This is a genomic window from Arthrobacter pascens, assembly GCF_017052465.1.
Taxonomy (GTDB): domain Bacteria; phylum Actinomycetota; class Actinomycetes; order Actinomycetales; family Micrococcaceae; genus Arthrobacter; species Arthrobacter pascens.
Genome location: NZ_JAFHKT010000150.1, coordinates 1 through 57,671, shown reverse-complemented (window position 1 = coordinate 57,671; position 57,671 = coordinate 1). Strand labels below are relative to the sequence as shown.

Sequence of the window (57,671 nt, the reverse complement as noted above, 5' to 3'; positions counted from 1 at the left end):
ACTCGACCCGCAGGCGCGCATCGAGGTGTGGCAGACGGTCAAGGACCTCGCCGGCCAGGGCACGACCGTGCTGCTCACGACGCAGTACCTCGACGAGGCCGAACAGCTTGCCGACCGCATCGCGATCCTGCACAAGGGCACGATCATCCAGAACGGGACCCTCAGCGAACTCAAGCGGCTCCTCCCGCCCGCCAAGGTCGAATACGTCGAGAAGCAGCCCTCCCTCGAGGACGTCTTCCTCGCCCTCGTGGGTGACACCGACGTCAGTGACACCGGCGGGACCGACGACGACGGCCGCCGCACCGCCGACGACGGCCGCACCGACCGTGCCGTCCCGGCACGAAAGGAAGCCCGATGACCACGCACGTCCTCGGCGACACCGGCGTCCTGACCGGCCGCTCGCTGCGCCACATCCTCCGCAGCCCCGACACGATCATCACCACGGCGGTCACCCCGATCGCGCTGATGCTGCTGTTCGTGTACGTGTTCGGCGGCGCGATCAATACCGGTTCCGGCGAGTCGTACGTCAACTACATGCTCCCCGGCATCCTGCTCATCACGATCGCGTCCGGCGTCGCGTACACCGCGTACCGGCTGTTCCTCGACATGCAGGGCGGCATCTTCGAACGCTTCCAGTCCATGCCGATCGCGACGTCGAGTGTGCTCTGGGCGCATGTGCTCACCTCCCTGGCGGCGAACCTGGTCTCGGTCGCACTGGTCATCGGCGTCGCGCTGATCATGGGGTTCCGCACCGGAGCATCCGGGGCCGCCTGGCTCGCCGTCGCCGGCATCCTGGTCCTGTTCACCCTCGCGCTGACCTGGATCGCCGTGATCGCCGGGCTATCGGCGAAGACTGTTGACGGCGCGAGCGCGTTCAGCTACCCGCTGATCTTCCTGCCGTTCATCAGCTCGGCGTTCGCGCCCACCGACTCGATGCCCGGCCCGGTCGCATGGTTCGCCGAGCACCAGCCCGTGACCTCCATCGTGAACACCATCCGGGCCCTGTTCGCCCAGGAACCCGTCGGCAGTGACATCTGGGTCGCCCTCGCGTGGCTCGTCGGCGTTCTCGCCGTCGCCTACGCCTTCGCGAACGCCATTTACCGCCGCAAGATCAGCTGAGGCGTCCGTGGTGCATGCGGGGGATGTGTACACGAACGGGGCGTACGGGAAAGTAGGTCATCGCGAAATGATGCGTCCGAAACGTCGGCGCAACATGCGGGCCCCATCCTGAAAGTGCGTCGTTTGGCGATGCACCGGCCGGCGCAGGCGCCGGCTGGTGCACCAAACGCCTGCCTGCACATGGGTCGCGGCGCCTGGAGCGCCACGGGGGACGGAGCCCGCCTTGAAGGAATCACCTGCGCCACGGATCACCAGCTGCCGCGACCTCGCTGCCGGCGACGTCATCGAGGCCCGCTACAACGGCCTCCTGTACTACACCGGGAAGGTCACCGAGACAGTGCCCGTCCTGGGCATGTTTTGGATCCTCGACTTCCGCACCGGCACCCGAAGACTCGTGGACCCGCTGGCGTTCGAAGTGGTCCGCGCACCCCAGCCCGCCCCGGACACGTTGCCGTAGCTTCGCCCGCCGGAAACGCCCGGGCGCGGTGATTGCCACCGGTCCGTTTGCTCTGTACTTTTAGCTCACAGCGATCTTTCGGGCGGTATCCAGATAACTCTGGGGTCTCGCCGCCTTGCACCGGACGATCAGCAGTATGAGCGTCTCACCTGCTTGGACAGTCCGGTCCCACGGAGGAAACCACAAGGGGCCCGTTCTACCGCGCGCTGAACTCCGTGGGGGCGGTCCCTGCGGCCGCTTCGTTTCAGGAGACGCATAACCTATGACCTCTGTATCAAAATGGGTCGCCGCCGGGTCGTCAGCAGCAGTCTTTGCCGGGGGGCTTCTGATCGCTGCGCCGATGGCCACTGCGGCCCCGGGTGACGCCGCCTGCCTTCAGGCGTCGGTCCAGTTCGAGGCGGCCCTCGGGGCCGCAGGGATCACCGAGACCAGCGTTGCCGACATTGAGGCGGCCTCCGAAGCCGCAGCAGCCGCCGAAGCAACGTATGTTGCGCTCGTTAGTGCAGCCGGCGCCGGTCCCAGGGCCGCCCTGGAGGACGCCATGGCTGACCTTGAAACCGCACGCGCCGCCGCGGTGGCAGCAGACGCGGCGAAGGACCAGGCCGAGGCTTCCGGTGATGCGGCGGCGATCGAGGCCGCCAAAGATGCCCACGACGCAGCGGAGGCCGCGGAAGAGGCTGCCGAGCTAGCAGTACGGGACCTCGAGGAGGCGTACACCGCGGCCATCAGCACCCCGGACATCCTGGAGGCCCAGGGAGCGCTCGACCTCGCCGTCGAAGCTGTCGAAGATGCACTGGCTGCCGTCTCCCTCGACGAAGCCTCGGCCGAGAATCTGCTGGGCCTCTTCCAGGCCTTCCTGGCCGCCTGCAATCCGGATGCCATCGGCGTTGACCCGGTGGGGACCCCGGTTGTCACTCCCCCGGTCGCCGCTCCGGTCAACGCTTCTGAAAGCACGACGCCGGAAGTCGCCAACCCGGTCGGCGCACCTCCCGCCGGCGCCGGTACCGCCAAGACTGCGGCGGTGGCCACGAACAGGGGCCTGAACATCCAGACGGCCGCGGCTGCCGAACCGGGCGTCCACCCAGGCCTGGCCCTGCTGGCTGGCCTGCTCGCAGCCGGCATTGCCGTGCCGGCCGCCGTGGCGCTGAGGATGCGCCGCTTGGAGCGCAGCCGCAACTAGTGGAGTCGAGAACGGAAATACGCCCGGCCGCCCGCCGCCGTGTTGGCAGGCGCTGGCTTGCCGTGCCCGCAGTGGCCGCCGCGGGGCTGGCGGCTGCCCTGTTCCTGTTCCCGCCCACTGCCGGCGGCAGCTCCGGCGTCGTGCCTTCCGGCGTTGCAGCGTCCCCGAGCGCGACGGCCGCCCCCACCCCTCGCGCCGCTGCCGGCCAGACGGCGCGCCCCGCCGCACCGGCCGCTGCGGCGCCAACCGGGCTCTCCATCAAAGCGGCGGGCATCGACGTCAGGGTCCTTCCGCTGACACCCAGCACGGACGAACTGTCCGCGCAGTCCCTCGTCCCGCCGCTGACACTGGACGCCTACTGGCTCACGGCCTACGGAATCCCGGGCGCCGACTCAACGAACACGACGTACATCGCCGGGCACAGCTGGGACGGCAAGGATGCGCCGTTCAACCGGCTCAGCGACGAGTCCCTCGTGGGCAAGGCCGTCACCGTAACCACGGCCAAGGGGACGCTCGATTACACTGTGGATTCGGTGACCACGCACAGCAAAAACACGCTCAAGGACAGCGATATCTGGAACGTGGTGCCCAACAGGATTGTCCTGATCAGCTGCTACACCGAGGATCCCTGGGGCAAGAACGTGGTGGTCACGGCCTCCCCGGCGCCCCGCTGACCACGAAACCCCAACCCTCCCTCACATCCCGCCGCCCAAAACCACACCCTCCCGCACCTCCCGCCACCCAAACCCAACCCTCCCGCACATCCCGCCGTCCTAACCCGAACCCTCCCGCACATCCCGCCGGACTAACCGGCCAGTTCAGCTCTTCTGAACCGCAGTTCACGCTGGCTGCCGCGCAGGACGGAGCCGCCGAAGGGGAGGACATCGAGGTCAATGCCGGCGGCTGCCGCCAGGGCGATCGAGTTGGCCGACGCGGCGGCGCGAACGGGCAGGCCGATGCTGTCCGCGAACTCGGCCCAGTGCCGTGACCGGAGGTTCTTGGTCTTTCCGGCGAGGGGCAGCGCCATCGTGTCGTCCCCGTACAAAAGGGTGCACGGGACGTCGTAGATCGGGGCGGCTGAAAAAACCTTGCCGCGGCCACCAAGGACGGCAACATTCTTCGCGTGGAGGTCGCCGTTGCCGGTGAGCCAGGCGAAGAGGAACTGCAGATAGAGATTGCGCACGGCCACGAGCGGTGCCTTGCAGTGTCCCGCCAGGGCCAGGACCACTTCTTACGAATTGATTGCATACTTGGAGGCCGGCGGCAGGCCCAGAACCTGGGTTCCGTCTTCCAGCGGCAGGCGCAGCCAGGTGCCGTCCGGGGCCTGGGCACGATCGAATCGCTCCACGAGCAGACCGGGCAGGCCGTTCCTGTCCGTAATGACAGAGCTTGCCGCCACCGGAATCTTCAGCGCCTTGGCCGCGCCAAGGTGGACGGCTTCGTTCTCCACCAGGTGCGGATGCTCCGGCGGATCAAGCTTCAGCAAGTACCGGCGTCCCCGCATGGTGAGGGGCGTGGTCATCATCGAGGCGCTGGCTTTTGTCTGCACGCCGGGAAGGCTGTGCTGGTCGACGGCGTTGGCCAGTGCGGAAAAGTCCAGCTCACCGGGCTGGGAGGGGTCGGTCAGTGCAGGAGTCTCCTCCGGGAGTTGGCCTGCGGGAACCACTTGGACGTCGCCCGGAACGTCCGAGCCGACCGCCAGCAGCAACGTCATTTCATCGCTGAAGCTCGTCTTGATGGCGTTCTTCAGCACAGTCAGCCGGTGGCCTTCCGGGAGCAGCCCCGCGAAAAAGGCGGGCACCGCACCGGCAGGCGTCTCGACGGCGGTCCCGGACAAGGGCAGGGAAAACGCCACCGGAGCGTAGCCGCCTGCCAGATACTCTGGCGTGTACTGAAAGGCCACACCTCCCCTGTCCGTGCGCGTCAGGTGCCCGGCCAGGAGACCGTCCTTGTACACATCCGCTGCCTTGATGAACTTGAGCTGCTGCAGGTCATCGGGCATCAGCGCACCGCCACGTGCAGTCCCAGGACGTTCGCTGCCGCCACCACTGCTTTCAGTGACGGGTTGCCGGTGCCCGTTTCAATCGCCCGGATAGTGCGCTGGGAGGTTCCGGCCAAGTGCGCCAGATCTTCCTGGGATAGTCCCGCGTCTTTTCGGGCACTCCGGATGCCGGCACCTAGCGAGGCGAAGTCGTCCACGAATCTCCTTCCGGCAATATCCTGCCGATACTGGCCCGTCTCCTCCCAAGGATCCCCGAAAAGAGCACATTAGGCAATATCTTGCCGCTTTTCGAAGTTCAGCCGTATCAAGGCAGGGCTGGAGGGGTGTATCGGCAGCATATCGCCGGTTCGGCTTGCAGTACCAGTGGCCTTATTGGCTGCGAGCCCCAAGGAACGCTTCCAGTGCGGCGAGATCGTCGGTGTTGATGTGGTCCACTCCGGCGTTGTGCAGCTCGGTCCAGACGGCGTCCCGCGCGGGTCCTGCCTGGTCCGGGGTTGCCCAGAAGCGCACCCGGTAGCCCTTTGAATGTGCCGTCTCGACGTAAGCCCGGAGCTTGGCCCGCTCGGTCTCCGGCATCGGACCCACACCCTGCCAGGCGAACAGCTTGGTCCAGTTGTCGCTGACCAGCGGCATGAGCCCGGCGGTCGCGCCCGAGGCGAGGTCCGCGGAGCGGCCGTCGTAGAACCCGAAGCGCTTCTCTGCCGCCTGCATCGTGGCCAACGGACGGTTCCCGCTGATGACGGCGGTGACCGGACCTTCCGTGACCTTGCCATTGGCGAACCGGGTCATGAGCCGGGGGTGTTCCGCCAGCTCCTTCTCGATGGCCGCGTAGGTGGCCTCGCCTTCACTCTTGATGTCGATCAGCAACTGCAGGCTGCCATCCCACCCAGGGTAGACGCTGTGGCCTTGCTGGCGGACCAGTTCGTCCAGCGGATCCAGGTAGAGGCTTTCGAGGGTGACGCCGGCACGTGTGTCCAGCAGGTCGTGGGCCACACGGAGCTCGCCGTCCACCAGCCAGACGTCGGCCTCCACGCTGGTGAAGCCGTGCTCCAGGGCGTCGAGCAGCGGGCGGTCGTGCTCGTAGTCATTATGCGCGTGGGCCGCCGCGTGAGGTTCCCCGAGGACAGATTCCGGCGCCGAGGTTGCCGATGAGGGTGCGGCGGCTCCGGTCAGGGCCGTGAGGGCAATGAGTGCGGTGACGGTGCTTTTGAACAGCACAGGGTTCTCCTTCAGTGCGGGTTGGGGACGCCGTCCCGGTGCTCCCGGATAGGAGAAGGCACGACGGCGCGCCCCACCACAGTGCCTGTCGGCAGTAAACGTCTCCCCACCGCGCGGTGGCGCGCCCGTGAACGGCAGGAACTGCGGGAGCGTCCGGGAACCGGCGGCAGGAACTGAGGGAGCATCCGGCAAGAGGCGGCAGCAACTGAGGGAGCGTCCGGCAAGAGGCGGCAGGAACTGCGGGAGGGTCAGGAAAAAGGTAGCGAAAAGTGCGGGGGCGTTGGGATTCACCGGTGGTAGCGTGACGCGTATGCAGGACGTTCCCGGCCGCAACGCCCGGCCCGCCGCCTCCCGCGAAGCCGGGAACGCTGGTAGGGCCGGGAACGCCCGCGGAGTGGTCGGGCGCAGGCGCCGGGGGAAGGGCTCGAAAGTCTTCCCCCGCATTCTCAACGTCTTCGCACCGCAGCACCCGGCCCAGATCATCGTCCTCGGTTTCGCGGCCGTGATCGCCGTGGGCACCGGGCTGCTGATGCTGCCCGTCTCCCGGAACGGTCCCGGGTCTGCGCCGTTCGTCGATGCCCTGTTCACGTCGACGTCGTCGGTCTGCGTCGCGGGGCTCGTCACCGTTGACACGCCGGTGTACTGGAGCGGCTTCGGGAAGGTGGTGATCCTGGCCCTGATCCAGATCGGCGGGTTTGGGATCATGTCCTTCGGCACCCTGCTGGGCGTACTCCTGGCCCGCAGGCTGGGCCTCCGCTCCCGGCTCGCGGCGGCCGCCGAATCGCAGGCGACCGGCCTGGGTGCCGTCCGCCAGGTCATCATGGGCGTCCTTGCCATCAGCCTCACCGTGGAGGTGATCCTTGCCGGGTTGCTGGCGGCGCGGTACGTCGCCGGCTACGGCTACTCCCCCGACCGCGCCCTCTGGCACGGCATCTTCCACTCGGTGTCCGCCTTCAATAACGCCGGCTTCGCCCTGCATTCGGACAGTCTGATGGGATTCGCGGGCGACCCTTGGGTCTGCCTGCCCATCGCCGCGGCCGCGATCATCGGCGGCTTGGGTTTTCCGGTGCTGTTCGAACTGCACCGGCAGTACCGCCGGCCCATCCACTGGAGCATGAACACCAAGCTGGTCCTGCTCGGTACCGCCGCGCTCCTGGTGGGAGGCGCCGGCTTCCTGACCGCCGTCGAATGGTCCAACCCGGCCACGCTGGGAGGACTCAGGCCCGGCGAACGCGTCCTGGCCGGCTTCTTCCAGTCGGTCACCGCCCGCACGGCCGGCTTCAACAGCATCGACATCGGACAGATGCATCCGGTGTCCTGGCTCGGCATGGACATCCTGATGTTCATCGGCGGCGGCCCCGCAGGCACCGCCGGCGGCCTGAAAATCACCACCTTCGGCGTGCTGTTCTTCATCCTCCTCACCGAACTGCGGGGCGGAGCCGGCGTGAACATTTTCGGCAAGCAGCTGCCCCGCGCTGTGCAGCGCCAGGCCATCACCGTGGTGCTGCTGTCCATCGCCCTGGTGGTCGGCTCCACCGTTTTCCTGATGCTCATCACGGACTTCGGCCAGGAACGGATCCTGTTTGAGGTGGTGTCGGCCTTTGCGACGACGGGACTCTCCACCGGGATCACCGCAGCTTTGCCGCCGGCCGGGCAGCTGGTCCTGGTCCTGCTGATGTTCGTCGGACGCCTCGGCCCGGCGACCCTGGGCGCAGCACTGGCACTGCGGGAGCGCCCGGTTCTTTATGACTACCCGAAGGAAAGGCCCCTCATTGGCTAAGAACATCTTCTCGCGCAACGGATACCGGCCCGCGCTGGCGGACTCCGTCGTCGTCATCGGCCTGGGCCGCTTCGGCGGCGCCCTCGCGCTGGAACTCGAGGCCCAGGGCACCGAGGTGCTCGGCATCGACGCCAGCGAAGAAATCGTGCAGTCCTACAACGGGCGGCTCACCCATGTGGTGCGGGCGGACTCCACCAGGGAGGACGTGCTGCGCCAGCTCTCCGTGCACGAGTTCGACCGGGCCGTGGTGGGCATCGGCAGCGACATCGAGGCGAGCATCCTGACCACCTCGCGCCTCCTCACGTTCCACAAACCGCAGATCTGGGCCAAGGCCATCAGCGATCCCCATGCCGAGATCCTGGAGCAGCTCGGCGTGAACCACGTGATCCGCCCGGAGCACGACATGGGCAAGCGCGTGGCACACCTGGTCCGCGGCTCCCTTCTCGACTACGTGGAGTTCGAGGACGACTTCGTGATGATCCGCACCAGCCCTCCCGCGGAAGCGCAGGACCGCCCCCTCGGCGTGCTGCACATGCGGGACAAGTACGGCATCACGATTGTGGCGGTCAAGCGCCCCGGCGGCACGTGGGGGCACACCACCGCCCAGACCGTGCTGTACGAGGAGGACCAGATCATCGTCCAGGGCAGCAAGGCCCAGGCCGAATTCTTCAGCAACCTCCCCTGACGGTCACCCCGCCTCGACGAAGGTGACCTGCCGCCACGCGCCAGATCCCGGCTTCGGCGCGGGCTGCTTGGGCACCGCCGAATTCAGCACCGCCGGGTCCGGCACCGTCCGGTCCAGCATGGCTGGATCCGGCACGGCGGACGCCGGTTTCCGGGCGACGTCAGGACCGGGGTTCCCGACGGCGGGCGTCCCGACGGCGGCGGCAGGCCTAACGGCCGGCATCCGCCGGACGCTGAGCTGCTCAAGGTCCAGCAGCCTGCGAGCGCCGGTCCGGGCATCGATGATCCAGAACAGGTCGATGTCCGCCAACGTGCTGACCACCCTTCCCCGGTAGGCGAGGCGCCCGCGGTGCCATGCCTCGATCTCGTCCCCTGCTGCAAGCTCCGCCAATGACCACACCTGGGGGTCCCCATTCTCACCCATCACCGGGCTCCTTTCACGAAACCGCTTCAACAAGGCCAGCCTGCACCATGAAGTTTTCTGCAGCGTTTCGGGATGGTGAGTTCGAGGTGTCTACGCTGTTTCCTGTTCCGCAGAAAACCGCACCGCAAAGGCGCTTGTGGGACCAGCCTGTTCGGTACCGGCGTCGGATTGGGCGGGTGGGTCGAGCGCCGTCGCAATACCGCGCGTCGCGGCGCTAGTTCCCAAGGCGCGGTCGAGTCCGCGGCGAAAATGCTGGGCCTTCCGAAGCGTGGTTGCTCGGGGCCGGTGGGTAGAGGACATCTTCACGGCTGTAGTGCCCCACAACGTCGAAAATTCGCTTCGCGGTCATGGAGCGGCCCAGGTCGACGTCAGCGGCAACAATCCCTTCCTGATCATAGAGAGGACCTGCTATGGCGCTGCCGTTGAGTGGCTCGAAGACCGCCGCTCCACCTCGTCCGAGCGCCCTGCCATCGTCTGGCAACTGCACCGGGAAGTCATCGGGAAACGCAGAGCGGGGGATATATTGAGGGGCCGAGACCACGAACGCACCGGATTCGATCGCGATGTGACTCATAGTCGAGATCCAGCCGTCAGAGTCATCGGCCGTCGGGGCCGCCCAGATCTGCACGCCCTGACGATACATCTCATATCGGGCGAGAGGCATGCGATTCTCCCAACAGATGAGGCCGCCAACCCTCCCCACTGGAGTCTCGGTGACATTCAGGTCCTGTCCGTGACCGACGCCGTGGAACAGGCGTTCGTGCATCGTGGGCATCAACTTGCGATGTTTCCAGAGCAAACCCTCAGGACCCAGCAAGAGCATGGTGTTGTAGAGACTTCCCGGCCTGGCGGATTCCCGTTCGTTCACTCCAAGCACGCAGTAGATGCCATGCTCGGCACATGCCTTGATGAAACGGTCGATGTGGGGGCCGGGGACGTCGACAGAGTTGTCCCAGAGACGGATCCACATCTCATCGAATCCGTCGAACCGGGCCGCTTGGTAGGCCCAGGCCCCTGACGGGTACAGGGGGATAAACGTTTCAGGGAACACCGCGAGTTTCACGCCCTGGCCTGCTGCCTCGCCCAGGAGATGGAGCGCCTTTGACACCGAGGCCTCCGCATCGAGGATTACCGGGGTGGCCTGAATTGCAGCGATGCGCACAGTTCCTGTGGACATGACGAAACGTTGGCATGCATCCAGCGCCGCGTCAACACTCCAGATTTCCCTCGGCCAAAGAGCTCTCGAAGCATGAACCACGCCCGATCCGGCTCAGAGGCTGACGGCGATCTTTCCGCGGGCATTGCCGGCGTCGAAGTAGCGCATGGCGTCCGGAACCTGGTGCAGCGGGTAGGTGCAGTCGATGGCCGGGGTGAGGGTTCCGGCGTCGAGAAGTCCGGACAGGTACTCAAGGTCCTCGCTGCCCTCGCGGGCGGCGAGCATGGTCAGCCGCTGGCGGATGAACAGGGACAGGGCCAGCGCCCGGAACTGCCGGCCGATGCCGCCGGTCCAGGGGCCGCCCTCCTCCCCTCCTGCAATGACGGCCGTGCCGGAGGGCGTGAGTGCGCGGCGCAGGCGCTTAAGCGTGGGATTTCCGGCGAGATCCAGGATGACGTCGTACTTCCGCGTGCCGTCAGCGAAGTCCTCCCGGGTGTAGTCGATGACGCGGTCGGCGCCGAGGGCGCGCACCAGATCCATCTTCGACGTGCTGCACGCGCCCGTGACCTCCAGCCCGGAGGCCTTGGCGAGCTGCACCGCATAGCTCCCGACGCCGCCGGAGGCACCCAGGATCAGCACCTTCTGCCCGGCCGTGATCCCGCCGGCGCGGAGCCCCTGCAGGGCGGTGCTGGCGGACACCGGAACCACCGCTGCCTGCTCGAAGGAGAGGTTTCCGGGCTTGTGGGCGAGCTTGTCCTCCAGCGCCACGGTGTACTGCGCGTACGAACCACGGCCGAAGCCGAACACCTCGTCGCCGGGACGGAACCGGGTGACGGCGGATCCCACTGCCGCGACGGTCCCGGCCACATCCAGGCCGGGAACCGGATTCTTGGGTTTGCGGAGGCCGAACACGAGGCGGAGCAGGTACGGCTTCCCCGTGGTCCGGTGCCAGGTGCCGCGGTCCATTCCGGCGGCGTGCACGCGGACAAGCACTTCGTTGGCCTTCGGCTCGGGCTTCGGGATCCGCGCCAAACGCAGGACGTCGGCCGAGCCGTAGGCGTCCTGCACGATGGCCCGCATTGACCCGTCGCCGGACTGAGCATCGTCCATCAAGGGTGCCTCTGTGACGCGCTGGCCGTCAGAATCCATGACCGTTTCCTTTTCGAGTAGGGCGAACTTTTTCGTACGCTGTACGAAAAAGATTAGCGTACAGTGTACGAAAGAGCTAGAGCCCGGGAGGACCAATGTCGACACCAGCGCAGGAGCGTGCGCCGAAGCGCGTTTCCCTCAGCCGCGAAAGGGTGCTCCGTTGCGCAGTGGAACTGGCGGACGAGTCGGGACTTGCCGCGCTGACCATCCGCTCGCTGGCGCAAAGCATGGGAACGAAGGCCATGTCGCTGTACCACTACGTCGCCAACAAGGAGGAGATCCTCGACGGCATCGTGGACCTTGTCTTCAGCGAAATCGGTCTTCCATCAGCGGAGGGCGACTGGCTCGGTGAGATGCGCCGCCGGGCACATGACGTGCGGAGTGCGCTGCAGCGCCACCCCTGGGCCGTGGGTCTGCTGGAATCCCGGACCTCCCCCGGCCCTGCAACGCTGCACCACCACGAGGCGACCCTGGCCACGCTGCGTGCCGCGGGTTTCTCCGTGCAGATGACGGCGCACGCGTACGCACTGCTGGACAGCTACATCTACGGATTCGCGCTGCAGGAAGCCGCCCTGCCGTTCAAGGGCCGGGACACCGCCGCCGAGGTCACGGCGCCGATCGTGCAGCTGTTCTCCACCGGGCAGTACCCGCACATGGTGGAGATCGCCACCGAGCACGTCCTCAAGCCGGGCTATGACTTCGGTGACGAATTCGACTTCGGGCTGGACCTCATCCTGGACGGCCTGGGACGCCTGCTCGAGACGCCCTAGTTTTAACTGGTTGACACTGCCACTCTGCGCCCACATAATCCGAATCAGGCCCCATTGTGAGTGCCTGTTCGATATTTTTCAGAAATTCAACTGGCGTCGTTTTTACGCGCTGCGGCACCGATCGCTCAACGTCTGCTGATCGGCGGCTCCGAGACGGCTATGGCTGGGACGGCCGATTCACCTTCAACGAGGGCCTTCACCACATAAGGCCCCTCAGGAATGCGCCATGCTCAGTCATTTCCGCCTTTTCCTTGCGCCCTTGCTCGCCTTAGCGACACTAGGCGCTTTTGCTTTGCTCAGCGACGTGCCCAAGCCGGCCGTCGCCGCCCCTACGACAGTCACCCTCAACGCGGTGGCGGACACCTATGTTTCCACCGCCTCGCCAAACAGCAACTTTGGCCGGGCGACTTCCTTGGCGGTGTCACAGAACACCTACCGTGTATTGCTAAGGTTCGATGTTTCGCTGCCAGCGGGCAGCAGCATCACCAATGTCAGTTTCAGGATCTATTCGAGGACCTCGGTGAACGCGAGCCTGATAGTCCACCCCGCCAGCAATGCCTGGGAAGAAACGACCGTGACTTCCGCTAACCAGCCAGCCTGGCAAACGGCGGAACTTGCCCGGACGGGAGTGTTGCGTTCGAGCCAATATGTGAGTGCAACTTTGCCAACGAGTGCCGTCGCGCCTTCCGGCAGCGTCAGTTTCGGGCTCAACACCACTTCCGCGTCGCAGGGCAGCCTGGCTTCCCGCGAGGCCTCGCAGCGGCCCCAACTCGTCATTACCTACGATCCAGCCCCGCCGCCGCCCATTTCGACCGTGCAGCCGGCAGTTGAGAACGTCGGCTTTTCCGGCTCGGGCGACATCTCAGATGACTCTGCCATTTGGGTCGATCCAGCAAATCCTGCCAATAGCGTGGTGATTGCTGACAACAAGGCGACCTCCGGCGGCGGCATCGGAGTGTTCGGCATGGACGGCAAGCTGATCCAGTTCCGGCAGGACGGGATGATCGGCAACGTCGACACCAGGTCCGGCTTCTCTTCATCAGGACAATCGATGGTGCTGGTCGGGGCAAACAACCGGACAAACAATACCCTCGTCCTGTATTCGTTGGATCCTGCGAGCAGAACCCTTTCACCCGTTGCTGCACGCAGCATCGCAACGTTCGCTCCCAACCTAGGATCCTGCCTGTACCACAGCAGGATCAGCGGCAAGTTTTATGCCTTCGTGACGCCCAACGGGGCGGGCTCAATCCAGCAGTTTGAATTGATTGACGACGGCTCCGGTAAGGTCGACGCGACCCTGGTCCGAACGCTCTCGATAAGCAGCATCACAGAGAGCTGTGTCGCTGACGACGAGCTTGGACACCTCTATGTTGGCCAGGAGGACGTAGCAGTCTGGAAGTACGGGGCCGAACCCGGCGCGGGTGCGGGCCGCGTCTCTGTGGATACTGCCGGCGGCGGACGTCTAGTGGCCGATATCGAGGGCATGAGCATCGCCTATGGCGAGAACGGTTCCGGGAAGCTGTTCGTCTCCAGCCAAGGGGATTCAACAATAGCGGTGTATGACCGTGCCGGCAGCAACCCGTTCATCAAGAAGTTCCGGGTCGGCTCCAACGGGACAATCGACGCCGTGACCGGAACTGACGGAATTGATGTCACCGCCCTCAATGCCGGACCTCAGTTCGAACAGGGTCTCCTCGTGGTCCACGACGAAACCAACACCGGAGGCACCACCTCCAACCTGAAGTATGTACCGCTGAATGCGGTTCTTGGGTGACGCCGGGCGTTCCCCTCGAGGAGAAAGCCCCTAGTTCCAGCCACCGCCCAGCCGGATCCGTCCCGTCACGCCGGAGGCGCCGTTGCCGGGGTACAGCCAGAGCACGCCGGCCGTATCAACGGCCAGGAGGTCGTTGCGGACGTCGCCGTTGAAGTCGCCGCGTCCGGCCATGGCGGACATGTAGTTCCAGCCGCTGCCCATCCGCACTCTGGTCGTCGAGCCACCTTGCCCGTTTCCGGGGTACAGCCACAGGGTGCCGGCGGTGTCGCGCGCCATCAGGTCGGCGCGGCGGTCGCCGTTCATGTCGCCGGCGCCGACGAAGGCGGTCATTACGTTCCAGCCGCTGCCGGCGGCGACGCGCGGCAGCCACCCTGCGTGCCCGTTGCCCGGGTACAGCCAGAGCGCCCCGCCGGTGTCCCGCGCCAGCAGGTCGGATTTGCCGTCGCCGTTCATGTCGCCCGGTCCCACCATGGCCGTCATGCTGTTCCAGCCGCCGCCCACGCGGATGCGCGGCAACCAGCCGCTGCGCCCGTTGCCGGGGTACAGCCACGATGTTCCGCCGGAGTCACGGGCCAGCACGTCGGGCCGGCCGTCGCTGTTCATGTCGCCGGTTCCGACGACGGCGGTCATCCCGTTCCAGCCGCCGCCCACGCGGATGCGCGGCAGCCAGGCGCCGCGCCCGTTGCCCGGGTACACCCACAGGGTTCCGCCGGAGTCCCGCGCCAGGACATCTGCCTTCCGGTCCGAGTTCAGGTCTCCGGCGGCAACGATCAGGGTGATGTGAGTGCGGTCCGGCAGGACCGCGGCGGCGGCATCCACCAGGCCGGCACCGCAGCCGAGCAGGCAGCCGGCGGGCATGGGCCGCGCAGTGGCTTTGAGCCGTTCCTCGACGGCGGCGGGAGCTGCATTCGGTCCGAGCTTGGCCATCAGCAGCGCAGCTGCACCGGCAACATGCGGAGCAGCGGAGGACGTTCCCTGGGCCGCGTAGTAGTCCGCCATAGTGGCCGTGGTTGATCCGAAGTTTGACGTGGAGACGATGCCGTCCTCCGACGTCATGGTCAGGTCTCCCCCGGGTGCGGTGAGATCCACGGCGTCACCGTAGTTGGAATAGGGCGCGAGCGAGCCGGTGCGGCTGCCGGCGGCAACGCTGATGACGTTCTGGCAGTTGGCGGGGCTGGAGGCTTCCGCCGGCTGGCTCTCGTTACCGGCGGCCACGACGACGGCGGCGCCGTGGCTGTTCGCGGTGTTGATGACTGACTGGAACGTCTGCGAGCAGGCTTCCACGCCGCCCAGGCTCAGGTTGATCACGCGGGCCGGATTGGGGTTGATCTCCTCGACGCCGGCAACCGGGGCGCCGGCAGCCCAGAGCACGGCGTCCGTGATGTCCGAAACGTAACCGCCGCACGGGCCCAGGGCCCGCACAGGCAGGACCTTGGCGTGCGGTGCTACTCCCGCGATGCCTTCGGCATTGTCAGTGACGGCGGCGATGATGCCCGCCACGTGGGTGCCGTGCCACGACGACGGCCACGACGGCGAGCCGGGGCACAGTTCCGTTGGGCCGTAGTCCCCTTCGTCGGTGGGGTCGGGGTCCCGGCCGTTACCGTCGCGGGCTTCGGAGGCGACGGAAATCATGTCATAGCCCGGCAGCACGTTCGCTTCCAGGTCGGGGTGACTGGTGATGCCGGTGTCTACCACGGCCACCACTTCGCCCTCGCCGCGGGTGACGTCCCAGGCCCCGGCTGCACGGACACCTGCGGGTTCCTGGAACAGGTTCCACTGGTAGGGCATGCCCGGATCATTCGGCAAGGCGGCCTTGGCCTGCATGATGGTGTCCGGCTCGGCATAGGCGACGGCGGGATCCGCCCGAAGCGAGGCAAGGAGCGTCTCTGCTTCCGCGGCGGCCAGCTTCTTGCCGGCGCGGAGCACGCGCGCGCCGCCCGCTGTGGACCGGATCTCCTTGACTTGGATTCCGAGCTTCGCGGCGGCGGGGCCGAACGCCCTCGCCCGGTCCGCGGGGGCTGCTGCGGCCCCGTCCTTGTACTTGACGATGAACTGGTCGGTCGGGACGGCGCCGCGGGCCGGGGTTAGTGCGGCGGGGGCTGTCTTCGGCGCGGCAGGAAACGGTGCCGGCTCATCCGGAGCCGCCGAGGCCGGCGGCGCGATCAGCACCGCGGCCACCAGCGCGGCAACGCCGGCCAAGGTCAGGGATCCACGGAAGAAAGAGTGGCGCTGGTGAGGCATTGAGACCATCCTGTGCGGCGTACGTCCTGCCCTAAAGGCTCGGACATGATTGAGGCGCGGCCCCCCGCCGCGTCCGGGACCAGTCTACCGGCGGGTGTGACATCCGTCGCTCCAGGAGTTTCCAGGGGCTTCTACAGACATTCGACGAGCCTTTCGTAGGGAAGGCCTCTCCAAATATTGGTGGCATTCACGGTGTAAAGGCCCTTGATCTGGATCTTCCAGGTGCCCTTAGCGGCGCCGTTGCGCGTGTATGCCGCACCACCGGTGTGGACCACGACATTCGTTGGATCCGTCACGGTGAGCTCCAAGGACGTAGCGCGAGGGACGGTGCCAAAATTGTTGACAACGACGCTGAGTCTGCGCGGCGTGCTGGTGCAGCTGGCGGTGACGTCGGCGCCCACCGGCGCGGCCAAGCTTAATGTCGAGGCTGCCACCTCTCCGACCACCCGGCTGGTGAACACGGCCTGGGCGATGCCCGGAGCCGACATCAGAAGACCGGCCGTCAGCATGACTACAGCTGCCCGACGAAACCCGGGCGTTACCGTCACGCCTGGGTTGCTTTGGCTTCTGCGCACGGTGTGTGGCTTCCTGTCGGTCTTGTGGTCGTATGTGGCTTGTTCCCTGGCTGCGGCGGTACGTCGCTACGAAGCCGCCTGCCGGGCCGCCGTCGGCTTCCTCCAGATCGAGGTCAGCAGCACGCCCACCAGCAGCGCCGGTGCCCCGTACGTCAGCGCCCCCTGGACGAGAGGGTCGCGCAGTGTGCGGATAGCCGTTCCCAGGTAAGGAATGGTGACGGTGTGCACGGCGACAGTGTCGTCCTGCAGCGTCGCAGTCCACGGGTCGGCCGCCGGGTTGGCGTCCCCCTGGGTGCGGACGGTGACAGTGCCGTCCGCGCCGCGGTCGACGTCGATGATCCGGTGGGTTTCGACGCGGTGGTCCTCAACGGGGATTCCATAGGTGATGACATCCCCTGGCTTAAGCTCCGCTGCTGGCCTTGCGACGGAGACCACCACGTCCCCTGGATTGATCAGCGGGGACATGGAGCCGGTCAGCATCGTGCTGGTCTGGTACCCGAAGAGGCGCGGCCCGACGGCCAGGAACAGGAAGGCCGCAATCGCCGTCACGATCCCGGCGGTGGACAGAATCCGGCCGAGGATCCGGGCCGCCTTGCGCCACTGGGCCGGGGCCGGCACGGAAGGTTCTGTCCCCGCTTCGGTGACCCGCGGGCTGTTGTGAAGCAGTGATGCGGTCACTGTGGTCTCCGTTCGGGGTTTTGTCCTCCCCGCCGACTGGTGTGCTGGTCAGCGGGGAGGTGCCGGTGGCGGCGCGGACTGCCTACTTGTTGGTGCCCGAACGCTGGGTACCGGTGAAGGCCAGCGAGATGGTGCTGCTCTTCGTCTGGAAGGTGTCGCCCGCTGTGGGGGGGAGCGTCAGAGTGGTCCGCAGGTAATCGGTCGCGCCGGCCGCCGTGGACCTGAGGTTGGCCAGGGTCACATCGGTGCCGGTGACGGCACGGGACGCGAGGACCACGGTGGTGTCGCCGGTGCAAGTGTAGGTGTAGGCGGGTGCGGTGCCGGCCTCAGTCCAGGGGACGGAGCAGTTGTGGATGGCCAGCTGGAGACCGTTGGTGGCGTCGGTGTCCAGCACTGAGGACGTGGTAGCCGAGGAGGTCAGGGTGATGCCGGCGAGCGCCTGGTTGCCGGCGGCGTTGGACAACGTCACCGCGCGCTGCACGGTGTCACCCGGGACAAGGCCGCTGGCGGCGACGCTGAGGCGGTTGGCCGCGCTGTCGGCTGCCCCAAGGGCGATGTTTACGGTGCCGGAAGCAACGGTTGTGTTGGCGGACGTGCTGGACGTAAAAGCGCCGTAGGTGCCGAGGCCTGCGACGCCAGCGGCCGACCCGACCAGGGCCAGCGAAGCGAGGACCTTGCCGGTAGTGGTGTTGAGGTTGAGACCCATGATGACGAACTTCCATTTCTTGAGAATGGGATCGCCGTTTTCGCGACCCGCTGGCTGCTGGCTTTCCCCCTGCCAGTACGCCAACAATGCAGGTCCATCCTCAAGAACCGACATCTCAATCAATCAAGATCCAGTCAAGATTGCTGTCGCGCACAATCTTCCTGTCCGGCACCCGCCGTTCACGCGCCTGCGGCTTCGATCAGCGTCATCGTGTCAGCGCCATCCAGACGACCGTCGCTGTCGCTACGGCCAGCAGGCTTAGAGCGGCGTAGGAAAGAGCCTGTAGCCGGCGTTGCCGGACTTGTCGCTGGTGATGACGGTCAAAATTCGGGTTCCCCATGCGGCCGACGCTAGTCGGGCAACCTTGGACCAACCTTGGAATGTTGCTGGAGTCCTTTCCTCCGAACAGATACGGCCTCTGTGAGGTCAGCGGAAATGTCTGGGAGTGGTGCTCGGACTGGTTCCTGCCCAAGTACTGCCGCAACTCCCCCGGGAACTCTCCGCAGGGGCCCACGATCGGTTCGGGCCGTGAATTGGTTGTCAGCCATGGCAAGAGACTAGCCTCGCCGCCGTGGTTATCATTCTCGTGGGGGTGTCGGAATAGGATAAATACCGTCTAAATTCAAAAGCTCCGCGCATTTACCAAAACTGCGCTAATCTTGATCTTTCCTTGCGGCATTCTTGATCCGATAAGCATATAGGCAAAATCGGGTGCAAATTGAGGGGCTAAGGGTTCGCGAGCGCATCAGCACGCTGCATTGCAGCAAAAGCTTCCTGACTATTGCCCAAGCGCTGGTGGATATTGGCCAAAACCCGCCATGGTGTATCCAGCGAGGGGTCCAACGATGCGGCATGCTCAAGATCAGTAATTGCCTCCGCTGGATACCCCATGCCGAACTGCGCCACGCCGCGGTGGACGTAGAGAGCCGCCGAGTAGGGGAAGTCGGTCACCAGCGCATCCAATAAATCCTTCGCTTTCGGAACGTCACCGCTGTAGAGGTACCCGAGAGCCAGGGCCGTTCCTGCCTCCTGGGAGTGCGGTGTCCGTTTCCGCGCGAGAGTCCCCCACTCGACGGCGTAACGCGCCGCCTGCTGCTCCCCCTCTGTGGCCGGGCCGGCGAAGGCCTGCGCTGCAAGCAGTGCCGTGTCGCTATCCCAAGCCCTGAGCTGCCAGGCCTGCTTGAACGCCTGCTCGGCCAGGTCATGATTTCCTGCAGCGGCGGACCGGGCTCCGGCCGCCATCGGCCACTCGGCCAAGGCAGCAGGAGCAGTAACCCCCAGTCCGGCGATGACCAGCAGCGTCCCCACCAGACGGGGAACTGACCGCAGTTTCCCGGTGGCAAACTTCCGGACGGCGCCGTTCCTGATCGGAGCGGCCCTGCTGGCCTCGCTTCCCAGCAGCCCGCCGCACAGGAAGGCCACGAGCCCGGTAGTGCCGATGGACGTGAAGTGCGTGAGCAGTGCCAGTGAATACGCCGCCACAGTGACCAGCACCACGGCCAGGTACTTGCGGTCGGCAGCTGACCGGGACTTCCTCATCCGACGGATCACCGCTGCCACGGACACCGCAATCAGCACCACCACAAGCAGCAGCAGGGGAAAGCCGCCTGCGGCCAGCGTCTGCAGCGGCCAGCTATGGGGCGAATCCGCCGGGAAGCTGTCTCCCACTGTCCGCGCCCATTCGGCCCCGAGATACCCCGGCAGCGCATCAACGAAGCCGTTCGGGCCGACGCCGGACAGCGGATGGTCGGAGACCAGCCCAAGGGTCTGGTCCCACAACAGCCACCGCCCGTCAACAGTCGCCGTCGACAGCAGCCGTTCGCGGGATGCGGGGGCCAGCAGGACCCCGACGGCGATGCCCGCCGCTGTGAGCCCGGCGCCGGCGGCGATCTTCGGCCCTGTCCAGGACCGGCTTCTCATCCACGTGTAGGCACCGAATACGGCCACGGCCAGCAGCGCGGCCAAGGCCGCACGGGAGCCGGATAGGACGGCCGTCCCGGCGCCGGCAATCAGTCCGACGCGGCGCAGCCACACCTGCCAGGGCCGGTCCGGCTCGCCTTGGGCGGCCAGGACGCCGGTGATGATGACGCCGATGAGCCCCTGGTCGGTGGCGTTGCCCAGCGTCGCCCCGGGGCGCACATCGGCAGCCCCGCCCAGCGGCCGCAGGCCAGCGCTTTCCAGCACCGCGAGGGCGAACACCACCGTGCCTGCACCTGCCAGGGACATGCCAAGAAGGGTGCGCCGGTGGCCGCCGGGGGCGCCGCCCAGGACCTTGGCGCCCACCGCGAAGACGGCCACGTAGACGCCGAGCATCAGCACGCCCTCATACCGCGGCCAGCGTCCGGCCATGCTGGCCCAGGGTGTGTTGGAGAGCAGCATCGCGACGGCGATCCACGATGCGCAGGCGGCAAGCGCAGCCTTGACTCCCGGCGGAAGCCGGGAGCCTGGCGGCGAGAACAGGCCGGCGAGGACGGCAATCAGCACCACCAGGACCTTGATCCAGACAAACCGGAACAGCCCGCCGGGCTGCACGGCCAGGAGGGAACCCGCCATCAGGATGACGCAGAGCTCCGGTAGCCGGGACATAGCTCGTTCCATGCGCATGCTGCAGCCCTCTCCCCCAACGTACTTCGACCAACAATAGCCGTTGGCTGGCAGGCAGCTTTCAACCGGGACAATAAAGCGCTCTATGCACGTCCAGTAACTTTACAAAATCATTTGGGAAATTCGAATTCGCAGTTAGACTGAGGCGTTCTTTGACAATTTAAAGTGGCGGCCGGTCCGTTTGCTGACCCATGGGGGGGGTAAAAATGCTCGCTAAGAGCAGGCGATTCCATTTAAGGATCGCGTTATTGTTTTCGGTTCTTTCGGCGCTCATAGTTTCGGGTCTGGCGCCTGCCACCGCCGCAGACCTGTCGGACGCGTCAATCAGCGGCAAGCTCACTGCACCAGCGGGCGTTAACCTCGCCTCTACGCAGGTGTACGCGTACACCGCCGACGGCTACTCCTGGGCCGGCTCTGGCCAGGTCAACGATGACGGCACGTACTCCGTGAGCGGCCTGCCGGCAGGGGCTTACAAGATCCAGTTCAGCGGAAGCAACGGATCTGGCGGCATGGACCACTGGTATTCGGGGGCAACATCGCACGAAACAGCTACCCCTGTGACACTCGCGGCAGGCCAGAGCCTGACCGGAATCAACGCCACGCTCGTCAAGGGGGCCTCGATCGGCGGCCTCGTCACCGCACCCGAAGGCGTTGACCTCACCCGCGTGTACGTCTCCGTGGAGAGCGCCGGGACCGACTGGTATTCAGCATCCGGGTCTGTCAACCCGGATGGCAGCTACGCGCTCCGCGGCCTGCCGTCAGGGAGCTACAGGGTTCAGTTCAACGGCGGGGGCTCCGGCGCCGTCACCCAATGGCATGCGGGAGCAGCATCGCGCGACACAGCCACGCCGGTGACGGTCACGGCGGGCCAGGACCTCACGGGCATCAACGCAACACTCGTGCGCGGAGCCTCCATCAGCGGCACCGTTTCCGTGCCGGCCGGGTTCGATCCCAGCACCATTCAGGTCGAGGCTGTCCCGGACGGCGGCAGCACCATAAATTACGGTTATGTCGGTGCAGGGGGTGCCTACACGGTCAGCGGCCTTCCTGCGGGCAGCTACAAGCTCAAGTATTCCGGCTACAACAGCGGACTGCTGCAGCAGTGGTACTCCGGAGCGGCAGCCGTCGAGAACGCCACGCCCGTGGCCGTCACGGCAGGCCAGGACCGCACCGGGATCAATGTCACCCTCGCCGCGGGCGGTTCGATCAGCGGAACAGTCACAGTGCCCGCCGGCACCGATATCTCGACCCTGCAGGCCACCGTGTACGAGGCCGCCGGAACACGTCCGAACTACGTAACGTCCGCCTCGGTGAACGCCGATGGAACGTACAAGGTGAACGGTCTCCGGTCAGGAAGTTACAAAATTCAGTTCCTAGGACCTGACAGCGGGCTGCTGGAACAGTGGTACAGCACCGCGTCCTCCTATGAAGCCGCCACACCGGTCGCCGTTACGGAAGGCCAGGACCGGGGCGGCGTGAACGCTTCGCTCGTCAAGGGGGCGTCCATCAGCGGCAAGGTCACTTCCGCCGCCGGAGTGGACCTGAGCAGAGTGCAGGCCAGCCTCTACCGCGCAGACGCCGTCTCCTACGTAACCTCCCGTCAAGTCGGCGCAGACGGTTCATTCTCGTTTGGCGGACTGCCCGACGGCTCGTACAAGATCCAGTTCAGCGCCGGCAGTTCAGGGGCCCTGAGCCAGTGGTACGGGGGCACCGCGTCGTCGGTTGAGGCCACTACTGTTGTCGTGACGAGCAGCCAGGAACTGGCCCTGACCGACACCACGCTCGTCAAGGGCGGGTCCATCGGCGGTACGGTGACCGCGCCCGCGGGCGTGACGCTTACAGGTGTCCGGGTCTACGCGTACAACGTAGATAACTTCAGAGCCTATCCTGCCTCCGCGACCGTTCAGGCGGACGGAACCTACAAGCTCGCCGGACTCGCTCCGGGCAATTACGTCGTCCAGTTCTCCGGGTACGGCACCGGAGCACTGGAGCACTGGCATGCGAACGGTACGTCCCGGGAAACGGCAACCGTTCTGGCGCTCACTGCCGGCCAGGACGTGTTGGACATCAACGCCACGCTGGTCAAGGGTGCAAGCATCAGCGGGAAGGTGACTGTACCGGCAGGAGTGGATGTATCCAGCGTGTACGTATCCGCCACCGGTGAGGGTAGCCAGTACGGCACGTCGGCCAACGTCAACACTGACGGCACGTACAAGGTCATCGGCCTCGTGGCGGGTAGCTACAAGGTCAAGTTCGGCAACTACAACTCCGGCGCGCTGGACGAGTGGTACAACAACGTCCAGACGCAGGCGGCGGCCACCCCGGTTGTCCTGGCTGCGGGCCAGGACAAGACGGCCGTCGATGCAACCTTGGCCAAGGGTGCAGCGATCAGCGGCAAGGTCACACTGCCGGAGGGCGTGAGCTCCTACAGCGTCCAGGTAAGCGTCTTCAAGGCCGCAGACAATACTCCGGCGAACTCGGTGCAGCTCAGCACAGACGGAACGTACGCCCTCCGCGGGCTCCCGGCCGGCAGTTACAAGCTGCAGTTCGGCGGGTACGGTTCGGGCGCGCTCACCCAGTGGTACAACAAGGCCACGTCCCTGGCCACCGCCACCCCGCTGAACCTCACAGAGGGACAGAGCGTCACGGCCATCAACGCCACCCTTGTTAAGGGCGGTGTGATCAGCGGCAGGATCACGGCGCCGGCAGGCACAAGCCTGTACGCCTCCCAGATCATCGCCACGAAGACCGGAGCGGTGGATGCGCAGTCTGGCTACGGCAGCATCGGCTGGGACGGAACCTACAGCATCGTCGGGCTGGAAACGGGCACCTACAAGGTCCGCTTCCTCGGCGGCCAGAGCGGCGCCGAAGACCGCTGGTACGGAGGGGCAACGGTCGAGACAGCCAAGGCAGTAGCAGTCTCGGCCGGGCAGACCGTTACCGGCGCGGACATCGAGTCAGTCACCGGCGCCACCATCAGCGGCAAGGTTACCGGCAGCGGAACCTCCGGCTACTACCCGCTCAGCATCTTGGACGGCAGTGGCAAGCTGGTCAAGAGCGGCTCCACCGACGGGACCGGCAACTACAGCGTCGTCGGCCTGGCAGCGGGTTCATACAAGGTGGCGTTCAACCGCTCCAGCGGGTTCACGCAGGACGAGGCGCAGTACTACCAGAACCAGCCGGAATCCGCCGGGGCAGGGCAGGCCAAGGCCATCCCGGTAACCACAGGACAGGCGGTGCCGAACATCGACGCCACCCTGACGGCGGGCGGTTCGTTGACTGGAACAGTTTTGGACAAGGCCGGGAAGCCGGCGGCCAATGCCTTCATCCAGGCCTACACCCCGGACGGCTCGCTGGTCACACGCAGCGCATCCACCGATACAACCGGCAAGTACACCCTAAGAGGCCTCACCACCGGCAGTTATACCGTCAGGGTTCACAGCGGCCTCTCCGGACGCGGGGACCTTTACTCCGGCAACGTGACCACCGAGGCCAAGGCAACCAAGGTCAGCGTGGTCAGGGGCAGCACCACAACGCACAACCTGTCCTACGCGGCGGTGGTGCAGACGCTGACCGCGCCCACACCGACGGTCAAGGGAACGGCCAAGGTCGGCTACGCGCTGACGGCGACAGTAGGCACCTGGGGACCGGCCCCGGTGGCGCTGAAGTACCAGTGGAAGGCCAACGGCGTCGCCATCACCGGCGCCACCGCCACGACCTTCAAATCGACGGCGGCCCAGGTGGGCAAGACTCTTACGTTCACCGTCACGGGCACCAAAACGGGATACACCACGGCAGCCAAGGCCTCAGCCGCCACCGGAACGGTCATGGCGCTCAACCCTGTCCTGACTGCGCCGACTCCCAAGATCACCGGAACGGCCAAGGTCGGCTACACACTGACCGCGGTCCCCGGAACCTGGGGTCCGGCCCCGGTCGCCTTGAAGTACCAGTGGAAGGCCAACGGCATCGCCATCACCGGCGCCACCGCCGCCACGTTCAAATCCACGGCGGCGCAGTTGGGCAAGACCCTCAGCGTCACCGTCACCGGCTCCAAGGCCGGTTACAACACGGCAGCCAAGACGTCGGCACTAACCGCAAGGGTCGCCGTCGGGACTCTCGCCGTGGCGGTCCCAAAGATCATGGGGACTGCGAAGGTGGGCTACACCCTGACGGCGGTTCCGGGCGCCTGGGGGCCGGCCCCGGTCACCCTGAAGTACCAGTGGAAGGCGAACGGGATTGCCATCACCGGCGCCACGGCCAGTACCTACAAGCCGGCGGCGGCAGTAATAGGGAAGACCCTGAGCGTCACGGTAACCGGATCGAAGGCGGGTTACACGACGGCGGCCAGGACGTCGGCAATCACGGCTAAGGTCGCCGTCGGAACCCTCAGCGCTCCAGTCCCCGTGATCAGTGGCACCGTCAGGGTGGGCTCCCCCCTCACGGCCACGGGTGTGTGGGGGCCGGCTCCGGTCACGTTCAAGTACCAGTGGAAGGCGAACGGGGTTGCCATCACCGGTGCCACGGCAGGCACCTACACGCCAACCACGGCAATGCTGGGCAAGACCCTGACAGTCACCGTGACTGGATCCAAGTCCGGCTTCACCACCGTGACCAAGACCAGCGGGGTATCGGTCAAGGTCGCGGTCGGGGTACTGACAGCACCCGTGCCCACCATTTCGGGTACTCCGACAGCGGGATCGGTTCTCACCGCCGTGCCCGGGACGTGGGGGCCGGCGCCGGTCACGCTGACGTACCAGTGGTACGCCAATGGCATGCCAATCAGCGGGGAAGTCAACAGCACCTATACGCCGATGCTCCCCGGATACGCGATCAGCGTCACCGTGACGGGCACCAAGTCCGGCTTCACGACGGCGGCCAAGACCTCGGCAGCCACGGCACCGGTGGCCTAACCGGAGTCCGCCCTCGAGGCGGAGTGTATAACCTGCCACGGCCGCTGCAACTCCAGGAGTTGCAGCGGCCGTGGCTGTGTTTACGAGCTGTGTTCGGCAGCGGCGGTGGCCGCCGCCCTTGAGCGCAGCGGCCGTCCATCATTCAGGAATGGCGTGTCAGTTCCACCCGGCACCCATCGATGACCGGCCCAGCCAGGTGCCTGCCCCGTTGCCCTTGTACAGCCAAAGAACACCGGCGGCATCGACGGCCAGCACATCGTTCCTGCCGTCGCCGTTGAAATCTCCACGGCCCGTGATGGTACTCATTGAGTTCCAGCCGCCGCCCACCCACTTCCGTGCCAGCCAACCACCGCGGCCGTCGCCGGGGTAGAGCCACAGCGTTCCGCTGCTGTCGCGGATCAAACCATCGGCCTTCCGGTCACCGTTCACGTCACCGGGACCGACGACGGCGGTCATCACGTTCCAGCCACCGCCCACCCGGATCCGGTTCAGCCACCCGCTCCGTCCGTTGCCCGGGTAGGTCCAGAGGGTTCCGCTGCTGTCGCGGGCGAGCACGTCAGACTTCCCGTCACCGGTCAGGTCCCCCGGCCCAATGATCGAGGTCATCGCGTTCCAGCCGCCGCCCACCAGGATCCGGTTCAGCCAGCCGCCACGGCCGTTGCCCGGGTACAGCCACAGCGTTCCGGCGGTGTCGCGGGCCAGCATGTCGGCCTTCAAGTCACCGTTGAGGTCACCGGGGGCAACGAGGGAGTTCATGGAGTTCCAGCCTCCGCCGAGCTTGACCCGCGCCAGCCACCCGCCGCGCCCATTGCCCGGGTAAAGCCACAGAGTTCCACCGCTGTCCCGGGCAAGCACATCCGCTCTTCCATCACTGCTCAGATCTCCGGCGGCAACAACCACGGTCATGCGGAACACCGCCTTGAACGTCATGGACCAGGAGGAGACGGATCCGGCTTTGAGCACGTAGCCCGGATTGGCTTTGGCCACGATGCTAACCGTGCCTGTTCCCGGGTACGTCCCTGCAGCAGCCATCTTGCCGCCGACCAAGTAGTCAATGCCTCCGGTGGCTGGAATCATGTACGTATCCTGCGCGGTGCCGTCCTTGTCGGTGAACACCACCGCCGCCGGCGTCACCTCGTACGGCGTCGCCTTGAACGTCGCGCTCCACTCCGTCACAGCCCCTGCCTTGAACACGAAATCCGTCTTCGCCCGAGCGGTCACTGTCACGGTCCCGGTGCCCGGGTACGTTCCGGCCTCGGTGACTTTTTCACCGACCAGGTACTCCACACCATCAACGACGGGAACCGTGTAGGTATCCTGCGCGGTACCGTCCTCGTCCGTGAACACCACCGCCGCCGGCACGGTCTCCTTGGCTGCAGCTGCCACTACAAACCGAGGGAATTCGCTCTTGACCGCTGCGTTTTCGACGAGTGACGCCGAAGCGCTGACTTCGCCCGCCGTGTCCGTGGCCGTCACGGCAGGAGACGCTACCAACCCCTCGGTGTTGCTGGTGCCAACGGCGGTGCGCGTTTCGCCAAAGACAGCCGGCCCGTCAAGGACGAACTCGACGTCAGCTCCGGAAACAGGGTTGCCGTGCCGGTCCACAACACGGGCAGACAGGGAACCGAGGTCCGAGCCAGGGGTGGCCGTTGCACCGCCCCCGCCGACTATGTGAATGGCCGCGGCTGTCCCCGCTCGCACGTCGCCGAGGTTCAGGACCAAGGGTGAAAGACCAGGGGCTGCCTTCGCGGTCACCGTTAGCGTGACGGCCCCCACTTCCGTCCCGGCTATGGGCCCCGGGACGATGACGTCTCCATTTTCATCCGCCGTGAGTTCCTGTTCCTGGGCACCACCGGCGAAGGCGGCCGGACCGCTCAGTTTGACGGCCAGAACAGCTCCTACGGCGGCGGTCCCGTCTGTTCGGTCGGCGTGAACCTTGACGTCGCCGAAGCTTCCTTCGACAGTCACCGACTGCCTCGATGTCTCCGGGGCCGAAATTCGGGCAGGAACTGTGGAGGAGAGCGTCTGGCAGGATTCTTGCAAGCACCAGGGCATGGTTTTTACTATTCCGAAGTAGGGCTCAAGACCGGCCGTTCCGGTGGAGGGCCCGTTTTCGTCGCCCCACCAATTGCTGCCGGCGTCTACAGCAGTACTGGTGTAATTCAGGATTTGGTACCCGTCGGCGAGGAGCGCGGATCCCCTGATGACCAGTTTGGCTGAGCCGCCAACTTCGATTCCATGACCTGCGCCCTGGACCGTGACGCGCTCAAGAAGCGGCTGCCCGCCGTGCATGACAAGCGCCGCGCCGTACCCTGCGCTCCTGAATTGGGAATCAGCTACGACCGCACTCGTTGCCCCAAGGTCCCTGATGATGCCGTAGCCCTGCCCGTCGGAGTTGCTCACGGATGTGCCGGTGAGACTGAACGAGGAGCCGTGCTGAGCCTCCAGGAGCGTACGTGCGTGGGTAGCCTGCACATGCTTCAGGCTGACGGAGGATCCGAAGTTCGCGTTGATACCCGACCAGTCATAGTTGGTAGGGGCGGGCGTGCCGACGTCCTCCGAAGGTCCACCGATGTCAGCGTTCCGGGAGGAGGTCCAGCGCACGGGCTGGCTCTCTGTCCCATTGACAGTCAGGCTTCCGAACACCTGAATAGGCCGATAACTTGCAGACCAGGAACCGTGCCAGACCGCGGACTTCAAAGTGACCCCTGCCCCGATGCTCAGCGACGAGGATGCTGGAACCGTCAACTGGTCCAAAAGGACATACGGAAGGTCCGCAGTCCACTCATTGGCGCCTTCCGGGAGCTGGCCCCCGGACACCACGATCCGGCCCATGCCCCCTTCCACATGGGTCCCGGCCATTTTGACGCCGCTGGTGGCGGGCTGGACGAGAACGGAACTTCGGATATTCCTGAAGGTAGCGCCGCTGAGGCTGGCCCGGACGCTGCCCTGCAGATCCACGGCGGTGTTTGCATCGGCGAAGGTGCTGTTGCTGATCACGGCCTCACCGGCGCTGCCGGAAACGCGCACCAACGGCTGGCCGCTGCCGGCTCCATCGATGCTGATCCCGCTCAGTGTGAAGTGCGCGGGATCGTAGGCGCGAATGACTGATTCGTAGCGCATTCGGTCCGCGTTTGACTGCTCAATCCTGCTGTCTCGAACTGTCACAACAGAGCCTGCATCAGCACCTACAACCTGCGCGGCGAACTTCGCATGCAGTCCGGATATATGAACAGCGGATCCGTCCTGCGCGATGATGCCTGCCCAGTCGCCGGGTGCCGGGGCGGCCGGACCGGAGTAGCTCGGGCCGCGCACTGAGCTGTCATGAATCGAGGTCCACTCGACAGGCTGAGCCGCCGTGCCATCAACGAAGAGTGTTCCAGCCACCCTCAATGGGTTGTAAATGACTCCATTCCAGGAATTCCCGGACTGGCCCTTCACTGCGGTGCCTGCGGCCAGGCGCAGACTGGAGCCCTTGGGAACTGTTATGTCTCCGCCGAGAATGTAAGGCAACGAACTTGACCAGGATGTGGCACCGGGCATGAGCTGCCCTGCCTGCACGGTGATCCGCGCGAAACCGTCGATCACGGAGATACCCCGCGCTGTAAAGCCGGAAGCAGCGGCGGTGGTACGGATTGGCTCGCTGAAGCCGATGAAGGTGGAATTTGTGATGGAGGGACCGGCCTCACCCCTTACCACCAGTCCGGCACCCGAGCCACGGAGGGTCAGGCCTGCAGCGCGCAGATTAGGGGCATTCCGCGCCTCGATGGCGTAGCCATTGCCGGCAGAGTTTTCGATGTCGCTGGCGGAAATCTTAAGCGAACCCGTTCCGGTGGCGCTGATGATGCCCGTTTCGTAGCTTCCGTTCAGGGCCCCATAGACGTAGCCGCTGGCATTCCGAACCTTCAGGTTGCTCACGGTGACGTTGGCGCCGTCCTGCACGTCCAGGAAGTTCGCAGAGTAATTGACCGATACATTGGTCATCGAAACTGTGGAGCCAGCCGCGGCCACTACGCCGAGGTAGTCCCCCGGCTCGGGCTTCGTGAAGTCACCGTCCATGTTGGCGTCGCCGCCGAGCGCGTCATCACGCCAGGACGTCCACTCCACCGGGGCACTCACTGCTCCCCGGACTTCCAGCTCTCCATTCACGACGAGTGGATTGTGGTAGCGGCCCCACGCATCCGGGTCGTAAGTGCCTTTGATGCGCACCCCGGGCGGAATGGTCAGCTTGGCGCCGGCTGCGACGGTGGTTCCATGCGGTGATCCGTACCAGAACCTCTGCGGAATTATGTAGCCGGCCACTTTGGATGTGAGGACCATGTCTTCATCGATGGTGTTGGGAAGCGTGATCCATTCATCGGTCCGTGCAACCTGCATTTTGTGCGATTTCGTGTAGGCCGGGCAGCCGCTGGCCGGGTCTGTGATGGCAAGTGTGGCCAGCCGTGTGCCTTTGGTGGGAAAGGCGTGCTCGACCTCGAACCCCTCTGCGGTCCCGCCGTCCTCGAAGGTCCACGTGGCCTGCAGTCCGGCATCACGGGGAATGGAGGGGTGCGCAAACAGCTTAACGGGGACGCCGGTCGCAGCAGCGTATTCGCCATCCTCCGTCGACCAGTCCACGGTCCACGGGGCGCCGATGGTGATACCGGATTCACGGGTCATGGACTGAGATCCGTGCGTGGCCTTGGCCTGGACTTTGTATGTGCCGTAGCACTTGAAAACATGCGTTGTTTCAGGACCAGCGGCCTGCGCTCCGTCGCCCAAATCCCAGGCAACGTCCGTGGTGCCACTGAAATGCTCCACCGTATTGGCTCGGAAGCTCCGCTCCGCGGGCTGCGACCCGGCTGACGTGCCGATCCCATCCAGCCATACGGCTCGGCGGACCTCTGCTGCCGGCCTCGTGATGCCGTCCACTGACGCTACTTTGAACGTAAACTTGGTGCCCGTCGTGTAAAGAGATGCCCAGTCGCTGTCTGGAACGGTGGCTCGGCCGTATTTCCCAATGCCGGCGTGGGATGCGAGTACCTTGCCGTCGCCAGCCGTGAGCTTAATCTCCGACAGGGTGGCAGGGCCGTTGTTGATCAGGGTGATGCTTTTTTCGCCCGTCTGCACAGCGATCAGTCCGAAGTCACCGTGCTGCGACGAGTAACCGTCGATCAACCCGCTGAGGTTCGTGACAAAAGTCTTCACGCCTTGTTTGACGCTTGGGCTCTCTGCCAAAAGAATCGAATGATAGGCGAATTCGAGATCCTGTTTGAGCTTTTCCCTGGACTTCGGAAGATGCGCGTCAATATCGCCCGAAAGGCACGGGAACACAATCCAGGTGGTGCACGGATACCTCATCGTGGCCACGTTATTGATGTACTCGTCGGTCAGGAACTCTTCGACAGCGGCAAAGGCAGCGTCTGCCGCCGCACCTTGGTTGCGTTGTTCCTTATAGTCGGACAGGATCTGCCTGTACTTGTTGTCGCTGAAAGCCGTCAGGCCCATTTTGACCAAGGAAGATACCTGATCCACTGACCCGTATAGCTGCTTGGCTATTTTCACGGCCTCCACGCTGCCCTTGAGCGCACTGGCCACCGGGGCGCTGAGATTTCCTTCCTTGAGGATGGCGATGTCCCAGCTGATGATGTCCAGCATGACGGCGTCCGGGTCAGGATCGGAGGCGCCGAAGAGACTGGGGATGTAGTCGGCGAGCTTCTTGAGCGCTTCCTTGGAGACCTCGGTAGGAGCCTCCGCTGTCTTTCCGAATTCAGCGTCCAGTACGTAGGAACGAAGCACCGGCCCGAAACTAGTGCCCAGCAAATACTGGATCCGTTCGGTGGACAGTTCGACGCCGAAGTGCGTACGGAATTGCCCGGCGATCCATTCGTCGGAACTCATGTCCACCGCGGCGCTCACCACCGCCGGCTGCGCCGCTGGCATCGGCGCAGCCAAAGCAGATACCGCGGTTCCAGCCAGAAGCCCCAGCGATACGAACACTGCGACGGCGGCCCGGACGGGCGCGAAAGGTCTCCGCATGTTTAACTCCCCCAGCAATTAATTCAAATGCGGACACGCCCCGCGCTGGGAGAAGCATATAGGGGCCAACTCCACGAAATTGCAGTTGTTCAAAAGATTACTCACCGAAGCGGGAGCGCTATCAGTATCCGTCCACAATCGCAGCAGCAATCTCCGCCTTGTACGCCCGCCGCATGGTCCGGGACGAGGGCCGGAGCCGAAGGTGTCGTCAGTGGTTGGCGATGACGTACGGGCCCCAGCCACTGTTTCCCAGCGTCTTCGGGGTGGCCCACGCGGCCTTGTTCGCCTGGTAGTAGACCAGGCCGCCCGCCTTGGTGCGAGCCAAGAGACCATGGGTTCCCGTTCCGCCCAGGCCGCGGATCACGGTCAGCGAATTGAAGCTGTGCCACCCGTTGCCCAGGACGGGCCGCTTTTCGTTGAGGAAGGAGCCGCTGCCGTTGGTCCGGTAGAGAAGCATCTGGCCGGCGGCCGTCCTGGCAACTATGTCCATGGCGCCGTCGCGGTTCCAGTCCAGGAGGTGGATGTCGAGGTTCAGCCAGCCGGCGCTGATCTGGACGCCGGCGCTGGGAGCCGTTCCGGACTTGTTGGCGTAGACGTACAGCTTTCCGGTGGTCTTGTGCGTGGCCACAATCGACGGATATCTGTCTGTCTTCTTCCAGAAGCCAACGTCCACGCTGTAGTTCTGCCAGCCTCCGGCGCCGATGACCTCGCGGACAAACCCGCCAGTGGGCAGGCCCTTGTACACGTAGAGCTGGCCTGCCTTGGTCTTGGCGACGATGTCGAAGGTGCCGTCGGCGTTCCAGTCGGAAACGAAGATATCGCTGAAGATGCCCCAGCCGGATCCGATTTTCACCCGCGGTGATTTCAGGTTCCCGTAGTTCCAGAGGCTGCCGCTTCCATCGATGCTGACAACGCTGCCCTGCGTCTTGATAGTGGGGTTTGCAGCCGGCGCCGTGGGATAGGGAAACACCCTGGTCCAGACGACAGTTCCGACGACGTTGTAGCCTGGCAGACCCCCGGCAATGACCGTGACCTCGCCCGCAGCGGGATAGGTGCCCGGAGGCCGGACCACTCCCTCCACCCAATATTGGACACCGGTCTTGGATGGAATGGTGTAGGTGGAGTTGCCGAAGATCGGCGGGGTTGCTTCCACATCAATCCAGGGGACCGGCCGGAAATCCTTAAACCAGGAGGCCGTTCCGGACAGCTCATAGCCATACCGCGCCACGGCCGTGACGGTGATCGCGTTCGAGGCCGGGTAGTACCCAGCAACTTTCTCCGTCCCCTCCGAAAAGTAGCGCACACCCGGCGTCGACGGGATGGTGAAGCCCGACTCGCCGAAGACCGGCGGGGCCGGAGTGACAAGGATCTTTTCACGGACCTGCGGCGGGGTTGGGTCCGGGGTGCTGGTCCCTTCCACGTTGCCGTCAATCAGCTTCACCGTGTACGTGTGTTCCAGGGGAACACCATCCCGGACCATGCCGGTGACCTTGACGGTGTAGTTTATCTCCGTTGAGTCCTGGGGAGTCTGCAGCGGAGGAACGTCGAAGACCACGGTGTTCGGTCCGTAGCCCTCGAACGCGGGGTACGACGTCGCCTGCATGTCCGTTCCTGCCGCATCCGTCAAAGTGACTTTGGCCTGTGAAAAGTCAACGTCATGAGGTGACGAGAATGACCACCGGCCTGGGGGCAGCAGCTGCATGGGAAAATAGCCGGCGTTCGGGTAAGCAATAAAGTCCGGGGTAGCCCGTGTGGCACTCGTGGCTCCGCCCAGTACGACGATGGCGTTCGCCCAGCTGGTAGTCCCGATGCCCATGGTCGTCGTCGGCGCGTGGAGGAGCCAGCGGCGGTGGCCCACGTCTGCGTTGTTGTAGCCGTCGTCGTCCATGTAGCCCCTTATGGGCTGCGACATTGACCCCAGGACTGGATCCGAATAGTGCAGATTGGACGTTCCGGCCCCGGCCCTGCCGGACTCCGAGTAACACCTCCAGGCACTGGTCGGGTTGTGGTCCAGATGGCGTTCCGCGTGCATCATGAGCGCCGCAGCCTGCGCTTTTGTGTTCTGCTCAGTTGTCAGGGAAATGCTGTCCAGACCCGATAACCCACGGAAGAAGTTGATGGCCTTCTCGCCGTTGGTCAATGAACTGGCAGACTGCGTTCCCGGGTCGCACGTGTCAACTGATCCTGTCCAGTTGATGTCCTCTGCCAAAGAAGGCAGATATCGCGTCTTGTACGCGTTGACGACGTCATTTCGCGAATTGGTATCGATGGCATTGCTTGTCTCTGCTGCCACGGCAGGAGTGGCTAACCCGGAGGTCGCCAGCGCTAACGCCAGAAGCACCGTGCCCAGCCGGGGCACCGCCAAACTATTCATTTATTCCCCCAATATTTCGTCCCGGGCCATACGCTGGGTTTTGACCTATCCCGGCTGCCGCAGCTTCGTAAGCACGCTCCGGTTCACTTCCTTCGGTTATGGGCAGAGCTTCCGAAGCGTCGTCAGGGATCGGCGGATCAGCTGTGGTTGTGATGCGGAAGTATGCCCAGAGACCGACCGCCAATATCGCGTAGCTGACAAAGATTCCCACCCAGAGGGCCAGGGACTGCGAGATCTCCTTCCAGGATGTGGGCATCGGAACAAGCACGAAGGAGTAGGCCGCAAGCCCGGCAGCGTACGTGACGACCCAGACCCACTTCTTCCATTGCCACAGGGCAGACCCACTGAGGAATGCCAGGGGAAGCATGGCCACCGGCACTGTTGTCAGAGCCTGGACGCAGATGGTGCTGGCCAGCTCTCCTAGCGCCGTTTGGGTGAACGATATGGCCGAATACACCTGGAAGGTGTACTGGTTGTCAATTTCAGCGAGGTTTCCGACATCCGCGAGTTTGAATTGAGCTAGAGCTGTGTACCCGATCCACGCGCCAATGCCGAGGACCGTCGCGTACCCGGCGCCGACAATGGACACCAAGGCACTCCGCGCACGGGACAGCCTGATGCCGTAGTCGATTGCCAGGAGGGTGCCGAAGACCAGGGCAGGTTCAACTGTGACGGTTCGGGCGAAGATCACCGTAGCGAGGATGAGCACCAGGTAAAACGGGCGGGCGCGCAGCCGGGGCTTCTCCGTTCCTGTGTGCCGCCGGGTAAGCAGCCAGGTCAGGAACGTCCCTCCCAGGTTCACGACGAGAAACGCCACGAACAGCGTGATCACCAGTCGGAGGGACATCCAGTTGATACCGAACTTGGGCTCTGCGAAGCCTGCAATCACGGCTCCCGCCATCAAGGTCGGAATGGACCACCAGCGGGACACGCCCCTGAGAAGCCGGAACCCTTGCGACGTTTGAACGACTTGAGCGGCTGACGAGGACTGTTCGCTCCGGACGGCAACGTTTGATGCAGTGCCTTGTCGCCGTGCCGGCAGCAGCTTCCTGGTAAAAGCAGCGATTCTCGTATGGTTTTTCGAGATAGTGTTCTCAACCAGTTCTGTGGGAAGAGCAATGAGGATTGCCAAAACGAGAGCACCGGCCAAAGTTAGCCCCGCCCTGGTCACGGTCTGGCTGTCTCCCGCAGAACCACCAAAGTCGGGGGCCGCAGCAAGCTTGCTAAAGACCGTGGGATGAAACGCTGTTCCCTCGTCAACGTCAGCGGCGGGAAGTACCGTGCCGGTTGCCGGCGGGTACGGCACGGTAACTGTGAAGAGTACGGGCTCTGATGTCTCGAAAGGGCAGCCCGCATTGGCCCAACTGCCGTCCGCATAGTCCACTTCGGCACACCCAGGTTGGCCTCGGGTGACGTTGACTGGACTTTCCACTCCCATCACAAACAAGTTATGTGTACCGGGCCCCAGAAGGCCCAGCGGTATGTCGGCAAGTCCACCGGAATCGACCGAGCTATGGCGAACCTGTTCTGACCCCAGACCGGAGTCCTTGTAGCAAGCGTTCAACCCTTTGTTTATGTCCGGTGTGGTCCATCTGTCCGGCTCCGGTGCGGTGTCGTGGGCTTTCACCTCTGCGTACGAATTCCATTGACTGACCCAGGCTTTTTTCACGGACATCTGGCAGTCACCAAGGCGTTTTAGCGCCGACGTTGCTTCGGCAGGTGAGGACCACAGACCCTTGGAGCGTTCCCATGATGCGACGTAAGACTGATCCTTGGGCACTTCAAGACTGACTCGCCACGTATAGGAGCCGTCCGCAGCCTTATTGAGACGCACGACGCCGCTCCTGTCGGGCTCTTTGATGGCCGGCTGTGCGACTGTTTCTGCCTGGGCTGGCCCCGCCGCCGAAAGTGCAGCGATACCCAGAAATAGGCAAATTAACAATGGTTTTGTAAATGCACGTAGGCGCGTCAATATATCCCCCAATTTGAAATGACATCAGAATCTAACACCTGATTTCATTCCGGCTTCGAGAACTGCGGGAATCCTTCTCAAACATTGAGGTTCTCAAGTCATCCACGATGCCGTCAGGTCGAAAGGCCTCGGCCCGCGCCGTTCCCCTTATACAGCTGCTTCCGGAACGGACGACGCCGGCGTATCGTCAACTGCTGTCGTAGTCCGCTGCGTGGTGCCTCGCCGCGCCGCGACACGCCCGGCTCTCTTCCCCCCGGAGCCCGTCATGCCCCACACTATGGTCAGGAGTCGTTCCCATCGCGGAAGGCAGGTCAACCATGGTCCCTCTCATTTCCCTGGCAGCTCTCACTGGCCCCCAAGAGCACAAGCCCGGAGCAAGCGTCCCCCGGCCCGTGGAGTCCACGGATCTGACGGAACTGACGGACCTATATCTCCGGTCCTACCATCCCGAAGCGGACCGTCTGGAGGCCGAAAAGGCGGCCAGCAGAATCAGCAGGATCTTCGCCGGGGCACACGGCACCCCCATTCCCCAGGCGTCCCTGGCGATTGTCGATGCGGTCGGGCAGATCACCGCGGCCATCCTGGTCACGGACCGCCATGTCGGGGCGTCCAACCCGGGAACGCCCTACATCGCCGAGCTTTTCACGCACCCTGACCACCGCAGGCAGGGCCTCGCCGAAGACCTCCTGCGCCGTGCCATGGATGTCCTGCACACGCTGGGACACAGGACCGTTGCCGTCACCGTGCACAGCAGCAACGCCCCCGCCATGGCCCTGTACCTCTCCAGGGACTTCCGCCGGCTCACGCGGCGGGGCGGGGACGACTGACCGGAGATCCAAGGACCCTTCGGCGGCTCACCACCTCCGCACAGTCACTCGGGGGCGGTGCCTGTTCCACTTTCACGGGACAGGGGAAGGTCCATGAACTCGTACAGTTCACGCCATGCGTTATCCAGCCGCAGTTCCGCTAGGACGAGCTCCTCGTTGCCCGGGTGGCCCCCACCCTGGGCGCCCTCCCGCAGCGCCACGACTTCGTGGTACAGCGCATCAACGCCATTTAACAGCTTCTTGAATTGGTCGTCAGCCATGGCAAGAGACTACGCCGACACTCGGCCACTCACACCGTTAAATCGCTACCGATACCCGTCCACACTCGCCGGAGCTATCTCCTTGTACGCCCTACGCGTCTCCGGCTTCAGCACGTTTCAGGGTCACCAGATCCCCGTCAGCCACTCCCCTGTCGTGCGGCACGGCGTTGAGCTCACGGCACATCCCCGCGAGGTGTTCCACGATAGCGTCCTTGTCCACGCAGGAGGAGACCTCGTCCTTGTCCGTGATCACCACAATCGTGTTTGGGCCAGGTCCTCGTAGCCATGGCTGGCAAGCCACTGCAGCGTGCTACGGGCGCGCTTGGCGCCGCTCACCGCGTAGCCAGCGGCGATGATGAGGGTGTCCGCCGACTGCAGGATGCCGCTCATCGCATTGTGTGTCACGCCGGTGCCGCAGTCGGTCAGCGGGAACTGAGGCGCAGGGGCACAAGGGCTAGGGGCACAAATTGCCACGATTCTGGACAAGGGTGGTGAGTCATTCCCAAGGTATTAACCGTCCACCACAGCTACGGCGATGACTCGTCGACGACGCCACGGCGCACATTCAGGCGATCTTCAACACGGCTGACGCGGTCGGCAAGGCGGTGTAGGTCCCCGGGCTGAACTTCAAGGTCACCGCCCCTATCGAAAACGCCCACAAGGTGGACCTCGCAGCGGGCTCACGCATCTACGCCGGCGGCCGCTGGCATGGCGGCAGTTTTCCGCACCCGCGTAACGACACGTTATGACGACGGATTCATCAAGGGACCGGGCATCGTGGACGCCGGAACGAATGCCGACCTCGGCGTCCACGTCCTCAACTTCCTGTACTTCCAGGTCACCGCACAGATTCGTGGCGGCCAAGTTGCCGCGATGAAGCTCGGATCGTCGGCGTTTTCTGGCCGCTCAGCGGAGGCAATCGTCCAGGGCATCCGCATCTTCAACCCGGGGAACGTGGTCCCGGGAGCGCCGGCCATCCTGATTGAAAACTCGGGGGATCACTCATTCTCCCAGCTGATCGTTCAGAACTACGAGCACATCGCTGTCATTCCGGCGGCCGGTAACTCCGTCTGGCAGGACGTTCACGGATGGGTGGACCCGGCCAAGGGTGCGCTGAAGATCGGCTTCGACGACTACTCCAACAACAGCCACTACTCCGGCTGCCACGCAGACAGCCCAACAGACTACGGCTGGCGCCTGTGGGGCTACCAGACCACGCTGGTGCAGTGTGGGACGTTCCTGAACCCGAACGTCCCACAGATCGCAGATGGGGCTCCGGTTGGTATCAGATTTGAAGCAACCAACCCGATCCACACGATTGTCGGTCACTACTTCTTCGGCGGATCGGGGTCCAAGCGCTTCAAGGCAGACGTTGAGGCGGCGGACGGTAATAACGGTCTGATCCAGCACAAGGGCTGCTCCAGTCAGTTTGTTGTGACCACCCGCACCCTGTACAACCGGGCCATTGGCACGGTCGCCCGCGACACTGTCACGTCGGGTAAGGGTTTCGTGATGGACACGCCCACACCCACGAGTGATTACGGGTTGTCCTTGAAGACGAACGGACTCGACCGCTGGAAGATCGTCACGGACGGCGGCGCGGAAACCGGGTCCAACGCGGGCACCGGGCTCACCATCCGCCGCTTCAACGACGCCGGGGCACTACTGTCCGAGCCTGTGTTCATCAGTCGCTCCTCCGGTACGTGGGTTTAGAACGAGCCAGCTAATCACCGACGGCCTCGATATTGCTGGGCGCAACCACGGGAACCAAGATCGGCACTGCAGCAACGCAGAAGCTGGGCTACTTTGGACTCGCGCCTGTAGGGCAGCGAACCGTCTCCGGCCCGCGAGGATCAGCATCAGCCACGGCTTCCCTCAATGCCGCCATGGCGACGCTGGGATTGGTAACGGACACGACTGTGTCGCCCGTTTCCACAAAGACGACCAGCCAAACAATCACATCCAATGACCGGTACGTCATCGCCTCGGTGGCACGCTGACTATGATGCTGCCTGACCCGACGCTCGCCTCGATCGGATACCCGGTCACGATCAAGAACGTCAACGCATCCAACTGCACCGTCGCGTCCCTGGGCGGCGGCCTGATCGACGGGGCCGCGACGCAGACCCTCACGCAGTGGGCCAAGGCCGGCTACATCACCGACGGCACTCAGTGGCTGTCCGTCTAATGGCATAACAAGAGCCCAGCACCACCGGGGGCGTTGTGCTGGGCTCTTGCGCTCTAGCCTACTTTGTCGCCGCTACGAGCGGAGCCAGCGCCCTTGCGATCTGACCATGCAGGCTGCGGGCATAGGCTGCCGTCAGGTGGTTGCCGTCCCGGTACACGAGCACACCACCGATGACTGCCGGGCACGTCTCCCCGAAGCAATAGGACTCGGTCAGATCAAGGACGGATGTTCCGGCGATCCCGTCTGTAGCGGCGATCTCGGGGGGATTCTGTCGAAGCACTTCGGCCTTCTTCAGGGCGCACCTGCTCAGCTTGTCCACGTTCTTCGCCACGCAGTCGGGCACGATCACGCCAGGCTGCGGCGAGTCCCGCACGGAAACCACAGGGATGCCCATTTTGAGCAACGGAGCCCACGTGGCGCGCATTCCGTCGATCAGCTTGGCGCTGCTTACTTCAACATCGTCAACGAGTCCGCCTTCAATGGTCCGGTATCGGCTCATTCCCGCAATAATCAGGTCGGGCTTATCTGCGGTCAGAGCCTGGCTCACCCCCTTCACCCACTCTCGGCACTGCGTGAAGGCCCTGCTGCCACCCTGCTTGACATTGACATCCTGGATGTCGATGTCGATCCATGGGCAGGCTCCCTTGGTGTAGGAGATGATCTTCCACCCACGTTCTTTAGCGACCTTCTCAAACCCCGGCAGGAGCATCACTGCATGGGAGTCGCCCACGACGGCGATCGTCTTCTCCCCATCGGCGTCTCCGAAGTTACAGCGCTGCGCGTCAGAAGATTCAATCGGCTGCATACACCCGTTCGTGTTAGCCGCAGGCATGTCATTGACGGCCCCCACAGCAGCGGGCTGTATCTTGGCGAACGAATCTACAACCTTACGAGGCGTCGCCCGGTCAAGGAGCGTTTCGGCGCCTACAGGGACGACTTTTTCACCGGCAACCGGCGTTGGAACGAACTCGACTGCGGTGGCCGGCGGTGTCGGTGGAACCATCAAAGCGAGGATAATTGCGGCCGCAGCGCCACCAGCCGTCAGTGAGACTCCGACACCGAGAGCTTCAGCCTTACTGCCTGAAATCTTCAAGCGGTCCTGAACGGGTCGCTCCACTGCCACGTAACTGACCCATGCGGGGAGGATCGACACGGCGATGAGGAGGAGGCCCATGGTCGGTCCAAGCTCGCCCCATACGCCCGCAGCTATTACCAGCAGAGGCCAGTGCCAGAGGTAGACGGAGTAGGAGATATTGCCGAGAGCCACCATCGGCTTGAGGTCGAGAAGCAACGCTGGCCCTGCTTTGCCAGCATGCGCACCGGCCCAGATAACAGCAACGGCACCGAGGACCGGAAGCGCGGCGTTGTAGCTGGGAAATGCGGTCGCGGATGTGTAGAGGGCAGCGGCGGTGAAGATTGCGACTAGCCCGGCCCAACCCACGACGGCGGCGACGGGCGCCGGAACGTTCTTGTCCTGTCGGTTCGCCATGATCGCCAGTGCGCAGCCTGCGGCCAGCTCCCAGCCACGGGTGGTGGTGACGAAGTAGGCCGCGCCGGGGTTAGCCGCCGTCAGGTAAACCGACCATGCGAACGACGGGACGGCGACCAGGGCGAGTGCCACAAGCATTCCTCGCTGCAGCCGGAAATTGAGCTTCAGAGACAGCCATCCGACGACCAGAAGCAGCAGCGGCCACACCATGTAGAACTGCTCTTCCACGGCGAGCGACCAGAAGTGCTGGAAGGGGCTCTCCGCCTGGTCCTGCGCGAGGTAGTTGACGGAGTTCCCTGCGAACATCCAGTTCACGTAGGACAATGCGCTGGCGAAGCCGTCCAAGCCAATCTGCCGCCACCGGGTTTCCGGAAGCAGCACCCAGGCTAGGACCAGCGTGGAGGTGATTGCCAAAGCGGCAGCCGGCAGAATGCGGGCGACTCGGCGGGCGTAGAAGCCTGTTAGTGAGATCCTCCCGTTCCGGCGAAGCTCAGCAACGATGCCCCTCGTAATCAGGAACCCGGAGATGACGAAGAAAACGTCAACGCCAACGAACCCGCCGGGAAGCCACGGCATCCCAGCGTGGTAGAGCAGAACGACTCCGACAGCTACCGCACGCAGCCCCTGGATGTCCTGCCGCAGTGACTTGGCTGGCGCTTCTTGCCGGATGTTCGCCGCCGTTTTGGCGCGCCAAGGCAGGGCAGTGAGCAGCATGATTCCCCCAAAAGTTGTGATGAGCCTGCCCTAATGATAACGGCTCCATAAGACCGGTTAAGTTCCCCAGCAAGACAGTCTTTGGAGCCGGCCGCCGAGGCTCTCACTATCCGTTCGATCTGACCGTCGTTCGTTCGATCAGGAAGCGGGCAAGCCGCTCCCGTATCCCCTACTTGTACCCGTCCACAATCGCGGCAGCGATCTCCTTGTAGGCCCGCCGCGTCTCCGGCTTCAGTACGTCCAGGGTCACCAGATCCCCGTCAGCCACTCCCCTGTCGTGCGGCACGGCGATGAGCTCGCGGCACATTCCGGCGAGGTGCTCCTCGATGGCGTCCTTGTCCACACGGGAAGAGACTTCGTCCTTGTCCGTGATCACCACGATCGCATTGCGTGCCAGCTCCTCGTAGCCATGGCTGGCGAGCCACTGCAGGGTGCTGCGGGCGCGCTTGGCGCCGCTCACCGCGTAACCGGCGGCGATGATGAGGTTGTCCGCCGACTGCAGGATGCCGCTCATCGCATTGTGAGTCACGCCGGTACCGCAGTCGGTCAGCGCCACCGAGTAGTAGCTGGCGATGACCTTGCGGATCCGCAGATACTCCTCCGCGGTGAGGGAGTCGGACACCTCTGGGTCCTGCTCGCCGGCAATGAGGTGCAGACGGCCGGAGTGATGCATGTAGCGGGACAGCCCGGTGAGCGAATCGATGGAGTCAATGTTCTTGAGCAGGTCGGTAATGGTCCGCGGCGTGGTCTGCTGGTAGATGCCCTCGCCCAGGGCGCGCTCCACGAGGTCGCCGGAGTCCGGGTTCGCGTCGATGGCGCACGGCGGGTCGCCGCGGAATTCGGCGAGGGTCAGGCCCACGCCCACCGTTGTTGAAGTCTTGCCGATGCCGCCCTTGAGGCTGAGCACGGCGGTGTTAAAGCTGCCCTGCAGCTGGCGGGAGATTCGCCGGGCCAGCTCGTCCTCCTCACGCTCCTGCGCGCTGGGGCCCATATTCCAGGAGCCACCGGTCATCCGGTACAGGAAGCCGCGGAAGCCGCGTTTCGGGCGGGGCTTCTGCTCGCGGACGAACGACGTCGGCAGCGCGGTGGCGTCCGCCGTCGGCAGTTCCGGTTCGGGGGCAGCTTCCGGAACAGACGACGCCGGTGCTGCCGCCGGCATGCGGGCCGGCGCGGGCGGGGCTTCAGTCAGGCCGTCCGCGGCAGCGGCCGCTTCGGCCCAGGAGGAGCTGCGGACCGGGAGTACGGGGACGGAACTGGTGTTGGGTGTCACTGCGTCAAAGGATCCTGTCCAGTCGTCGGAGTCGCTGCCGTCACGGCGGCGGGCACGGCGGCGTCGCAGCTCTGGCTGCTCCGTGTCGGTGTCTGCTTCGGCTATCTGGTTATCCGCCGGTTTGGGCATGTTCGGTCCCCCAGGGCTCACAGCAATATCCGCTGCTTCTCGATTGGATAGGTTCAAACAGCAATTCTAGGTGCTGGCGCACCTGCCGCTGTCATCAGCCCTGGACGAGGGCGGCACCCACGACTGCAGTGGTGAGAACCAGGAGGAGGCCCAACGCAACATAGCTCCACCATTTGGGGCGGCTGCGGTGCGGATTGATGTCGATGTACGGCACGTCTACTCCACCCGCGCCTGGACGGCTCCGGCCACAGCCGGAGCCACAGCACGCCGCTTCAGGCGCAGCAGCGCATAGAGGCCGGCGAATGGAATCAGAAGGCTGCCCAGCAGGGCGCAGAGCGCAAAGATGAAGTCGGGAAGTGCCACGGTAAACCTCCGGGACGTTGAGACCTTCGACGCAACCGCATTGGGCTTTTGGCGACGACGACAGTAACTGACAGGTAGATCCCCCATAGATCTGCGGTCAGACTACTTAGTAGTCAACGCGGCTGTCCACTTGGACACGCGTTTGACAAACCTCGTCAAAGCGTCAGCATGGCGCAACGGCGCCCTCCCGTGGCTCTATTTCTGCAGCGCGAGCACCACCACTGCCGCCGTCGCAACGGCCAGCATCGCCAGCCCCACGTAGGTAACGAGCCGGAACTTGCGCCGGCGTATCTCCCGTTCCATGCGCCTGCCGTATCTGCTGCCCCCATAAGCGCTCATGGCTGCGACGCTAACGGCGATGGATCAAGAAAGGCTCAGGTAAACCTCAAGAAAAGATCAAGACATCCTGTTGCGCCGCAAGAATGCGCCTCAGATCATTTCCTTCACGCTCGGCGCGTCGGCCGCGCGATGGACACGCGCTGCGCGCCGTCCCTTGAGCCTGCCGAAGGACTGCAGGTGCAGTACCGCGCTGTGCCGTCCCGGAAGCGGGGGCAGTGGAGCGACAGGCAAGCCCGAAACGGGAGCGTTCAGGCTCCTCTCCCGGCGGGGCATGTCCTGCTGGTCGAGCCAGGACCGCTGCGGCGCTGGATCATCGGCGATGATGTTCCGCTCGATGAACTGGCGGATCGAGTGGCGGATTCCGGTCTTCATGCACTCAACCTAGAGTGAGTGAGTGTGAGGCCCCAGAGTAGCCGGTACCTATTTTTCATTATGGCCACCACTGGGATACTTGGATCAGCACTGCAATATGTCGGCGCGCATTCCCGCCGACTTATTCCTAAGGAATCCCATACAAAGTCAATATTTCTCAATTAACCGTCTGAGTGCTAGCACTGAACTATGACCGTGGAAGTCAGCTCCCGAACCTATTGGATTGCTCGGCTTCGCGAGGCGGTCAGGACGGGCCTCGCCATTGACGAGTCGGTTGGCGTAGACGAGGAGGGTCAGGACCCCGCGGAAGATGAGGATGTCCTGTCCGCGATCCCCGCTGAAGCTATCCGGCACGTACTACTCACTCCCGGTCTTAGGTTCGATCCGCAGGGACTGCAAGTCCAAAGAACCGTGATAACCGGCACAATGAACTTTGATTTCGCCACCATTCCCTGCCGACTTTATTTCGATCAATGCCGCCTCGATAAGGCTCCGTCGTTTGAAGGCGCGACAGTTGAGGACCTTATCCTCTCGAATGTGGAGCTGCCAGGCCTTTCAGTCGCCGCCGCTCGTGTGAACGGAAGTCTAGACATGCCCGGTATTCGATCGACAGGAGCACTGAATGCAATATGAAGTGGTCATTGGTGGACGGCTTAGCCTGACTGGATCCAGTCTTTCTGCTGGCGACGAATGCGCCTTGAATCTCTCGGGAACCAAGATTGAGGGAGATGCGGAGCTGGCGAATCTGACTGCATCTGGCGAAGTTCGGGCCCGTCAACGCACGCATCGGAGGTCAACTTGTTCTCGACGCAGCAAAGCTCAGTACGTCCAATGGGACCGCTTTGGAACTTACCGGGGCCGTCATCGGCGGAGATGCTCTTCTGAACCTACTCGAAGCTAGCGGAGAGGTCCGCGCGAATGGTTCTAGGTTCGGAGGCCAGCTATCCCTTTAAGCCGCAAAGCTCAGTAATCCCAAGGGGATCTCCCTAGATGTTTACGGCGCTGAAGTGGCCATGGACGCGTTGCTCGATGGCGTCTCCGCCAATGGAGAAGTCCGCATGATTAACGCACGCTTTAGAGCCGACCTCAACATGTCCGCGGCGGAGATGAATAGTCCAGCAGGATCAGCTGTGGACCTCCATAGTGCGCACGTCGGGGGCGACGCGTTACTCCTAAATATATAAAAACCGCGGGCAGTACGTCATTCTACTTCTCGGAGATCGGTGGGCAGCTCAACTTGACGCGAGCGGAGCTGTTGAACCTCGGGGGCAGTGCCCTCAACCTGAAGGGCCCGAAAATCACGGGCGGCGCCTTTGGGGAAGGACTGACGGCCACTGGTGAAGTGGCGGTCGTCAACGCGCATATAGACGGCGCGTTGGTCCTAACGGCTGCCAAGCTCCGCAACCGCGGGCGCCAAGCCCTACGGCTTGAAGGCACCGTAGTATCCGGCAGCGCCTTTCCGGACAAGCTCCAGGCATTCGGCCAGGTGTCGACCGTGGGCGTTCGTGTGGGCGGGGCTCTTTTACTGCGCGGAGCGAAGCTCAGCAGGCGGTATGGCACCGCTCTGGATATGGACGGCGGCATGGTCGCCGGAGATGCGATTTTGGATGGACTCGTTGCTGCCGGCACAGTGTCCGCCGTCAACACGCACTTCGGTGGCCAGCTCTCACTAGAGCGGGCCAAACTCAGTGATCGTCATGGGCATGCCTTGGACCTATACGGCCCCGAGCTGGCCAGAGACACGTGTCTGACTAATTTAACTGCCGCCGGCGCCATACGATTCGCCAATGCTCATTTCCTCACCGACCTGAGTATGTCAGAAGCATCGCTTACCAGACCCCGAGGCGTCGCTCTCGATATCCAAAGCACCCGCGTCGACGGGAATGCCTCGTTCTACAACATGACCGCGAACGGCGGCGCCGACTGCAGCCGCGCTGTTATCGGCGGGCAGCTCAACTTTTCGTGCGCGACTTTGAGCCGCTCCGACGGTCATGCCCTGGACCTGGAAGGGATATTCGTCAAAGGAACCGCCTTTCTCAACGAGATACAGACAACGGGTGAAGTCCGCGCGCCCGTCGCACACTTTGGCCAGCAACTCCAGTTCACAGGGGCTGTGCTCCATGGCACTGGAAAGACCTCACCCGAACTCTACGGTGCAGAGATCACGGGCGATACGATATTCAACGCCGTTGAAGCCGTCGGCGAAGTCCGGGCAGTCAATGTGCATATTAGGCGGCGTACTTGACCTTACTTCAGCGACACTAATGAATCAGGGCGCTAACGCGCTCAGCCTCTCAAACGCCCGGATTGGCGGTGTCGTTCTACGTCTCAATCTCGTGAGTCACGACGGTGTGGACTTTTCTTTCGCTGCAATCCGCGTCCTTTCAGCCGGAATCGTGAAACCGCCGAATGGGCTTCCTCCTATCTCCAACGCCCAAGGCTGGACACTGGGGACCGTTGAAGGCTTCCTACGATCGGACTGGAAAAGTGCAGCTGATTGGTTGGACTCCATTGAAGCCCGGGACGGAAACCACCGAAGGAAGGAATTCGCTTCTCAGCCCTGGAAGGAACTGGCCAAGTGCTACGACCAAATCGGCCAGCCTGAGGATGGCCGATGGCTGCGATACCAGGCAGCCCGGAGGACCACTCGGGTCGCCCCCAGCCCGTCTAAAGCCATGAGGCTAATTTACGGCGGCCTGGTTGGCTACGGATACTATCCACTAATTGTCATTGGTTGGCTGGCAGCCCTATGGCTCCTAGTCTTCTTATTGAGCTCGGCGCAGACCGGAAGCTTTACCCTACGAAAATTGACGCATCCACCATAATTGCCGCAAATAACAACGACGCCTCGAATGGCGTTCTAGGCGCCGACACCATCAACCTGCCACCGAACTACCTGCCCTTTAGCCCTGGCCTCTTCGCTGTAGACACGGCCATACCGGCTGCTGCTACAGGTCAGGCTGACGCATGGCGAATCAGCGGAACGCCATGGCTTCAGGGAACCTTTGCAGCTATTCGGGGCTTGGCCTGGCTTCTCGCCGCGCTCCTGTTGGCCGGCCTTACCGGACTTCTCCGCAACGACTAGTGCTGCGGCCGCGTCTCTTGAAGTCGCTTGATGAACCAGCGGGACTGCTCCGGTCCGTATGGCAAAACAGGAATGGCCTTCGTGGCGTCGGAAGGTGTGTCCCGTATCGACTGGCGTGCCTGCCTGACGGCCGTGGACATGGTGTCCGCCATGGTCTTGACGAAGCGGTCGCTGCACGGCTCGCCGTGGCCGGGGATGAGGAATTCGTAGCGGTGCCGCAGTGCCGAGAGGTGCCGCAGGGCGTCGGCCCATTCCACCGGGTACGAGTCCTCGAACGAAGGGTGTGCTCCCTGCTCCACCAGGTCACCGGCGTACAGCGTGGTGCTGGTGCCCACCAGCAGGTCGCCGTCGGTGTGGCCTCGGCCAAGGTAGATCATCGTAGCCGACTGTCCGCCCAGATCCACGAGCACCGGCTGGTCCCGGACCAGCGCGTTCGGCACCACCAGTTCAACATTCGCGCCTTCACCGGCGGCCATTTCCGGCTCCAGATCGGTAACAGCGGGCCTCTGGGCATCGCCGTTGTCGCTGATCTCCTCGGCGCAGTTCTCGTGGGCCCAGAATTCGGTGGCACCGTCCTCGGCGAACACAGCGTTGCCGAAGAAGTGGTCGTAGTGCGCATGGGTGTTCACGACGACCAAGGGCAGCTGAGTCTTCTGACGCACAGCATCCAGAATCTCGCGCCCTTGCCGCGGCCCGCACCCGGTGTCGATGACCATGGCCCGTTCCGTTCCAATGATCAGGCCGGTGTTTAGCTTTGAATTTTCCGTCGTCAGCACATAGTTGTCCGTGCCGACCTCGAGCCATCGTGACATTCGTTCTCCGTAAATCTTGGGAGCATCTGCGGTCTTCAGGCCTCGATTCTACTCATGAGGCTGGCAGTCCTTCATAGAAGCGAATGAGGCCACAGATTCTGTGTGCACGACAAGCGGCAAGCGCACGTGCAGCGTTGACGGGGTTTCGGACGGCGACGCCAAGCGGGTACCCGTTTCCACACCTCGGGGCAAGTAGGAATTGAAAGATGCCCCGTACGAGGAGCTCGTTCGCAAGTACTGCCTTTCTTGAAGACGGGTACTACTTACTCTGGCTTGCCCCCTTGCCCGCCCCATAAATTATGGCCATGAAGATAGAAAAGTGGGGGAATCGCGGAGCAGATAGTGCAGCCGCTACAAATGAACAGGATCGTGCGCGGCTTGAGAAAGTGAGATGCCGACAATCACTGCGCCCGGATTGGCAAGAACTCGAGAAAACTGAGTTCATCTTGATGAATAAGTCTGAGAAAGACCAGCTACTCGGAGATTCCTTGAGCGCTGAAACAGGAGGGGCGATTATCAAGAACCAAGGCGGCGGAATTGTCAAGCGCCGCAGCCTCCTGCGCATAGGTTCGCTTATCACCGCAGTTAGCGGGGCATACGCCTTTTCTGCAAGTCCTGCGGAAGCGGCCGAGAATTCTTCTCCATCTCAACCGGCTTCGGGCGACGAATCAGACACTATTCAAATGGGTCTAATTCATGCGGCAAGAAATCCAGACCTGTTGATCGTGGGAGAAATTATTCGCAACGAACAGAATGTCATAACATCGGCCACGGTCATTTGGCCCGACGGCACAACCGGATATTTCACGACTGACGTAATCGATGCGAGCGGCGCCATCAACGCCTACCACATCTCGTACGGATCCAGGACGTTCACCCAGCCGCCCATCAAACGGAATGCCTCAGGCGCGGCAGTAGCGGTTCCGCAGATTGTAGTGAGCTAAATGGGAATTCTGGATGCTCCCTCGGCCCAAGTAGGCACTCCGCAATCTCTGCCTGTAGCCCCGATTGCTCGAGATACAGATTCCTCATTTGGTGTTAATACAGCCATTCTGGCCCCGACAACAGTCATAAAGACGATTCGAGCCAGACGGGCCCGCATTCATGTCGTCACCGCAGGCGGTGACGTAAGCGTTGGAGCATATGATGCGGCGCTTAACCGAGTTGTCTGCTCCGGAGCTGTCGGTAATGGACCTGGCAATTTCCCGGCGGAGATCGCACTACCGCCAACCGACCTCCAGCAAGGGCTAGCCTACGTTGCATTCTCGACCTCTCTCTCCTCGTCCACCTTCGCCTCGCACTCAACATATGGTCAGCAGATCGGTGCACTCATGGTCGGGGATTCGCATCCATTGCCCACGGCGCTAACGGGCCTGGGTCTCCAGACTAAGATCCCCCTCGTGACGCTCCACCCGGACGACCCGACCCCACTTGTTGGGGCCTACGATCGAACCGACATGGGTGTTTACGTCATAGGTAAAAACCCCAAGACCGGGCGCCTTTATGGATACTCTGCGACGAATGGGCACTGGGTCACTTCTGACGATGCTGTGACATGGACGGACAAGGGGAGGTCCCCTGCGACCGACTTTGGCCCCGATTCAACCGCTATCAGCGTCGTCTTCAATGCAGACCTGTGGTGGGTCACCACCCTTGATGGCAGACTCTGGAAAGGGACCGTAGATACGTTCAATTCCTGGATCAATGTAACCCCGCCTGGAATGCCAGCAGGATCTACCGGTCGTTATCTGAACGCCGCACACAACGGATCGGCACTATTTTATTCAAATTACGGCCTGACGGGGCCATATGCTACACCAAAAAATCCTTCGGGGGCATTTGTCTATAAATCAACAAACAACGGAATGTCCTGGACCACCGTCTTGTCTCTTCCCGCGGCTCGCCACGTTCACTGCGTTCGAGTGGACCCAACCGATCCCAATAAGATCCACGTGAACGTAGGCGACCAGGGGTCTTGGGGGGGATTTGGATACTACTACTCCCCGGATGCCGGAGTCACTTGGCACCAAGCGGCCACTGGAAATCCTATACCCGGCCGCGGTTCCTCAAATCGGTATGGGATTGATATCTGCTGTACAAAAAGCACGCCTGGCACGCCAAGCCGCATTTTTATGGAAGGAGACGGAACAGCCCAACCGCACGTACTTCAGTACTATCGAGCAAATCTCGGCCCCGGCATGCACCACGCCAAAATCGACCCAACAATTTGGTTTGATGACGCACCCGTCGACGGTGGGGGGTCATGGAAAGGCTCGTCTCGAGGGATGATCGGCACTAGCGAAGGCAATTTATTCTTTATTACGACCGGCGAGGCTGGGACCATCGGAACAAGATATGGAATTTGGATGGCTAAGGGCCCTTGGTACACCACGCCGGTATTACTCGAAGAAACCCCAGCGCCGTGGGACTTTCCCGTATACAACTACGGGCAGACTTACGAGATCGGGACCTATCTGATCAACACTCGCTATCGAATGACACGACCAAAATTCGCAGGCCAGTAGGTCGCTTCACCGACCCACGATTTCGGAGCCAAGGCTAGACATCAACCAAAACCTCACAGGGGTTCTCGATGGCATCCGCGATGTAGCGCAGGAAGCCGCCAGCAGTTCCGCCGTCACACACCCGGTGATCGAAGGTCAGCGTCAGCTCGGTGACCTTCCGGACCGCGAGTTCGCCGTTGACTACCCACGGCTTGTCGATGATCCGGCCCACGCCCAGGATGGCAACCTCCGGATAGTTGATGATCGCCGCCGAGCCGTCCACGCCGAACACACCGTAGTTGTTGAGCGTGAAAGTGCCGCTGCCCAGGTCGGAAGGTGTCGCCTTGCCGTCGCGTGCGACGGAAGTTAGCCGCTTGATCTCTGCGTCCAGTTCCCGGGCGCTGAGCCTATCTGCGTTGCGGACGGACGGAACCATCAGGCCCCGGTCCGTCTGGGCGGCAAAGCCCAGGTTGACTCCATCGAAGGCGACGATTTCCTGCTGTTCGCCGCCGGACGTGTCCTCCGCAGTGACGATCCTCGTGTTCAGTTCCGGATACTTTTTTAACCCAGCAGTGACAAAACGGGCAATGAAGGCCAGGAGGCCAGGAGTATCGTGTCCCTCTTTTTTCTTCAGCTCGGCTCGCATCTCAACGAGCGCCGTCGCGTCGACATCCACCCAGACGGTTGCTTCAGGGATCTCCGAGCGGCTGCGGGTCATGTTGGCGGCTACCGCTTTGCGGACACCGCGGACCGGCGTGCGGCGGACGATCCCGAGGCCGGTACGGGAATCGACATTGGGCCTGGTTTCGACAGGCTCAACCAGCGGGCGGCGCGTGGTTTCGACAGGCCCAACCACCGGGTGGGCGCGGGTTTCGACAGGCTCAACCACCGGAGAGTTGATGGCGGCTTCGACATCGCGGCGCATGATCAGACCGCTGTCACCCGAGCCCTGCACATGGCCAAGGTCCACGCCGTGTTCCTTGGCCATTCGACGGACCAGCGGAGAGATGACGGCCCCTAGCTTGCCGGGGACGCGGGTGCGTGTCAGGAGGAGGTCGTCGGCGGAGGTGGTGAGCTTTTCAGCTTGCCTCTTGGTTTCGACAGTATTGGTTTCGACAGGCTCAACCAGCGAGGTCATACGCCGGGGCCTGGTCCGGCGCACGGTTGCGGTTCCTCCCGGGGTGCCGTAGCCGATCAGCACGTTGCCGGAGCCGGCTTTTTCTTCAGTGCGGTAGGTTTCGGCAGCCTTGGTTTGGACCGGGGTTTCGACAGGCTCAACCACCGGGGTCCTGGTTTCGGCTGCCTTGGTTTCGACAGGGGTTTCGACAGGCTCAACCACCGGGGAGTTGGTTTCGGCGCCTTGGGTTTCGACAGGCTCAACCACCGAAATCAAAGGCTTGCCCACGTCCAGGGTCTGGCCTGGTTCGCCGTGCAGCTCGGCGACCGTGCCGGCGTACGGGGACGGGACTTCCACCATGGATTTGGCGGTCTCCACTTCGGCGATCGGCTGGTCCACGCGGATTTCATCGCCGACGGCCACGAGCCAGTTCACGAGTTCGGCTTCGGTGAGGCCCTCGCCCAGGTCGGGGAGGAGGAATACTTTGGTTTCGCTCATCTGATCAGTCTTCCCACTGGAGGTCGTCGACGGCGTCGAGGATGCGGTCCACGCCGGGCAGGTAGTAGTGCTCGAGTTTCGGGGCCGGGTACGGGACGTCGAAGCCCGTCACCCGTCGGATCGGCGCGGCAAGGTGGTGGAAGCAGCGCTCCTGGACGCGGGCCACGATCTCGGAGGACACGGAGGCGAAGCCGTGTGCCTCGGCGATCACCACGGCGCGGCCGGTCTTCCGGACGGAGGCGGCGACGGTCTCGTCGTCGAACGGCACGATGGTGCGCACGTCAATGACTTCCAGGGAGCGCCCCTCCTCCGCCGCGGCGGCAGCAGCGGCGAGCGCCGTGGGTACGGACGGCCCGTAGGCGATCAGCGTTGCGTCGGTGCCGGGACGGGCGACGGCGGCACGGCCTTCCGTGGAGGTCCCCCGTTCGGTGTTGGCTTCGTGTTCGCTGCGGAGCGCCTCGAGGTCCACCAGGTCCTTGGACCAGTAGAGCTTCTTGGGTTCCATGAACATCACGGGGTCGTCCGAGTCGATGGCCTCCCGGAGCATCCGGTAGGCGTCTGCCACGGTGGCAGGGGTGTAGACCTTCAGGCCGGCGGTGTGGGCGTAGTAGGACTCGGAAGAGTCGCAGTGGTGCTCCACTCCCCCGATGCCGCCGGCATACGGGACGCGGATGACCATGGGCAGCTTGAGGGCGCCCTTGGTCCGGTTGTGCATCTTGGCCACGTGGCTGACGATCTGTTCGAATGCCGGGTAGGCGAATGCGTCGAACTGCATCTCGATGACGGGGCGCATGCCGTTGATGGCCATTCCTACGGCCATGCCCACGATGCCGGACTCGGCCAGCGGCGTATCGAAGCAGCGCTGCTCCCCGAAGGTCTTGGTGAGGCCGTCGGTGATACGGAAGACACCGCCGAGCATGCCGACATCCTCGCCGAACACCAGGACAGATTTGTCGGCGTGCATGGCGTCGGCCATGGCTGTGTTCAGGGCCTTGGCCATGGTGACCGGCTGGGGGCCGGCTGCCTCGGCGGAAGCCGCAGCCGACGCCGCCGCCCTGGCGGTGGCGGAGCTGACGTTGCCGTTGGCTTCAGAAGAAGTGGTGATGGTGGGGCTCATCGTGCTGCCTCCGTGTCGGATGAAGCGCCGGTGCTGGCGTCGCGGGCGAGCTCGTCGGCGAGCAGGGCGGACTGTTCCTTGAGCTGCGGGGTCGGGGTGGAGAATACGTGGTTGAAGAGATCCTGCGGGTCCACGGGAACGTCCTCACTGAGGCCGTTGCGGAGCTGTGTGGCAACCGCTTCCGCTTTTTCAGCAATCCGGGACTCGCCGTCGTCGTCCAGCAGCCCCTTGTCCGTCAGGTACCTCTTCATCCGCGTCAGCGGATCGCGGGCCACCCACTGGGCCACTTCGCTGTCCTGGCGGTAGCGCGTGGCATCGTCCGCGTTGGTGTGCGCCTGCATGCGGTAGGTGTGTGCCTCCACAAGGAGCGGGCCGGATCCTTCGCGGGCCAGCTTCACGGCACGGTCCAGCACCGCGAGAAGGGCCACGACGTCGTTCCCGTCCACGCGTTCGCCGGCCATGCCGTAGCCGACGGCCTTGTGGGCGAGCGACGGCGCAACGGACTGGTGCGCGAGCGGCACCGAGATGGCGTACTGGTTGTTCTGCACGAAGAAGATCACCGGCAGGTGGAAGACGGCCGCGAAGTTCAAGGCCTCGTGGAAGTCGCCCTCGCTGGTGGCGCCGTCCCCGCACATCGCCAGGACGACGGTGTCCTCGCCGCGCAGCTTGGCCGCATGCGCGACGCCGACGGCGTGAAGCAGCTGGGTGGTCAGCGGGGTGCACTGGATGCCGACCTTGTGCTTGGCGGGGTCGTAGCCGCTGTGCCAATCGCCGCGGAACAGCGTCATGGTCTGCACCGGGTCCACTCCGCGGGCCATCACCGCGACAGAGTCCCGGTAGGTGGGGAACATCCAGTCGCCCTCCAACAGGCACAGGGCAGCTGCCACCTGGCAGGCCTCCTGGCCATGGCTGGAGGGGTAGACGGCCATGCGGCCCTGGCGGACCAGGGCGGAGTTCTGGTCGTTGACCCGGCGCCCGACGACCAGCTGTTCGTAGGCGGCCAGGAGTTCCTCGTCGCTGGGCAGCGGGTACTCGTGGCCCGGTTCGGTGCCCTGCTCGGAGTGCGGTTTGAGGTTGCCGTCCTGGTCCACCATCTGGATCTGGTGGCGGGCCGGCAGCATGTAGTCCTCGACGGTGATGCCGAATTTGCGCACCGCCTCGGCCGCGGCGCCTTCAAGATGCAGGTCTTCTGCCTTTTCCGGCGCCTGCCCGTCCTGCGCTGCCTGGTCCGGGGCAGTGTGGTCCGCGGAGATCGTCATTGGTCCGTCCTTCTGTAGCCACTATTCGCTCTCAGTATCATCCCGGACGATGTTTCGTATCCAGCCCCAGCGGGAATCGTGGAGAAGTTTTAGATATTGCCCTACCCTGAAAGACAAATCGTAAGTGTGAGCTGGGTTACCGACGGGGGTAGTAGACAAATGGCAGGAGCCGAGCCTGGGCAAGTCGCGGTGCCGCTCGACGATGTGGACCGCAACATCATCGCGGAGCTGACGCGGGACGGGCGGATGTCAGTGACGCAGGTGGCCGAGAACGTCCACATCTCGCGGGCACACGCCTATACGAGGATCGCCCGGCTGACGGGCGAGGGCGTGCTGACCAAGTTCACGGCCCTGGTGGACCCGATCAAGGCCGGCCTGAAGTCCTCCGCCTACGTGACTCTGAAGGTGCGGCAGCATTCCTGGCGCGAGCTGCGGGAACTGCTGCGGGCAATCCCCGAGGTGCACCACATCGCGCTGGTGGGCGGGGACTTTGACGTCATCCTGCTGGTGCGCGCCGTGGACAACGTGGACTTGCGGCGAGTGATTTTCGACCAGCTGCAGTCCATGCCTGGGGTGCTGGATACGCAGACATTTCTGGTGTTTGAGGATGTGGATACGCGGTAGTCCACCGACAGCTTCGTACCGCCGTTGGCGGCGTTCACTCTTTTGACTAAATGGATCCTCATCCATGTCATTCGAGAACCAGACTTGATGTCATTGGATAAGGGGACCGGCTTCGTCACGCCACATAATGGCCGACCGGCCCAAGACACGTAGGATGGGCACATGCTGAAGGATTCATCCCGCCCCGTAGTAATCATCGCGATGAACGCCTTTCGCCCCGGCGGTTCCCAGACCTACGCTTTTGCGCTAGCACGCATGCTTCATGATCAAGGAATTCAGCCGGTCCTGGTCGCCAAGCCCGGCCCCTGGTTTAAGGAGGCTTCGTTCTCGGCGCCCTGTGTCCGAGTGATGTGGCGCGAGGGAACAGCCTCGGAGAACTCAAGGTGGATGAAGAGGCTACTCTTGCGCGTGTTGGAAGCCGCCAGCGCCCGACATCTGGCAATCAAAGTGAAGAACGCCGCATTGATCATTTCTTCACAGCCGGGGCCAACGGCTTTTTTTTCGAAATACAGTCTCCGGAACTGGCCCGAAGCCAAGAGAATGGCATTGGTCCACGGCACAACTCCGGTTGAGTGGCCCTTTCGCGACCATGTCGAGACGGTAAGCCAGTTGAGCGGTCTTCTAGCCGCAACATCTGAGACATCCGCCTTCCTCAAGGACCAAGCACCCAACATGACGGTGGACGAGTTGGGCAACATATTTCGTGCCGAAATGTACTGGGGACAGAACGCCAGCGAAATAGTCGACACCTACGATCGCCAAGGACCAGCGGTTTTCCTCGGAACGCTAACGCCCAACAAAACGGCCCCACTGGCCGCGTTGTTTTCGGCTGTGGCGAGTCTGGGCGTCAGCCTAGTAGTGGTCGGTGGCGGGCCTCAAGAAGACGAGCTACGACGATCCGTGCAGGAACGTGGCCTGGAGTCCCAAGTGACTTTCGTGGGGGCTGTGACAGATCCGAGACCGTGGATCGTTCGCGCGAGCGTCGTCGTAACCGCTGGTAGGGGCGCGATCGAAAGCATGGCAGCTGGGCGCCCAACCGTTGTGGCCACAAGCGATGGCACGCACGGCCTGGCTACGCTTTCGGGCATCGAGGAACTGCAGAGGTATAATTTCACAGGCAGGACGCCGTCTAGCATGCAGGCCACTCCTGACGAGATGTCGCTAGCATTGACTGAGGCACTCGCGCTAAATGAGACCGAGCGACTGACACTATCAAAAAAAAATGAGCGAAGTCGGGACCATCGAACCCATCGTGAATGCAATTATTGATGAAGTATAAGCGACTTTCTACTTACCTGTGGACATTTGGAAGTCGTATTTTGGTCATTGGCCTAACTGCCATTTTCGGCGTTCTTTCGGCTCGCGTCCTGGGGCCCGTGGACAAGGGTACCTATACAGTTTCAATACTCATCCCGTCACTCATCAGCACTGTCGCCATGCTGGCCGGCCCGCAACTAGTGGTTATGGATGTTAGCAAGTACGGGCGCCTCGTATACCGGCTCCATAAGCTGCTTAATTGGTCTTCTGCCGTCGCAGTCGCTGTGGGGCTTGCCTGCTTTGTCATGCAGGTTACGTCAAGTTCAAACGCTTTTTCGTTCATAACACTTTTGCTGAGTGGAACGGTGTTTATTGGCATTGCCCTCATCGTTTCCGAGTTCCTCGCAGCTCTCCTGCAAGCACGAAAGCAGTTCAAAGCTCTTGCCCTCTTGCGGGTTTTGCAAATATTCGTGCCCGGATTAATGATGATAGTCGGCGCCATCTACCTTGGCCTGGAAGGGGCCACGCTGGGATACGTGTTCGGCGTTCTCATTGTGGGAATAACCTCTTGGTTCCTATGGGACAGGGCATTCGAAGTGCAGCAGCCCCGCAGAGACAGTGGGGATAAAATACCGTGGGGCTATGTTCTAACCACGAACTTAACGCTGGTGGTCCTCTTTTTATCCTATCGCGCAGACGTCTTAGTGTTAAATGCCATAAGCAATTCGATGGAAGTCGGCATCTATTCTGCTGCAGTGGCATTAGCGGAGCTGGTTTTAGTTGCATCGATGTCGATGTCAACCGTGCGAGCCCCAATTTATGCGCGGGATCACTCGCGATCTCTCAGTAGTGATACTTGGCAAGTGTTCGGACTATCATTAGTCGGATCCGCGGTGATTGCGATCCTTAGTCCAGTCCTTATTCCGCTGCTCTTTGGGGTTGAATATTTAGAATCGATAAATGCGACCTGGGCGCTACTGCCTGGAATTACTCTATTGGCGGTATACAGGTATATATCTAATGCCGAAATCATTCGTGGTCACAAATTTGGCGTTCTCTACTCATGCTTAGTTTCAATTGCTGTGGATGTTGGAGTATTGTGTCTCATCGGAGGCAATATGGGTGCGACCGGGGCTTCGCTGGCTGCAACTTTGGCCTATGCCAGCGGCCTGGCCTACTTGTTGATTCATCGAGGCGTTCGCGTGAACCCCAAGTCGAGCAATGTCAGCGACCTTAGAGCATTTGCAGTGCGGAATTGACGGTTTGGTGGACACCTCGCTAGAGGAAAGGGCAATGATGCCGCCGGCACATCCGATACTTGGCTGGCCTATGCAGCGCGGCAGACCTTAGCGGCTCAAACCAAACTCAATTTTGCCCAGTTTGGATGAATTTCGTCGTTATAGTGTCTCCCTATCCGCCTTCAGACCATCGAAAAACGCCTATGTCACAAACCGCTTTTTCTGCTGTACTAATTCGATTAAAGCCGTGAACCACTCAATTAAGTTAAGCTGGACGGGTGACTCCCACCATGCTTTCCGACCTGACCACCGCTGCCGTCGGCGGCCCCGCCGGCAACTACATAGAGGCCCGCACGGAAGCGGAGATCATCGAGGCTGTGCGCTCGGCGGACGCCGCAGGGGAGCCGGTCCTGATCAT

At 63.4% G+C, this 57,671-nt stretch carries 43 protein-coding genes and 4 pseudogenes (1 of these 47 running past the window's edge); 22 read left to right on the top strand and 25 right to left on the bottom strand.

Annotated features, from left to right (window positions below):
• The 5 genes from JYA52_RS17805 to JYA52_RS17785 form a co-directional block, all read left to right on the top strand.
• A protein-coding gene (locus JYA52_RS17805) for an ABC transporter ATP-binding protein (RefSeq protein ID WP_205654585.1) crosses the window boundary here: on the top strand, window positions 1-358 show its 3' end. Its footprint begins 494 nt before the window's first position; the window shows 358 of its 852 coding nt (coding positions 495-852); its start codon lies off the left edge, out of view; the stop codon is at window positions 356-358.
• Window positions 355-1,119: an ABC transporter permease gene (locus JYA52_RS17800; protein ID WP_205654584.1), complete on the top strand. Its 765-nt coding sequence runs from the start codon at window positions 355-357 to the stop codon at window positions 1,117-1,119. The genes JYA52_RS17805 and JYA52_RS17800 overlap by 4 nt, the downstream gene beginning before the upstream one ends.
• 223 nt (window positions 1,120-1,342) lie before the next feature.
• Entirely contained in the window at window positions 1,343-1,576 is a 234-nt protein-coding gene (locus JYA52_RS17795) for a hypothetical protein (RefSeq protein WP_240460515.1), read from the top strand.
• A gap of 262 nt (window positions 1,577-1,838) precedes the next feature.
• Window positions 1,839-2,756: a hypothetical protein gene (locus JYA52_RS17790; protein WP_205654583.1), complete on the top strand. Its 918-nt coding sequence runs from the start codon at window positions 1,839-1,841 to the stop codon at window positions 2,754-2,756.
• Window positions 2,756-3,430: a class F sortase gene (locus JYA52_RS17785; protein ID WP_205654582.1), complete on the top strand. Its 675-nt coding sequence runs from the start codon at window positions 2,756-2,758 to the stop codon at window positions 3,428-3,430. The genes JYA52_RS17790 and JYA52_RS17785 overlap by 1 nt, the downstream gene beginning before the upstream one ends.
• A 131-nt stretch (window positions 3,431-3,561) precedes the next feature.
• On the opposite strand, the pseudogene JYA52_RS17780 reads toward JYA52_RS17785, so the two are convergent.
• The 3 genes and pseudogenes from JYA52_RS17780 to JYA52_RS17770 all read right to left on the bottom strand — a co-directional run bounded on the left by JYA52_RS17780 (window position 3,562) and on the right by JYA52_RS17770 (window position 5,976).
• Window positions 3,562-4,758: pseudogene (locus JYA52_RS17780) on the bottom strand (type II toxin-antitoxin system HipA family toxin).
• Window positions 4,758-4,955 (bottom strand): helix-turn-helix transcriptional regulator, encoded by a 198-nt coding sequence (locus JYA52_RS17775; protein ID WP_205654581.1) that lies wholly within the window; start codon window positions 4,953-4,955, stop codon window positions 4,758-4,760. Before JYA52_RS17775 ends, JYA52_RS17780 begins: the two are co-directional and overlap by 1 nt.
• Before the next feature lie 172 nt (window positions 4,956-5,127).
• A complete protein-coding gene (locus JYA52_RS17770; RefSeq protein WP_205654580.1) occupies window positions 5,128-5,976 on the bottom strand; it encodes a phosphatidylinositol-specific phospholipase C/glycerophosphodiester phosphodiesterase family protein in 849 nt (282 codons plus the stop codon).
• Window positions 5,977-6,286: 310 nt separating this feature from the next.
• Between JYA52_RS17770 and JYA52_RS17765 the strand changes: the two genes are divergently transcribed.
• Window positions 6,287-7,756 (top strand): TrkH family potassium uptake protein, encoded by a 1,470-nt coding sequence (locus tag JYA52_RS17765; RefSeq protein WP_205654579.1) that lies wholly within the window; start codon window positions 6,287-6,289, stop codon window positions 7,754-7,756.
• A complete protein-coding gene (locus tag JYA52_RS17760; protein ID WP_205654578.1) occupies window positions 7,749-8,441 on the top strand; it encodes a potassium channel family protein in 693 nt (230 codons plus the stop codon). Before JYA52_RS17765 ends, JYA52_RS17760 begins: the two co-directional genes overlap by 8 nt.
• 3 nt (window positions 8,442-8,444) lie before the next feature.
• Here JYA52_RS17760 and JYA52_RS17755 read toward each other — a convergent pair whose 3' ends face one another.
• From JYA52_RS17755 to JYA52_RS17745, 3 genes are all read right to left on the bottom strand, one after another.
• On the bottom strand, window positions 8,445-8,864 hold the full coding sequence (locus JYA52_RS17755; RefSeq protein WP_205654577.1) for a hypothetical protein: 420 nt from the start codon (window positions 8,862-8,864) through the stop codon (window positions 8,445-8,447).
• Between the two features lie 214 nt (window positions 8,865-9,078).
• A complete protein-coding gene (locus JYA52_RS17750) occupies window positions 9,079-10,026 on the bottom strand; it encodes a carbon-nitrogen hydrolase family protein (RefSeq protein WP_205654576.1) in 948 nt (315 codons plus the stop codon).
• Between the two features lie 108 nt (window positions 10,027-10,134).
• Window positions 10,135-11,169, bottom strand: a complete 1,035-nt coding sequence (locus JYA52_RS17745; RefSeq protein ID WP_240460513.1) for an NAD(P)-dependent alcohol dehydrogenase — start codon at window positions 11,167-11,169, stop codon at window positions 10,135-10,137.
• Between the two features lie 95 nt (window positions 11,170-11,264).
• Here JYA52_RS17745 and JYA52_RS17740 point away from each other — a divergent pair, with 95 nt between their 5' ends.
• Window positions 11,265-11,939, top strand: coding sequence for a TetR/AcrR family transcriptional regulator (locus JYA52_RS17740; protein WP_205654575.1), 675 nt, complete (start codon window positions 11,265-11,267; stop codon window positions 11,937-11,939).
• A gap of 226 nt (window positions 11,940-12,165) precedes the next feature.
• Window positions 12,166-13,713 (top strand): phytase, encoded by a 1,548-nt coding sequence (locus JYA52_RS17735; protein ID WP_205654574.1) that lies wholly within the window; start codon window positions 12,166-12,168, stop codon window positions 13,711-13,713.
• Window positions 13,714-13,743: 30 nt separating this feature from the next.
• Here JYA52_RS17735 and JYA52_RS17730 read toward each other — a convergent pair whose 3' ends face one another.
• The 4 genes from JYA52_RS17730 to JYA52_RS17715 all read right to left on the bottom strand — a co-directional run bounded on the left by JYA52_RS17730 (window position 13,744) and on the right by JYA52_RS17715 (window position 18,027).
• Window positions 13,744-15,954 (bottom strand): S8 family serine peptidase, encoded by a 2,211-nt coding sequence (locus tag JYA52_RS17730; RefSeq protein WP_205654573.1) that lies wholly within the window; start codon window positions 15,952-15,954, stop codon window positions 13,744-13,746.
• 131 nt (window positions 15,955-16,085) lie between these two features.
• Entirely contained in the window at window positions 16,086-16,502 is a 417-nt protein-coding gene (locus JYA52_RS17725) for a hypothetical protein (protein ID WP_205654572.1), read from the bottom strand.
• Window positions 16,503-16,595: 93 nt separating this feature from the next.
• Window positions 16,596-17,207 (bottom strand): signal peptidase I, encoded by a 612-nt coding sequence (locus JYA52_RS17720; RefSeq protein ID WP_205654571.1) that lies wholly within the window; start codon window positions 17,205-17,207, stop codon window positions 16,596-16,598.
• Between the two features lie 82 nt (window positions 17,208-17,289).
• A complete protein-coding gene (locus JYA52_RS17715) occupies window positions 17,290-18,027 on the bottom strand; it encodes a TasA family protein (RefSeq protein ID WP_240460512.1) in 738 nt (245 codons plus the stop codon).
• Between the two features lie 272 nt (window positions 18,028-18,299).
• Here JYA52_RS17715 and JYA52_RS23185 point away from each other — a divergent pair.
• Window positions 18,300-18,533: pseudogene (locus JYA52_RS23185) on the top strand (SUMF1/EgtB/PvdO family nonheme iron enzyme); the annotation flags it as partial.
• A gap of 106 nt (window positions 18,534-18,639) precedes the next feature.
• On the opposite strand, the gene JYA52_RS17705 reads toward JYA52_RS23185, so the two are convergent.
• Window positions 18,640-20,499, bottom strand: coding sequence for an O-antigen ligase family protein (locus JYA52_RS17705; protein ID WP_240460511.1), 1,860 nt, complete (start codon window positions 20,497-20,499; stop codon window positions 18,640-18,642).
• A gap of 266 nt (window positions 20,500-20,765) precedes the next feature.
• Between JYA52_RS17705 and JYA52_RS17700 the strand changes: the two genes are divergently transcribed.
• Window positions 20,766-25,427 (top strand): beta strand repeat-containing protein, encoded by a 4,662-nt coding sequence (locus JYA52_RS17700; RefSeq protein ID WP_205654569.1) that lies wholly within the window; start codon window positions 20,766-20,768, stop codon window positions 25,425-25,427.
• A gap of 156 nt (window positions 25,428-25,583) precedes the next feature.
• On the opposite strand, the gene JYA52_RS17695 is transcribed toward JYA52_RS17700, so the two are convergent.
• The 3 genes from JYA52_RS17695 to JYA52_RS17685 form a co-directional block, all read right to left on the bottom strand.
• A complete protein-coding gene (locus JYA52_RS17695) occupies window positions 25,584-31,445 on the bottom strand; it encodes an FG-GAP-like repeat-containing protein (protein ID WP_205654663.1) in 5,862 nt (1,953 codons plus the stop codon).
• Between the two features lie 208 nt (window positions 31,446-31,653).
• Window positions 31,654-33,738 (bottom strand): CAP domain-containing protein, encoded by a 2,085-nt coding sequence (locus JYA52_RS17690; protein ID WP_205654568.1) that lies wholly within the window; start codon window positions 33,736-33,738, stop codon window positions 31,654-31,656.
• A gap of 73 nt (window positions 33,739-33,811) precedes the next feature.
• A complete protein-coding gene (locus tag JYA52_RS17685) occupies window positions 33,812-35,653 on the bottom strand; it encodes a hypothetical protein (protein ID WP_205654567.1) in 1,842 nt (613 codons plus the stop codon).
• Window positions 35,654-36,108: 455 nt separating this feature from the next.
• On the opposite strand from JYA52_RS17685, the gene JYA52_RS17680 reads away from it, so the two are divergent.
• Window positions 36,109-36,618 (top strand): GNAT family N-acetyltransferase, encoded by a 510-nt coding sequence (locus JYA52_RS17680; protein ID WP_205654566.1) that lies wholly within the window; start codon window positions 36,109-36,111, stop codon window positions 36,616-36,618.
• Window positions 36,619-36,662: 44 nt separating this feature from the next.
• On the opposite strand, the gene JYA52_RS17675 is transcribed toward JYA52_RS17680, so the two are convergent.
• Both JYA52_RS17675 and JYA52_RS17670 read right to left on the bottom strand, forming a co-directional pair.
• Window positions 36,663-36,878 (bottom strand): hypothetical protein, encoded by a 216-nt coding sequence (locus JYA52_RS17675; protein ID WP_205654565.1) that lies wholly within the window; start codon window positions 36,876-36,878, stop codon window positions 36,663-36,665.
• 45 nt (window positions 36,879-36,923) lie between these two features.
• Window positions 36,924-37,304, bottom strand: a pseudogene (locus JYA52_RS17670) (MinD/ParA family ATP-binding protein); the annotation flags it as partial.
• Between the two features lie 282 nt (window positions 37,305-37,586).
• Between JYA52_RS17670 and JYA52_RS17665 the strand changes: the two are divergent.
• Together JYA52_RS17665 and JYA52_RS17660 are read left to right on the top strand one after the other, a co-directional pair.
• On the top strand, window positions 37,587-38,591 hold the full coding sequence (locus JYA52_RS17665; protein ID WP_205654564.1) for a hypothetical protein: 1,005 nt from the start codon (window positions 37,587-37,589) through the stop codon (window positions 38,589-38,591).
• Window positions 38,592-38,880: 289 nt separating this feature from the next.
• Window positions 38,881-39,066, top strand: coding sequence for a hypothetical protein (locus JYA52_RS17660; RefSeq protein WP_205654563.1), 186 nt, complete (start codon window positions 38,881-38,883; stop codon window positions 39,064-39,066).
• Window positions 39,067-39,124: 58 nt separating this feature from the next.
• Here JYA52_RS17660 and JYA52_RS17655 read toward each other — a convergent pair whose 3' ends face one another.
• The 5 genes from JYA52_RS17655 to JYA52_RS17635 form a co-directional block, all read right to left on the bottom strand.
• Entirely contained in the window at window positions 39,125-41,269 is a 2,145-nt protein-coding gene (locus JYA52_RS17655) for an acyltransferase family protein (RefSeq protein ID WP_205654562.1), read from the bottom strand.
• A 169-nt stretch (window positions 41,270-41,438) separates the two neighbouring features.
• Window positions 41,439-42,668 carry a MinD/ParA family ATP-binding protein gene (locus JYA52_RS17650; protein WP_240460509.1) on the bottom strand — a complete coding sequence of 410 codons (1,230 nt, stop codon included), beginning with the start codon at window positions 42,666-42,668 and terminating at the stop codon, window positions 41,439-41,441.
• A gap of 216 nt (window positions 42,669-42,884) precedes the next feature.
• Window positions 42,885-43,031, bottom strand: coding sequence for a hypothetical protein (locus JYA52_RS17645; protein WP_205654561.1), 147 nt, complete (start codon window positions 43,029-43,031; stop codon window positions 42,885-42,887).
• Window positions 43,032-43,226: 195 nt separating this feature from the next.
• The gene (locus JYA52_RS17640) at window positions 43,227-43,370 is read right to left on the bottom strand and encodes a hypothetical protein (protein WP_205654560.1); all 144 of its coding nucleotides are present in this window, start codon (window positions 43,368-43,370) and stop codon (window positions 43,227-43,229) included.
• A gap of 90 nt (window positions 43,371-43,460) precedes the next feature.
• Entirely contained in the window at window positions 43,461-43,742 is a 282-nt protein-coding gene (locus tag JYA52_RS17635) for a hypothetical protein (RefSeq protein WP_205654559.1), read from the bottom strand.
• Window positions 43,743-43,931: 189 nt separating this feature from the next.
• On the opposite strand from JYA52_RS17635, the gene JYA52_RS17630 reads away from it, so the two are divergent.
• Window positions 43,932-44,375, top strand: a complete 444-nt coding sequence (locus JYA52_RS17630; RefSeq protein WP_205654558.1) for a hypothetical protein — start codon at window positions 43,932-43,934, stop codon at window positions 44,373-44,375.
• Window positions 44,376-44,979: 604 nt separating this feature from the next.
• On the top strand, window positions 44,980-45,987 hold the full coding sequence (locus JYA52_RS17625) for a hypothetical protein (protein ID WP_205654557.1): 1,008 nt from the start codon (window positions 44,980-44,982) through the stop codon (window positions 45,985-45,987).
• 836 nt (window positions 45,988-46,823) lie between these two features.
• Here JYA52_RS17625 and JYA52_RS17620 read toward each other — a convergent pair.
• On the bottom strand, window positions 46,824-47,639 hold the full coding sequence (locus tag JYA52_RS17620) for an MBL fold metallo-hydrolase (protein WP_205654556.1): 816 nt from the start codon (window positions 47,637-47,639) through the stop codon (window positions 46,824-46,826).
• Window positions 47,640-47,944: 305 nt separating this feature from the next.
• On the opposite strand from JYA52_RS17620, the gene JYA52_RS17615 reads away from it, so the two are divergent.
• Both JYA52_RS17615 and JYA52_RS17610 read left to right on the top strand, forming a co-directional pair.
• A complete protein-coding gene (locus JYA52_RS17615; protein WP_205654555.1) occupies window positions 47,945-48,583 on the top strand; it encodes a hypothetical protein in 639 nt (212 codons plus the stop codon).
• Window positions 48,584-49,096: 513 nt separating this feature from the next.
• Entirely contained in the window at window positions 49,097-50,164 is a 1,068-nt protein-coding gene (locus tag JYA52_RS17610; RefSeq protein ID WP_205654554.1) for a WD40/YVTN/BNR-like repeat-containing protein, read from the top strand.
• A 34-nt stretch (window positions 50,165-50,198) separates the two neighbouring features.
• Here the strand turns inward: JYA52_RS17610 and JYA52_RS17605 are convergent, their stop codons facing one another.
• From JYA52_RS17605 to pdhA, 3 genes are read right to left on the bottom strand one after another with little or no spacing between them, the layout of a single operon-like run.
• Window positions 50,199-51,758 (bottom strand): dihydrolipoamide acetyltransferase family protein, encoded by a 1,560-nt coding sequence (locus tag JYA52_RS17605; RefSeq protein ID WP_205654553.1) that lies wholly within the window; start codon window positions 51,756-51,758, stop codon window positions 50,199-50,201.
• Between the two features lie 4 nt (window positions 51,759-51,762).
• Window positions 51,763-52,875 (bottom strand): alpha-ketoacid dehydrogenase subunit beta, encoded by a 1,113-nt coding sequence (locus JYA52_RS17600; RefSeq protein ID WP_205654552.1) that lies wholly within the window; start codon window positions 52,873-52,875, stop codon window positions 51,763-51,765.
• The gene (gene pdhA, locus JYA52_RS17595; RefSeq protein ID WP_205654551.1) at window positions 52,872-54,134 is read right to left on the bottom strand and encodes a pyruvate dehydrogenase (acetyl-transferring) E1 component subunit alpha; all 1,263 of its coding nucleotides are present in this window, start codon (window positions 54,132-54,134) and stop codon (window positions 52,872-52,874) included. The genes JYA52_RS17600 and pdhA overlap by 4 nt, the downstream gene beginning before the upstream one ends.
• 159 nt (window positions 54,135-54,293) lie before the next feature.
• On the opposite strand from pdhA, the gene JYA52_RS17590 reads away from it, so the two are divergent.
• From JYA52_RS17590 to JYA52_RS22545, 4 genes and pseudogenes are all read left to right on the top strand, one after another.
• Window positions 54,294-54,758 carry an Lrp/AsnC family transcriptional regulator gene (locus JYA52_RS17590; RefSeq protein ID WP_205654550.1) on the top strand — a complete coding sequence of 155 codons (465 nt, stop codon included), beginning with the start codon at window positions 54,294-54,296 and terminating at the stop codon, window positions 54,756-54,758.
• A 162-nt stretch (window positions 54,759-54,920) separates the two neighbouring features.
• Complete coding sequence (locus tag JYA52_RS17585) at window positions 54,921-56,027, top strand: glycosyltransferase (protein ID WP_205654549.1); 1,107 nt, start codon at window positions 54,921-54,923, stop codon at window positions 56,025-56,027.
• Window positions 56,015-57,274: an MATE family efflux transporter gene (locus JYA52_RS17580; protein WP_205654548.1), complete on the top strand. Its 1,260-nt coding sequence runs from the start codon at window positions 56,015-56,017 to the stop codon at window positions 57,272-57,274. The genes JYA52_RS17585 and JYA52_RS17580 overlap by 13 nt, the downstream gene beginning before the upstream one ends.
• Window positions 57,275-57,531: 257 nt before the next feature.
• Window positions 57,532-57,671 (top strand): annotated as a pseudogene (locus JYA52_RS22545) (UDP-N-acetylmuramate dehydrogenase); the annotation flags it as partial.

Bases quoted from the DNA above. Each gene is read 5' to 3' on its own strand.
- JYA52_RS17590 (WP_205654550.1), top strand. From the start codon at position 54,294: ATGGCAGGAGCCGAGCCTGGGCAAGTCGCGGTGCCGCTCGACGATGTG.
- JYA52_RS17585 (WP_205654549.1), top strand. From the start codon at position 54,921: ATGCTGAAGGATTCATCCCGCCCCGTAGTAATCATCGCGATGAACGCC.
- JYA52_RS17735 (WP_205654574.1), top strand. From the start codon at position 12,166: ATGCTCAGTCATTTCCGCCTTTTCCTTGCGCCCTTGCTCGCCTTAGCG.
- JYA52_RS17790 (WP_205654583.1), top strand. From the start codon at position 1,839: ATGACCTCTGTATCAAAATGGGTCGCCGCCGGGTCGTCAGCAGCAGTC.
- JYA52_RS17695 (WP_205654663.1), bottom strand. From the start codon at position 31,445: ATGCGGAGACCTTTCGCGCCCGTCCGGGCCGCCGTCGCAGTGTTCGTA.
- JYA52_RS17615 (WP_205654555.1), top strand. From the start codon at position 47,945: ATGAAGATAGAAAAGTGGGGGAATCGCGGAGCAGATAGTGCAGCCGCT.
- JYA52_RS17675 (WP_205654565.1), bottom strand. From the start codon at position 36,878: ATGGCTGACGACCAATTCAAGAAGCTGTTAAATGGCGTTGATGCGCTG.
- JYA52_RS17680 (WP_205654566.1), top strand. From the start codon at position 36,109: ATGGTCCCTCTCATTTCCCTGGCAGCTCTCACTGGCCCCCAAGAGCAC.
- JYA52_RS17765 (WP_205654579.1), top strand. From the start codon at position 6,287: ATGCAGGACGTTCCCGGCCGCAACGCCCGGCCCGCCGCCTCCCGCGAA.
- JYA52_RS17580 (WP_205654548.1), top strand. From the start codon at position 56,015: ATGCAATTATTGATGAAGTATAAGCGACTTTCTACTTACCTGTGGACA.
- JYA52_RS17665 (WP_205654564.1), top strand. From the start codon at position 37,587: ATGGCGGCAGTTTTCCGCACCCGCGTAACGACACGTTATGACGACGGA.
- JYA52_RS17705 (WP_240460511.1), bottom strand. From the start codon at position 20,499: ATGTCCCGGCTACCGGAGCTCTGCGTCATCCTGATGGCGGGTTCCCTC.
- JYA52_RS17715 (WP_240460512.1), bottom strand. From the start codon at position 18,027: ATGTCGGTTCTTGAGGATGGACCTGCATTGTTGGCGTACTGGCAGGGG.
- JYA52_RS17620 (WP_205654556.1), bottom strand. From the start codon at position 47,639: ATGTCACGATGGCTCGAGGTCGGCACGGACAACTATGTGCTGACGACG.
- JYA52_RS17655 (WP_205654562.1), bottom strand. From the start codon at position 41,269: ATGCTGCTCACTGCCCTGCCTTGGCGCGCCAAAACGGCGGCGAACATC.
- JYA52_RS17755 (WP_205654577.1), bottom strand. From the start codon at position 8,864: ATGGGTGAGAATGGGGACCCCCAGGTGTGGTCATTGGCGGAGCTTGCA.
- JYA52_RS17730 (WP_205654573.1), bottom strand. From the start codon at position 15,954: ATGCCTCACCAGCGCCACTCTTTCTTCCGTGGATCCCTGACCTTGGCC.
- JYA52_RS17600 (WP_205654552.1), bottom strand. From the start codon at position 52,875: ATGAGCCCCACCATCACCACTTCTTCTGAAGCCAACGGCAACGTCAGC.
- JYA52_RS17745 (WP_240460513.1), bottom strand. From the start codon at position 11,169: ATGGATTCTGACGGCCAGCGCGTCACAGAGGCACCCTTGATGGACGAT.
- JYA52_RS17635 (WP_205654559.1), bottom strand. From the start codon at position 43,742: ATGAAGACCGGAATCCGCCACTCGATCCGCCAGTTCATCGAGCGGAAC.
- JYA52_RS17640 (WP_205654560.1), bottom strand. From the start codon at position 43,370: ATGAGCGCTTATGGGGGCAGCAGATACGGCAGGCGCATGGAACGGGAG.
- JYA52_RS17605 (WP_205654553.1), bottom strand. From the start codon at position 51,758: ATGAGCGAAACCAAAGTATTCCTCCTCCCCGACCTGGGCGAGGGCCTC.
- JYA52_RS17650 (WP_240460509.1), bottom strand. From the start codon at position 42,668: ATGCCCAAACCGGCGGATAACCAGATAGCCGAAGCAGACACCGACACG.
- JYA52_RS17660 (WP_205654563.1), top strand. From the start codon at position 38,881: ATGATGCTGCCTGACCCGACGCTCGCCTCGATCGGATACCCGGTCACG.
- JYA52_RS17630 (WP_205654558.1), top strand. From the start codon at position 43,932: ATGACCGTGGAAGTCAGCTCCCGAACCTATTGGATTGCTCGGCTTCGC.
- pdhA (WP_205654551.1), bottom strand. From the start codon at position 54,134: ATGACGATCTCCGCGGACCACACTGCCCCGGACCAGGCAGCGCAGGAC.
- JYA52_RS17800 (WP_205654584.1), top strand. From the start codon at position 355: ATGACCACGCACGTCCTCGGCGACACCGGCGTCCTGACCGGCCGCTCG.
- JYA52_RS17740 (WP_205654575.1), top strand. From the start codon at position 11,265: ATGTCGACACCAGCGCAGGAGCGTGCGCCGAAGCGCGTTTCCCTCAGC.
- JYA52_RS17610 (WP_205654554.1), top strand. From the start codon at position 49,097: ATGGGTGTTTACGTCATAGGTAAAAACCCCAAGACCGGGCGCCTTTAT.